At 43.6% G+C, this 47,005-nt stretch carries 51 protein-coding genes, 1 riboswitch and 1 other annotated feature (1 of these 53 cut by a window edge); of the genes, 32 read left to right on the forward strand and 19 right to left on the reverse strand.

Annotated features, from left to right (window positions below; translation table 11 throughout):
* On the forward strand, positions 1 to 35 hold the 3' end of the coding sequence (locus ABLT31_RS19745) for a sensor histidine kinase (RefSeq protein WP_367754802.1). Its footprint begins 1,084 nt before the window's first position; only the last 35 of its 1,119 coding nucleotides appear in the window; the start codon falls outside the window, past its left edge; the stop codon is at positions 33 to 35.
* A 6-nt stretch (positions 36 to 41) separates the two neighbouring features.
* On the opposite strand, the gene ABLT31_RS19750 is transcribed toward ABLT31_RS19745, so the two are convergent.
* Complete coding sequence (locus ABLT31_RS19750; protein ID WP_367754804.1) at positions 42 to 1,244, reverse strand: hypothetical protein; 1,203 nt, start codon at positions 1,242 to 1,244, stop codon at positions 42 to 44.
* Positions 1,245 to 1,336: 92 nt separating this feature from the next.
* Here ABLT31_RS19750 and ABLT31_RS19755 point away from each other — a divergent pair, with 92 nt between their 5' ends.
* The 8 genes from ABLT31_RS19755 to ABLT31_RS19790 all read left to right on the forward strand — a co-directional run bounded on the left by ABLT31_RS19755 (position 1,337) and on the right by ABLT31_RS19790 (position 9,046).
* The gene (locus tag ABLT31_RS19755) at positions 1,337 to 1,912 is read left to right on the forward strand and encodes a TVP38/TMEM64 family protein (RefSeq protein WP_367754806.1); all 576 of its coding nucleotides are present in this window, start codon (positions 1,337 to 1,339) and stop codon (positions 1,910 to 1,912) included.
* A gap of 66 nt (positions 1,913 to 1,978) precedes the next feature.
* Positions 1,979 to 2,097, forward strand: a riboswitch (SAM riboswitch).
* A gap of 123 nt (positions 2,098 to 2,220) precedes the next feature.
* The gene (locus ABLT31_RS19760) at positions 2,221 to 3,345 is read left to right on the forward strand and encodes an aminotransferase class I/II-fold pyridoxal phosphate-dependent enzyme (RefSeq protein WP_367754809.1); all 1,125 of its coding nucleotides are present in this window, start codon (positions 2,221 to 2,223) and stop codon (positions 3,343 to 3,345) included.
* Entirely contained in the window at positions 3,342 to 4,508 is a 1,167-nt protein-coding gene (gene metC / locus ABLT31_RS19765) for a cystathionine beta-lyase (RefSeq protein WP_367754811.1), read from the forward strand. Before ABLT31_RS19760 ends, metC begins: the two co-directional genes overlap by 4 nt.
* 61 nt (positions 4,509 to 4,569) lie before the next feature.
* Positions 4,570 to 4,800 (forward strand) — a binding site (T-box leader).
* Between the two features lie 47 nt (positions 4,801 to 4,847).
* Positions 4,848 to 5,852, forward strand: coding sequence for a tryptophan--tRNA ligase (trpS, locus tag ABLT31_RS19770; RefSeq protein ID WP_367754813.1), 1,005 nt, complete (start codon positions 4,848 to 4,850; stop codon positions 5,850 to 5,852).
* Positions 5,853 to 5,904: 52 nt separating this feature from the next.
* Positions 5,905 to 6,264 (forward strand): DUF3905 domain-containing protein, encoded by a 360-nt coding sequence (locus tag ABLT31_RS19775; RefSeq protein ID WP_367754815.1) that lies wholly within the window; start codon positions 5,905 to 5,907, stop codon positions 6,262 to 6,264.
* A gap of 111 nt (positions 6,265 to 6,375) precedes the next feature.
* Positions 6,376 to 7,530 carry an MFS transporter gene (locus tag ABLT31_RS19780; protein ID WP_367754817.1) on the forward strand — a complete coding sequence of 385 codons (1,155 nt, stop codon included), beginning with the start codon at positions 6,376 to 6,378 and terminating at the stop codon, positions 7,528 to 7,530.
* Between the two features lie 24 nt (positions 7,531 to 7,554).
* Complete coding sequence (locus tag ABLT31_RS19785; RefSeq protein WP_367754820.1) at positions 7,555 to 8,859, forward strand: pyrimidine-nucleoside phosphorylase; 1,305 nt, start codon at positions 7,555 to 7,557, stop codon at positions 8,857 to 8,859.
* Between the two features lie 16 nt (positions 8,860 to 8,875).
* Positions 8,876 to 9,046: a XapX domain-containing protein gene (locus ABLT31_RS19790; protein WP_367754822.1), complete on the forward strand. Its 171-nt coding sequence runs from the start codon at positions 8,876 to 8,878 to the stop codon at positions 9,044 to 9,046.
* Between the two features lie 91 nt (positions 9,047 to 9,137).
* Here the strand turns inward: ABLT31_RS19790 and ABLT31_RS19795 are convergent, their stop codons facing one another.
* Positions 9,138 to 10,088 carry a C40 family peptidase gene (locus ABLT31_RS19795; protein WP_367754824.1) on the reverse strand — a complete coding sequence of 317 codons (951 nt, stop codon included), beginning with the start codon at positions 10,086 to 10,088 and terminating at the stop codon, positions 9,138 to 9,140.
* 119 nt (positions 10,089 to 10,207) lie between these two features.
* Between ABLT31_RS19795 and ABLT31_RS19800 the strand changes: the two genes are divergently transcribed.
* Positions 10,208 to 11,380: a THUMP domain-containing class I SAM-dependent RNA methyltransferase gene (locus ABLT31_RS19800; RefSeq protein WP_367754826.1), complete on the forward strand. Its 1,173-nt coding sequence runs from the start codon at positions 10,208 to 10,210 to the stop codon at positions 11,378 to 11,380.
* A gap of 157 nt (positions 11,381 to 11,537) precedes the next feature.
* Here the strand turns inward: ABLT31_RS19800 and zwf are convergent, their stop codons facing one another.
* Both zwf and ABLT31_RS19810 read right to left on the reverse strand, forming a co-directional pair.
* Positions 11,538 to 13,076, reverse strand: coding sequence for a glucose-6-phosphate dehydrogenase (gene zwf, locus ABLT31_RS19805; RefSeq protein ID WP_367754828.1), 1,539 nt, complete (start codon positions 13,074 to 13,076; stop codon positions 11,538 to 11,540).
* A gap of 33 nt (positions 13,077 to 13,109) precedes the next feature.
* Complete coding sequence (locus tag ABLT31_RS19810) at positions 13,110 to 14,420, reverse strand: bifunctional folylpolyglutamate synthase/dihydrofolate synthase (protein ID WP_367754830.1); 1,311 nt, start codon at positions 14,418 to 14,420, stop codon at positions 13,110 to 13,112.
* Between the two features lie 157 nt (positions 14,421 to 14,577).
* Between ABLT31_RS19810 and thrS the strand changes: the two genes are divergently transcribed.
* Positions 14,578 to 16,506, forward strand: a complete 1,929-nt coding sequence (gene thrS, locus ABLT31_RS19815) for a threonine--tRNA ligase (protein ID WP_367754832.1) — start codon at positions 14,578 to 14,580, stop codon at positions 16,504 to 16,506.
* Positions 16,507 to 16,782: 276 nt separating this feature from the next.
* Here the strand turns inward: thrS and ABLT31_RS19820 are convergent, their stop codons facing one another.
* Complete coding sequence (locus ABLT31_RS19820; protein WP_367754835.1) at positions 16,783 to 16,995, reverse strand: hypothetical protein; 213 nt, start codon at positions 16,993 to 16,995, stop codon at positions 16,783 to 16,785.
* A 186-nt stretch (positions 16,996 to 17,181) separates the two neighbouring features.
* On the opposite strand from ABLT31_RS19820, the gene ABLT31_RS19825 reads away from it, so the two are divergent.
* The gene (locus ABLT31_RS19825; RefSeq protein ID WP_367754837.1) at positions 17,182 to 17,367 is read left to right on the forward strand and encodes a hypothetical protein; all 186 of its coding nucleotides are present in this window, start codon (positions 17,182 to 17,184) and stop codon (positions 17,365 to 17,367) included.
* 47 nt (positions 17,368 to 17,414) lie between these two features.
* Here the strand turns inward: ABLT31_RS19825 and ABLT31_RS19830 are convergent, their stop codons facing one another.
* The 3 genes from ABLT31_RS19830 to ABLT31_RS19840 form a co-directional block, all read right to left on the reverse strand.
* Entirely contained in the window at positions 17,415 to 18,134 is a 720-nt protein-coding gene (locus ABLT31_RS19830) for a demethylmenaquinone methyltransferase (RefSeq protein WP_367754839.1), read from the reverse strand.
* A 129-nt stretch (positions 18,135 to 18,263) separates the two neighbouring features.
* Positions 18,264 to 18,695: a protein-tyrosine phosphatase family protein gene (locus ABLT31_RS19835; protein WP_367754841.1), complete on the reverse strand. Its 432-nt coding sequence runs from the start codon at positions 18,693 to 18,695 to the stop codon at positions 18,264 to 18,266.
* A gap of 236 nt (positions 18,696 to 18,931) precedes the next feature.
* On the reverse strand, positions 18,932 to 19,978 hold the full coding sequence (locus tag ABLT31_RS19840) for an ABC transporter substrate-binding protein (protein WP_367754843.1): 1,047 nt from the start codon (positions 19,976 to 19,978) through the stop codon (positions 18,932 to 18,934).
* A gap of 199 nt (positions 19,979 to 20,177) precedes the next feature.
* On the opposite strand from ABLT31_RS19840, the gene ABLT31_RS19845 reads away from it, so the two are divergent.
* The 5 genes from ABLT31_RS19845 to ABLT31_RS19865 all read left to right on the forward strand — a co-directional run bounded on the left by ABLT31_RS19845 (position 20,178) and on the right by ABLT31_RS19865 (position 23,506).
* On the forward strand, positions 20,178 to 20,852 hold the full coding sequence (locus tag ABLT31_RS19845; RefSeq protein ID WP_367754845.1) for a Crp/Fnr family transcriptional regulator: 675 nt from the start codon (positions 20,178 to 20,180) through the stop codon (positions 20,850 to 20,852).
* An 89-nt stretch (positions 20,853 to 20,941) separates the two neighbouring features.
* Entirely contained in the window at positions 20,942 to 21,112 is a 171-nt protein-coding gene (locus tag ABLT31_RS19850) for a hypothetical protein (RefSeq protein ID WP_367754847.1), read from the forward strand.
* A gap of 228 nt (positions 21,113 to 21,340) precedes the next feature.
* Complete coding sequence (locus ABLT31_RS19855; protein WP_367754849.1) at positions 21,341 to 22,012, forward strand: TerC family protein; 672 nt, start codon at positions 21,341 to 21,343, stop codon at positions 22,010 to 22,012.
* Between the two features lie 106 nt (positions 22,013 to 22,118).
* Entirely contained in the window at positions 22,119 to 23,225 is a 1,107-nt protein-coding gene (locus tag ABLT31_RS19860) for an MGDG synthase family glycosyltransferase (RefSeq protein ID WP_367754851.1), read from the forward strand.
* A gap of 86 nt (positions 23,226 to 23,311) precedes the next feature.
* On the forward strand, positions 23,312 to 23,506 hold the full coding sequence (locus ABLT31_RS19865; RefSeq protein WP_367754853.1) for a small, acid-soluble spore protein, alpha/beta type: 195 nt from the start codon (positions 23,312 to 23,314) through the stop codon (positions 23,504 to 23,506).
* 59 nt (positions 23,507 to 23,565) lie between these two features.
* Here ABLT31_RS19865 and ABLT31_RS19870 read toward each other — a convergent pair whose 3' ends face one another.
* Positions 23,566 to 23,703, reverse strand: coding sequence for a hypothetical protein (locus ABLT31_RS19870; protein WP_367754855.1), 138 nt, complete (start codon positions 23,701 to 23,703; stop codon positions 23,566 to 23,568).
* Between the two features lie 221 nt (positions 23,704 to 23,924).
* On the opposite strand from ABLT31_RS19870, the gene mbcS reads away from it, so the two are divergent.
* The 3 genes from mbcS (at position 23,925) to ytfJ (ending at position 26,721) form a co-directional block, all read left to right on the forward strand.
* Positions 23,925 to 25,523 (forward strand): acyl-CoA synthetase MbcS, encoded by a 1,599-nt coding sequence (mbcS, locus tag ABLT31_RS19875; RefSeq protein ID WP_367754858.1) that lies wholly within the window; start codon positions 23,925 to 23,927, stop codon positions 25,521 to 25,523.
* Between the two features lie 101 nt (positions 25,524 to 25,624).
* Entirely contained in the window at positions 25,625 to 26,302 is a 678-nt protein-coding gene (locus ABLT31_RS19880) for a DUF2953 domain-containing protein (protein WP_367754860.1), read from the forward strand.
* Positions 26,275 to 26,721 carry a GerW family sporulation protein gene (gene ytfJ, locus ABLT31_RS19885; protein WP_367754862.1) on the forward strand — a complete coding sequence of 149 codons (447 nt, stop codon included), beginning with the start codon at positions 26,275 to 26,277 and terminating at the stop codon, positions 26,719 to 26,721. The genes ABLT31_RS19880 and ytfJ overlap by 28 nt, the downstream gene beginning before the upstream one ends.
* A 68-nt stretch (positions 26,722 to 26,789) precedes the next feature.
* Here ytfJ and ABLT31_RS19890 read toward each other — a convergent pair whose 3' ends face one another.
* Positions 26,790 to 27,089 carry a hypothetical protein gene (locus tag ABLT31_RS19890; RefSeq protein WP_367754864.1) on the reverse strand — a complete coding sequence of 100 codons (300 nt, stop codon included), beginning with the start codon at positions 27,087 to 27,089 and terminating at the stop codon, positions 26,790 to 26,792.
* 122 nt (positions 27,090 to 27,211) lie between these two features.
* Complete coding sequence (gene pyc / locus ABLT31_RS19895) at positions 27,212 to 30,667, reverse strand: pyruvate carboxylase (RefSeq protein WP_367754866.1); 3,456 nt, start codon at positions 30,665 to 30,667, stop codon at positions 27,212 to 27,214.
* 216 nt (positions 30,668 to 30,883) lie between these two features.
* On the opposite strand from pyc, the gene ABLT31_RS19900 reads away from it, so the two are divergent.
* The 7 genes from ABLT31_RS19900 (at position 30,884) to ABLT31_RS19930 (ending at position 36,877) form a co-directional block, all read left to right on the forward strand.
* Positions 30,884 to 31,435, forward strand: a complete 552-nt coding sequence (locus ABLT31_RS19900) for a hypothetical protein (protein ID WP_367754868.1) — start codon at positions 30,884 to 30,886, stop codon at positions 31,433 to 31,435.
* 110 nt (positions 31,436 to 31,545) lie between these two features.
* Positions 31,546 to 32,463, forward strand: coding sequence for an RluA family pseudouridine synthase (locus tag ABLT31_RS19905; protein WP_367754870.1), 918 nt, complete (start codon positions 31,546 to 31,548; stop codon positions 32,461 to 32,463).
* Entirely contained in the window at positions 32,453 to 33,073 is a 621-nt protein-coding gene (locus tag ABLT31_RS19910; RefSeq protein ID WP_462976516.1) for a flavin reductase family protein, read from the forward strand. The genes ABLT31_RS19905 and ABLT31_RS19910 overlap by 11 nt, the downstream gene beginning before the upstream one ends.
* A 133-nt stretch (positions 33,074 to 33,206) precedes the next feature.
* Positions 33,207 to 34,310: an ABC transporter substrate-binding protein gene (locus ABLT31_RS19915; RefSeq protein ID WP_367754874.1), complete on the forward strand. Its 1,104-nt coding sequence runs from the start codon at positions 33,207 to 33,209 to the stop codon at positions 34,308 to 34,310.
* Between the two features lie 185 nt (positions 34,311 to 34,495).
* Complete coding sequence (locus ABLT31_RS19920; RefSeq protein WP_367754876.1) at positions 34,496 to 35,431, forward strand: ABC transporter permease; 936 nt, start codon at positions 34,496 to 34,498, stop codon at positions 35,429 to 35,431.
* A gap of 16 nt (positions 35,432 to 35,447) precedes the next feature.
* Positions 35,448 to 36,242: an ABC transporter ATP-binding protein gene (locus ABLT31_RS19925; RefSeq protein WP_367754878.1), complete on the forward strand. Its 795-nt coding sequence runs from the start codon at positions 35,448 to 35,450 to the stop codon at positions 36,240 to 36,242.
* A 68-nt stretch (positions 36,243 to 36,310) separates the two neighbouring features.
* A complete protein-coding gene (locus tag ABLT31_RS19930) occupies positions 36,311 to 36,877 on the forward strand; it encodes a YkvA family protein (RefSeq protein WP_367754880.1) in 567 nt (188 codons plus the stop codon).
* A gap of 402 nt (positions 36,878 to 37,279) precedes the next feature.
* Here the strand turns inward: ABLT31_RS19930 and ABLT31_RS19935 are convergent, their stop codons facing one another.
* The 3 genes from ABLT31_RS19935 to ABLT31_RS19945 form a co-directional block, all read right to left on the reverse strand.
* Positions 37,280 to 37,759, reverse strand: coding sequence for an N-acetyltransferase (locus ABLT31_RS19935; RefSeq protein ID WP_367754882.1), 480 nt, complete (start codon positions 37,757 to 37,759; stop codon positions 37,280 to 37,282).
* Between the two features lie 824 nt (positions 37,760 to 38,583).
* Positions 38,584 to 38,937, reverse strand: coding sequence for a MerR family transcriptional regulator (locus ABLT31_RS19940; protein ID WP_367754884.1), 354 nt, complete (start codon positions 38,935 to 38,937; stop codon positions 38,584 to 38,586).
* 78 nt (positions 38,938 to 39,015) lie between these two features.
* Positions 39,016 to 39,219, reverse strand: coding sequence for a hypothetical protein (locus tag ABLT31_RS19945; protein ID WP_367754886.1), 204 nt, complete (start codon positions 39,217 to 39,219; stop codon positions 39,016 to 39,018).
* Between the two features lie 590 nt (positions 39,220 to 39,809).
* Here ABLT31_RS19945 and ABLT31_RS19950 point away from each other — a divergent pair.
* The 4 genes from ABLT31_RS19950 to ABLT31_RS19965 all read left to right on the forward strand — a co-directional run bounded on the left by ABLT31_RS19950 (position 39,810) and on the right by ABLT31_RS19965 (position 43,287).
* A complete protein-coding gene (locus ABLT31_RS19950) occupies positions 39,810 to 40,136 on the forward strand; it encodes a ribbon-helix-helix domain-containing protein (RefSeq protein WP_367754888.1) in 327 nt (108 codons plus the stop codon).
* Positions 40,137 to 41,690: 1,554 nt separating this feature from the next.
* On the forward strand, positions 41,691 to 41,891 hold the full coding sequence (locus ABLT31_RS19955) for a hypothetical protein (protein ID WP_367754890.1): 201 nt from the start codon (positions 41,691 to 41,693) through the stop codon (positions 41,889 to 41,891).
* Positions 41,892 to 41,940: 49 nt separating this feature from the next.
* Positions 41,941 to 42,573: a copper amine oxidase N-terminal domain-containing protein gene (locus ABLT31_RS19960; RefSeq protein ID WP_367754892.1), complete on the forward strand. Its 633-nt coding sequence runs from the start codon at positions 41,941 to 41,943 to the stop codon at positions 42,571 to 42,573.
* Positions 42,574 to 42,648: 75 nt separating this feature from the next.
* Complete coding sequence (locus ABLT31_RS19965) at positions 42,649 to 43,287, forward strand: hypothetical protein (protein WP_367754894.1); 639 nt, start codon at positions 42,649 to 42,651, stop codon at positions 43,285 to 43,287.
* A gap of 29 nt (positions 43,288 to 43,316) precedes the next feature.
* On the opposite strand, the gene ABLT31_RS19970 is transcribed toward ABLT31_RS19965, so the two are convergent.
* Positions 43,317 to 43,463 (reverse strand): hypothetical protein, encoded by a 147-nt coding sequence (locus ABLT31_RS19970; protein WP_367754896.1) that lies wholly within the window; start codon positions 43,461 to 43,463, stop codon positions 43,317 to 43,319.
* Positions 43,464 to 43,583: 120 nt separating this feature from the next.
* Here ABLT31_RS19970 and ABLT31_RS19975 point away from each other — a divergent pair, with 120 nt between their 5' ends.
* Positions 43,584 to 43,871 (forward strand): hypothetical protein, encoded by a 288-nt coding sequence (locus ABLT31_RS19975; RefSeq protein ID WP_367754898.1) that lies wholly within the window; start codon positions 43,584 to 43,586, stop codon positions 43,869 to 43,871.
* 651 nt (positions 43,872 to 44,522) lie between these two features.
* Here the strand turns inward: ABLT31_RS19975 and ABLT31_RS19980 are convergent.
* From ABLT31_RS19980 to ABLT31_RS19995, 4 genes are all read right to left on the reverse strand, one after another.
* Positions 44,523 to 44,927, reverse strand: a complete 405-nt coding sequence (locus ABLT31_RS19980) for a DUF3888 domain-containing protein (protein WP_367754900.1) — start codon at positions 44,925 to 44,927, stop codon at positions 44,523 to 44,525.
* A gap of 116 nt (positions 44,928 to 45,043) precedes the next feature.
* Positions 45,044 to 45,298, reverse strand: coding sequence for an Asp23/Gls24 family envelope stress response protein (locus ABLT31_RS19985; RefSeq protein ID WP_367754902.1), 255 nt, complete (start codon positions 45,296 to 45,298; stop codon positions 45,044 to 45,046).
* 243 nt (positions 45,299 to 45,541) lie between these two features.
* Positions 45,542 to 46,162, reverse strand: coding sequence for an FMN-dependent NADH-azoreductase (locus tag ABLT31_RS19990; RefSeq protein ID WP_367754904.1), 621 nt, complete (start codon positions 46,160 to 46,162; stop codon positions 45,542 to 45,544).
* Between the two features lie 48 nt (positions 46,163 to 46,210).
* The coding region (locus tag ABLT31_RS19995) for an MFS transporter (RefSeq protein ID WP_367754906.1) at positions 46,211 to 47,005 on the reverse strand (795 nt) is incomplete at its 5' end.

Genomic DNA, 47,005 nt, shown 5'->3' on the forward strand with positions numbered 1-47,005 from the left:
AGCTTCAGCTCCCGAAATCGAGTGAGGTCCAGTAATAGGGGCTATACCTGACGGAAGCCTCGATGGATATCCCAAAATAACCCCGCCATACCGAAACCACTGAGTGCACCGGTCATGAGCAGGGCAAGCCAGATGGGTTGGGGCATGGGCCATCGGAGCCACTGGAAGAAACCCGCTAAAAACAGCAGGAAAATCATGCCGACCGTTCCGGTGATATAGAAAGCTGCTGAAGGAATAGCCAAATTTCTTACTGCAAACTCCTTTCCGGTGAAAAACAACAGAAAGCTTGTAATAAAGCCCAGCAGGGTGAGATGCAGATAAGCAATAATCACCTGCCTGCTCTCATAAACTGCATAAGCCAAGGAGGGCCACGCTGCAAACAGTTCCAGTAAAGCCTTCACACTGAGACTGATAAGAGATAAACCTAATAGCAGCTGCAAGCTTAGGGAATTCTGTTGACGCCAGAGCGGACCAGCTACTAGGCTTAAAAACATGACAATGGAAATAAATTGCAGAACAGCCCCTGCTAATCCAAGAGCAACCGCTATAGGATGATCAAAGAACCATAACGTGGAAGATAAATAAGAAGGAACTACACTAATTGCCAATAATCTAAATTGCCACTTGGCCCAATTGCGTTGCGAAGTCTGCTCAATGGAAACAAAACGATAGCACATACCCAAAATAACGAAGGTGAACCAACCGTTATATTGCAGATGAAGATAGTAATAAATAAAAAAATTGTTAATTTCCGTATTTCCAAATCCTGTTGCCCCCGCAATCGCAAGGCCCCAAGGTCCAAGCGAGGATAACAAATTGAACCAAATGGCTGCCTGATAAAAGGACTTGGCGTACCAAGGCCATTTTTTTTTGCGATGGGAAAAAAACTGAAAAGCGAAGTAATAAGATAAAAAAGCATGAAGAGTAGAAAAGGCTATGGATAGGGGCCCATACCCTTGGTAACTAAACGAGATAAGCATTCCCAGAACGGAAACATGCAGCAAAAAGTAATAGATCCTAGTGGATTTCTTCTCATTAAACCCTTCAGGAAAGCAATGTCGAATAATTACCGCATTGATTAGAAAATAAACCCATCCTAAGAAAGCCACATGCGAGTGGGCATGGACAAGATGCATAAATTGAAGCCCGGGAAAAATGGGTGCTACCATTTTCCAGCGCAAAAGAATACCTAGAAGGGTAATTAAGAATAAGTACATATATGCTGAATACAGCCATTTCCTCATGGTGCTAATTTCCCTCCTGTCTCTAGCTATGGTATATTTTAGTTAAATCATAGTCCAGCAAAAAGATCAACTTGTATTGTGAGGTTCAATCAATGGATATTAGGCTAGAAGACTTATATCAGGTAATTCAAGCCTATCGCGGGTTGGGTGTTGCGGTTGCTTTTATCCTTCCCATAGTAGAAGCTTTTTTCCCTCTTCTTCCACTTTTTGCTATTGTCACCGGAAACGCTGTTGCTTTTGGATTTTTAAAAGGCTTTGTTTTTACTTGGCTTGGAGCGAGTTTCGGCTCTCTCCTTGTTTTCTGGCTAGTGCGAAAGATCGGGCATAAATGGCTCGCCCCTTTGTTCCATAAGTATAAGGGGCTAGAAAAAAGTTCGCGATGGTTTGAAAAGCATGGATTCTCAGTCCTTTTCCTATTGCGGTGCTTTCCATTTTCCCCGTCTAGTTTGATCAATGTGCTGGCAGGCTTGTCATCCATTCCGTTTCACACCTATTTTTGGGCCACCCTCCTAGGAAAAGCCGTGCTGGTCTTTATCCTTTCCTATATCGGAGCAGATTTGCCTCAGCTGATCCGGGAGCCGCTAAAGCTGGTCACATTAGGACTGGGCATTGCTACAATATGGGGAACAGGAAAGCTCGTGGAAAAGCGGTACTTGCCCAAATCCTAAGAATTCATTGACAAAAGTCGATTATCCCCATATAATTTCAGGTAATTAGTTGAATTTCATACATTACTCTTATCCAGAGAAGGCGGAGGGACTGGCCCGATGAAGCCCGGCAACCGGCTGTTAGTGTAAAGTTTACAGCACGGTGCTAATTCCTACAAAATGATGTTCATTTTGATAGATAAGGGTCGGTCGTTCTATGATAAGATGATCTGCCCCTTTCTAGTTGAGAGGGGCTTTTCTTTTAAAGTTATAAAATTGTTGAAACAATAATTCAGACATCATGAGAAAAGAGATGAGGAGGACAAACCATGGATTTAGAGACAAAGCTAGTACAGATAGGAAACCGAAGAGAAAAAGAAACAGGAGCGATCAATTTTCCTGTTACTTTCTCTACTGCTTTTTTGCATCCTGGACTAGGTCAAAGCACCGGCTTTGATTACATTCGTACCAAAAATCCTACAAGAACCGTGCTGGAAGAAGCCATCGCCGACATCGAAGGCGGAGACCGAGGATTTGCGATGAGTTCCGGTATGGCAGCCATTCACGTGATTATGGGCTTATTTAAGCCTGGAGACCATATTGTGGCTTCCCTTGATTTGTACGGCGGTACATATCGCTTATTTGAGCAGATTTGGAAGCCTAATGGATTGTCGTTCAGCTATGTCAATTTAAAAGAAGGCAAGGATCTGCAGGAGCACATTCTTCCGGAAACTGCAGCTGTCTTTATCGAAACCCCAACCAATCCGATGATGATTACGGCGGACATCGAAAGCATCGCTAACGTCGCCAAAAACCATAATATATTAACGATAGTCGATAATACCTTTCTTTCTCCGTATTACCAAAAGCCTCTATTGCAAGGCGCTGATATTTCGCTCCACAGTGCCACGAAGTATTTAGGGGGACATAACGATGTGTTAGCCGGACTCATTGTCTCCAAAGGACAGGAATTATCGGATAAGATTTATTTTCTGCAGAATTCCATTGGAGCGGTATTAGCACCTATGGATTCGTGGCTGCTGATCCGAGGCATGAAAACATTGGCCCTGCGGATGGAAAGACATACCGAAAACGCTAAGCAAATCGTATCCTTCCTCAAGGAACATCCGCTAGTAACCGATGTATTGTACGCTGGTCAAGGCGGGATGGTCTCCTTCCGGGTGAACGATCCAGGGCTCGTACCCGGCTTGCTAAAGCATTTGAAGCTCATTTCCTTTGCTGAAAGCCTCGGTGGGGTGGAAAGTCTTTTGACTTATCCAGCTGTTCAGACCCATGCTGACATTCCAAAGGAAGTCCGAGATGCAGTAGGCGTATGTGACCGTTTGCTTCGTTTCTCGGTCGGCATTGAGCTTGCGGGAGATTTAGTTGAGGATTTGGATCAAGCGCTTAAGGCTTCAGAAATAGAGTGGAGAAAGGGAGAGGAAAGCAAATGAGTTTAGATTTTGGAACAAGATTGATTCATAATCGTCATAAAATCGACGCGCAAACAGGGGCTAGTTCTACCCCGATGTACCTTGCCTCCACCTATCATCAGTTTGATGTAGATGCACCAGGCGCTTATGATTATTCCCGATCGGGAAATCCAACCCGGCACGCCCTGGAAGAGACGATTGCGGAATTGGAAGCCGGTACGGCAGGATTTGCTTTTTCCTCTGGAATGGCTGCTATTTCAACGGTTTTCCTATTGTTTTCATCGGGAGACCATTTGATTGTGAGCGAGGACGTATATGGGGGAACCTACCGTGTCTTATCCGAGGTATTAAGCCGGATGGGTATCACCTGTTCGTTTGTAGATACAACCGATCTGGATAAGGTCAAGGCGGCCTTGACCCCGCAAACCAAAGGCGTTTATATTGAAACTCCGTCCAACCCTTTGCTGAAGGTGACCGATGTAAAGGGAGTGGCGGAGTGGGCGCAGGAGAACGGGTTGATTTCTATTGTTGACAACACGTTCTTGACACCTTTCTACCAAAGACCCTTGGAATTAGGAGCCGATATTGTTATCCATAGCGCGACAAAGTTTATCTCCGGTCACTCGGATGTTGTTGCCGGATTGGTTGCCGTAAAGGACAGCTCCCTTGCGAAACGGATAAGCTTTTTGCAGAATGCCTTTGGAGCAATCCTTGGCGTACAGGATTGCTGGCTCGTTCTACGCGGGTTGAAGACCCTCAAGGTTCGCATGGAAACCTCAACAAAAGGAGCGGAAAAGATCGCTCGTTGGCTAGAAACCCACCCGAACGTCAAAAAGGTTTACTATACCGGCTTGCCGTCCCACCCGGGCCATGAGATCCAGTCGGCTCAATCCGAAGGACACGGGGCCGTTCTGACCTTTGATGTCGGTGACGGAGCTGCGGCTCGAAATCTCATGAGCCATATCAAGCTTCCAATCGTTGCAGTTAGTCTGGGTTCTGTGGAATCCATCTTGTCTTATCCGTGCAAGATGTCTCATGCTTCTATGCCGGAAGAGGAAAGGAACCGCAGAGGAATTACCGATGGACTCATGCGCTTATCCGTTGGCTTAGAAAATCCGGATGATCTCATCGCCGATTTAGAGCAGGCTTTGACACTAAGAGATGTTCCCGTAGAATCGATTTAGGGCGCAACGATCTGTCTTGCATTTTCAAGTCAAGTAGGCTAGAATGTGAACCATAATATAGAAATTGGCATTGACGAAGAATAGTACACTCGTTGTTCTGCTTGAAGAGAGCCAGTGGTTGGTGTGAAACTGGTACAGGACCGGATGGAATGGACTTCTGAGCCCCAAACCGAAACGCAAAGGAGTAGGCTTTGGCGGAATGTCTTCACGATATCGAAGACAGTGAGTAGATTGGGATCCTTGCAGAAGGAACCAATCAACAAGGGTGGCACCGCGGTCCCTCGTCCCTTTTTTGGATGAGGGGCCTTTTATTTTTTCATTTAAAAAAGGAGTGGTACTATGAGCAAGAAAAAGATCTTCTCTGGAATTCAGCCTAGCGGGTTTTTGACGCTTGGAAACTACATTGGAGCATTGAGGCAATTCGTTGAACTGCAGGATGAAGGGGACTGTACGTTTTGTGTCGTTGATTTGCACGCCTTGACTGTTCCGCAAGACCCTGTTGCCCTTCGCCAGAATGTCCGTTCTGTAGCCGCGTTATTCCTGGCTGTCGGAATCGATCCGAACAAATCCACCTTGATGGTTCAATCTCATGTCAAAGAACATGCGGAACTAGGATGGCTGATGCAGTGCGTATCGTACATGGGGGAAATGGAACGGATGACGCAATTCAAGGATAAATCGAAAGGCAAAGAGGTAGTCAATACTTCCTTATTGACTTACCCAGCGCTGATGGCGGCTGACATTTTGCTGTACGATGCGACTCATGTTCCGGTGGGCGAAGATCAAAAGCAACACCTGGAATTGACTCGTGACATTGCCCAGCGATTCAACAATCGTTTCGGAGAGACCTTTGTTGTCCCTGAGCCGATGATTCCAAAGGTTGGGGGCCGCGTGATGTCCTTGGATGATCCTTCGAAAAAAATGAGTAAAAGCAATCCAAGTGAAGCCAGCTATATTGCCTTGTTAGATGAGCCTTCCAAAATTGTGAAAAAGGTGAAACGCGCCGTAACCGATTCCGAAAATGAGATCCGTTTCGATCCGGCAAACAAGCCAGCTATCAGCAACCTCCTGACCATTTACTCGCTATGCGCAAATATTTCCGTAGAGGATTTGGTTTCCCGTTACCAAGGAGTAGGCTACGGAACCTTCAAAAGCGATGTGGCCGACGCTGTCGTAGCCCTTCTGGAACCTATCCAAAGCAGATATCGCGAACTTATTGACTCGGAAGAACTCGATCGCATTCTTCTAAGCGGGGCGGAGCAAGCTTCCGATTATGCTACAAAGAAAATGATCGATGTCAAGGAGAAGATGGGGCTCATCCCAAGGGAGCGTTTAACTACATAAGCCTTCACCTCCTAGGTAACACTAGGAATACTCCTTTCGAAGAGGTGATGGCATGAGCAGCAAAAATCGGGGGAAACAGCGCAAATTAAATTCTCCTTCTATGGAAGAAACCATCCCGCATCAGGTGCATTCACCGGCTTACAATCAGTCCAAGTCGGACATCAAAGCGCCTTTTGTCAATGAATTTGGAGTAGTCATTGGTGATAGCTTTTACGATTCGCCCAACTCCCCGTTAAATAACTGGAGTACGGATGTCGACCCGGCCATTATGGCTGGTGACCGATGGGTGCATCCTACCAATGATATTGGATGCAATTCCAGTGAAAATGCGGAAATGATTGAAGAAGGGATCAATCCTCAAGGTGTTCCTTTTATGCATCCGGATAAAGATGTAAGCTATGGAAGAGATTAAATGGGTAAACTGGTCCTTTACAGAAAGGACCAGTTTTTTTTTCTAAATATAGTGGTAGAATAAACCAGAAAAAGTGTAATATGATGGGTAGCAAGAGAACGGAGGAGAAACGTGTTTCAAGGACCCATTATTTCTTTAGTAGCTTATAATTATTTTTTTTACGCTATCAATTCCATCTTCATTTCTTATTTGCCTGTATATTTTTCGTTTAAAGGGATTACCCCAGTACAAATAGGTTTTTTATTGGGGATAGGTCCGATTATTTCTATCCTATCTCCACCTCTGTGGGGATATTTGAGCGACAAGTATAAAACGGTTAAGCAAGTCCTGCTTCTCATTCTTTTGGCCACGGTCATCGTCGGTACGGTGATGTTTCAGGCCGATACTTTTGGTTGGATGCTCGTATGGGTGATTGCTTTTAATTTCTTTATCTCCCCGATCAGTCCCCTGACGGATGGACTATCCTATCGAGTATCTGAGGTTTATGGCATTTCTTTTGGCACGATTCGATCTTTCGGCTCGTTAGGCTTCGCTGCAACAGCTCTTTTGATGGGATATATGCTAGAACCGTTGGGCATGGAAACCATATCATGGTTTTTCTTAGGATTCGGAGTCATGGCTCTTCTTACATGCTTGCGGTTAACTGACGCTCCTTCATCGTCTAAGCCGGTTTCCCTTCGCTCCATTTGGGCTGTATTTCGAAGGAAAGAGATTTTATGGTTTCTGCTCGTCATCCTCACGCTCTCGATTCCCCACCGAATTAATGACGGTTTTGTCGGGATGTATATTGAAGATCTGGGCGGATCCACAGCAGCTATCGGTACGGCTTGGTTTTTTGCCACCACAAGCGAAGCCGTCGTGTTTGGCCTAAGCATGCGATGGCTGCGGACGGGGAATGAATTGCAGCTTATGGCGTGGGCGGGCGTCTTTTATTGTGTCCGATGGGTCTTATGCTTTTTATTGGCAGATCCCGTGTTGGTATCCTACCTGCAATTATTTCATGGACTGACCTTTGCCATCTACTATTTGGCCTCTCTTCAGTATCTGTATCGCTTGATTCCCGAGGAACTGCAGTCTACAGGGCAGACCGTCTTCGCAGCGGTTTTCTTTGGCATCGCGGGAATTGTAGGATCTATCATAGCCGGATGGATCTTTGAAACCTATAACGGCCAAGTATTATATGCTGCGATGTCAGGGATGACTCTGATTGGTTTAGCATTGGTATTTATTACAATGCTGCGGAACCGTACAATGAACAGACAGTAAAGTACATACTAAGAGGTGAAAGCAATGAGAATGGTGGATCTGATTCAAAAGAAAAGAGACGGGCTGGCACTCACAAAGCCAGAAATCGATTTTATAATTAAAGGCTACACCGAGGGAACCATTCCCGATTATCAAGTATCGGCATGGGCGATGGCGATTTATTTCCAGGGGATGAATGCGCAAGAAATCGCTGATCTGACGATGGCCATGGTGAAGTCCGGCGAGGAAGTGGACCTATCTGGAATTGAAGGGATCAAAGTTGACAAGCACAGTACCGGCGGGGTAGGAGATACGACCACCTTAGTGTTGGGTCCTTTGGTTGCAGCGGCAGGCGTTCCCGTCGCCAAAATGTCGGGGCGCGGTTTAGGGCACACCGGAGGGACTATTGATAAGCTGGAGGCGATCTCTGGCTTTCATACGGAAATTACAAAAGAGCAGTTCATTGATGCCGTCAATCGCATCAAAGTAGCCGTGGCAGGCCAAAGCGGAAACCTAACTCCCGCAGATAAAAAACTATATGGTCTTCGCGATGTTACAGCAACGGTTAATTCCATTCCGCTGATCGCCAGTTCCATTATGAGCAAGAAAATCGCTTCCGGAGCAGATGCGATTGTCTTGGACGTCAAAACAGGGGATGGAGCCTTCATGAAAACCTTGGAAGGATCCAAGGAGCTAGCCCGTACAATGGTTGAAATTGGTCAGCACGTGGGCAGAAATACCGTTGCCGTCATCAGTGACATGAATCAGCCCTTGGGATTTGCGGTAGGAAATGCCCTGGAAGTCAAGGAAGCGATCGACACACTGCGGGGAAAGGGCCCAAAGGATCTTACCGAGCTTTGCCTTGTACTTGGTGCGCATATGGTTGTATTGGCCCAGAAGGAAGCGAACTATGAAGAGGCCTATAATCGCTTAAAACAGATCTTAGATTCCGGCGATGCAGTATCCAAGATGAAGGAGTTTATTCATGCTCAGGGCGGCAATCCTGATGTTGTGGATCACCCGGAAAAACTTCCTCAGGCCCAACAGCAAATCGAAGTCAAAGCGGCTTCAAGCGGCTTCATCAAATCCATCAAGGCAGAAGAGATTGGCCACATCGCCATGATGCTTGGAGCCGGGCGAAAAACCAAGGATGACATAATCGATCTAGCAGTAGGTGTGGTACTCAAGAAAAAGGTAGGTGACCCGGTCCAAGCGGGAGAAGTACTTGCCGTTCTTCATGCCAACGGGGAGGAAGAGCATGCTGAATTAGTCCAAAAAACAACCGAAGCTTATACTATTGACCCCAATCCTGTAAGCCCACTGCCGCTTATTTATGAGGTCATCAAGTAGCATCAGGAGGAACACCATGAGAGAAATTTTCTTATCGATTATCGCCGGGATTCTCGTCGGCGTCATCTTTAAGCTATTGAAGCTTCCTATACCCGCACCCCCTGTTTTGCCCGCTGTATTAGGGATATTTGGCCTATATATAGGCGGAAAGCTTGTAGAGGTTGCACTGAGGATGTGGGGGAAGTAAGGATAATTGTGTTCAATCATAAGCAGCAAGTCCAAGTGTTTTTGGATTTGCTGCTTTGTTTTATTGATCTTAACAGGAAAAAGTCCTTTTATCACCAAAACCTCATCGCTCCGCAAAACTTCTGCAAATACTTCCCTTCCCAAAGCGGCTGAATTTTGACTACATAATTGGAGTTTGAGGCATGAAGAAAGTCACCATCACCTGCGTATATCCCCACATGATCAACATAGCCTCGTTCATTGGCAAAATAGACAAGGTCCCCTGCCTTCAAATTCTCCTTATTTACTTCGAATCCGTGTTCTCTTCCAAACTTATATTGAGCCGATGCATCACGCGGAATGAGAATCCCGCTGGCTTTATGCATGCTATGGGAAAAGCCGGAGCAATCGTATCCGAAGCTCGACATGCCGGACCAGAGATACGGCAATCCCAAGAATCGCTTCCCGGCTTCCACAATGTCATGACCCTTTCGTTTTTGGAGCATAGGATAGGGAGCACGCTGGCAGGGGCTCTCGGCAATATGAGCTTCACTGCGAATGGTCACATCCTGGTTAGCCAGCCAACCTTCTTTTCCACTGGGCAATAGCACATGGGTACGTTTCTCTTTTACTCGCAGCAAAGGGAGGCGCGTCAAATAAGACAGCTCTAACTTCTTCTGATCCGTATTCAATTGAGCTCGAGGAACCGTAACCCAAACACTGGGGGCCGCTGCATAAACTCGATCATATTCCTCATGGAACTCAATCTGCCGCGTAGGGATCCACCCGGGATATCCCTGCTCGTTCTTCGGAGTAAACTGATCGGGGATCAATACACGGCTCCATTCACCCGATTCTTCGGTTACAAGCACTTGAGAACCGTAAAGAACCTGGGTTTGGAGGATGTTTTCATCAATAAACCAAATTCGATCATGATGGGTTAGGCCAGATAGCCAAGCGGGGATATCCGCGGGAGCAGTCGTGGCATAATAATCCTGCTTGCGCGGAAGATTTGCCTTGGTCCAGACGGTGGCAACGTTGACGGTGACATAAGCCGTTTTCATGGTGAGTGCACCTCTTTCTTGAAAAGTTCACCTCATTATCTTTTATGCTTTGGTTTGGAAACGATTCGAAGTAATAGTATAATATTCTCATTATGTTTCAGGATAGGAGAGAAAGTGGTATGTCCAGCAATCAGGTTGTAGAACTCATTGCCACCTCCACATTTGGCTTAGAGGCAGTCGTTGGGGAAGAAGTGCGTTCCTTGGGATACGAGAATGCAGTTGTGGAAAACGGAAAAGTTACCTTCAAAGCGGGGATTGAGGCCATTCCCAAGGCCAATCTTTGGCTGCGAACAGCCGACCGGATTCGGCTTAAGATCGGGGAATTCGAAGCCCGGACGTTTGATGAGCTGTTTGAAAAAACGAAAGCTTTGCCTTGGTCGGATTGGTTGCCGGAAAATGCAGAATTCCCGGTAGACGGGAAATCCGTCAAGTCTACGCTTTTCTCAATTTCAGACTGCCAAGCGATTGTCAAAAAAGCGGTCGTAGAACATATGAAGCAGAAGTATAAGAAGGATTGGTTTGAAGAAAACGGCCCCCTATATCGCATTGAGGTATCCATTCTGAAAGACGTCGCAACCCTTACCATTGATACCAGCGGCACCGCCTTACATAAAAGAGGCTATCGGACGCTGATCGGAGGAGCTCCCCTAAAAGAAACGATGGCCGCAGCTCTAATTCTCCTGTCGCGCTGGAACCCCGACACGGTTCTTATTGACCCGTTCTGCGGTTCAGGCACCATTCCGATTGAAGCTGCCTTGATAGGTCAAAATATTGCACCGGGCATGAACCGGGAATTTGCCTCTGAGAATTGGCCTGTCATTCCGAAGGAAATCTGGCGGCAAGCGAGAAAAGAAACCCATGATCTTGCCCGTTACGACCAGCCGCTGCAAATCATCGGTACGGATCAGGATGATGAAGTGCTGCAAGTGGCCCGGCAGAATGCAGAGGAGGCGATGGTGAGCGAACATATCCACTTCCAGCGGATGCCGGTGTCTGATCTTCGCTCCAAAAAGAAATACGGAAAAATTATTTGCAATCCGCCATACGGTGAGCGTTTAGGGGAAGAGAAAGAAGTAGAAAGATTGTACCGCGAAATGGGACAAGTGTTCCAGGCTTTGGATACATGGTCCTATTATGTGATTACATCGAATGAACGATTTGAAGAGCTCTTCGGCAAGAAGGCCAGCAAAAAGAGAAAACTATTCAACGGAAACATTAAGGTAGATTATTATCAATACTTTGGCCCGAGACCACCGAGGCCTGCAGGTGAAGGGGTAGAGAGACGTGGATGAGTTTTTCAGGAGAAGGAGAAATAATAAACCTCTATATTATATCATGATGGGGTTCTTGGCTTTGGGAGCTGTTTTTATGGCTGCTGGTATCTGGTTTGTATTGAGTTTCTAAAAAAAGGTTGGACCTAGAAAACATCTAGGCCCAACCTTTTTTGTTTCATGCCCGTACGAAGTAGGCTTCATTCCCTGATCCTTGTTCCTCTTGCCCGTTGATTGGCCACCACCGGTTGCCATCCTTCTGAAGCATTTCGCTTGAGGCCTGTGGGCCCCAGGTTCCCGCGGCATAAGGAAGCAAATCAACCTTTCCTTGAGTGAACGCTGCTGAAATCGGATCAACAAATTTCCATGCCAGGGAAACTTCGTCCCAGCGCGTAAAGAAGGTAGAATCGCCTTCCAGACAATCGTGAAGCAGTCTTTCATAAGCTTCCGGGGAGTTGAAGCCCGTTTCACAGTTTTGGCAAAAATCAAGAGGAATCGGAGAAACCACGCCGTCCGTTCCCGGCTTCTTCGCGTTTAGCTTGAAATAAATTCCTTCCTGTGGGTGAATGCGGATACTCAATAGATTGGGTTCTAAGTTTCCTTGTTTATTAAAGTACAGATTTTTAGGCAACGTTTTAAACTGGATTAAAATTTCTGTTGCCTTATTTGGCATTCTTTTTCCCGTTCGAATATAGAAAGGAACACCTGCCCAACGGAAATTATCGATAAAGAGCTTTGCAGATATAAAGGTTTCTGTTGTGGAATCAGGAGCTACTCCCGGCTCTTGCCGGTACCCAATAACCTCTTTTTCTGCAATGCTGCCTTTCTCGTATTGTCCGCGTATGCAATAGTCCTTCACTTCATCGACCGCAAAACGGCGCAGGGAACGGAGAACCTTCACTTTTTCATCCCGGATCGCTTCCGTTACGAGTCGGCTCGGAGGTTCCATGGCAATCATCGTGACCATTTGGAGCATATGGTTTTGCACCATGTCTCGCAATGCCCCCGATTTTTCGTAATAGCCTCCGCGCTCCTCCACTCCTACCGTTTCACTTGAGGTAATCTGCACGTTGGCGATATGGTTATTATTCCATAAGGGCTCGAAAAAGGAATTGGCAAATCGAATGACTTCAATGTTTTGGATCATTTCTTTTCCGAGGTAGTGGTCGATCCGATAAATTTCTTCTTCCTGAAATACGGATCGAATCTGATCATTGAGTTCATTGGCGGAATGATGGTCATGGCCAAATGGCTTTTCAATGACTAACCGTTTCCATCCATTGGTCTCCAATAATCCGCTTCCCTTTAAATTAGAGGAAACTTTGCCGAATAGATCAGGCGAGATGGCCAGGTAGAATACTCGATTGCCAGGAAGCTGGAATTTCTCTTCTGCCTGCTTTAATGTCGTTGTTAATTTGGCGTAGCTTCCCGCATCTGCCAGATCGACGGCCACATAATCCAAATGCTCCGCAAAACGCTGCCATGCGTCTTCCTGTCCAGCCTTGTAACGCCCAAACTCTTGAAGGGAGTGCAGGACATGATCGCGGAAGGCCGCATTTGACAAGTCCTTCCTGGCAACGCCGATGACGGTGAAGGAAGCGGGAAGCAATCCCCGCTGGTAAAGGCTAAAAAGGGCCGGGAACAATTTTCTTTTGGCTAGATCGCCAGTAGCTCCGAACAAAATAATGGCAGATGAATCAATAGGTGACTTTTGCATAAAGTTCCTCCGTATAACAATGAATGTTACCAATTAGTTTTCCTTGTCTTGGCCTATTTTATCAAGCATGTGCAGGGCATCCCCAGCAATAAACATCGAACCGGTAAAGAAAATAGCGTCTGTGCTTCTGGCTTTAGATTTTGCGTAAAGATAAGCGTGCTCCAATGAGGGGAAAACGTGAGCTTCTGTCCCATATTCCCGCAGAAGAAAAGATGCCAATTCTTTAGGATCTTTTACTCTCAGCGAGTTCGTATGGGGAGCGAATAAGAACACGGCTGGGATGCCTTTAAACCACCCTAGCATCTCTTCAGATCTCTTGTCTTGGGAAAAACTCAGGATGAAAAAATTCACCTCACATCCGAGTTTGCCTACCGTTTCACAAAAGCGTCTGATTTCTTCCTCATTATGAGCCCCATCGACTACGGTTAATGGTGACTTACCGACCACTTGAAATCGTCCGGGAAGCTCCGTACACGCTAAGGCCTCTGCGATTTTCTTCGATTGAATCGGGTAACCCAGTTCATGAAGGAGAAGGCAGCACTTGATGGCTAATGAAGAGTTGTCCCATTGAAACTGACCGTTGACGCTAAGTTGATAAGGCAGCTCGAAACCGGGTTCCTCATAGAGGATTTCTCCCCCATAAGCTTTTACCGAGAAGTCTTCTCCTAAGCAATACAAAGGCGCCCGTTTGCTTTTAGCTTCGGTTTTCAGCACGTCGAGCGCTTCTGGAACTGCAGTCCCGGTAATAGCAGGAACCCCTTCTTTGATGACGCCTGATTTATCGTACGCAATCTGGGCAAAGGAGTTCCCCAGAACGGCCTCATGATCCATAAACACGTTGGTGATGATAGATAGGATCGGCGTGAAAAAGGTGCTCGGATCGTTATAGCCGCCAATGCCGGTTTCCAGCAGGACAAAATCCGCCTTTTCCTGCAGAAAAAGGTGCAGCCCAGTTATCAGAAAAAGCTGGTTATAGTTTAAGGCCCCTAATGGGTGATTTTCCGTCGGTTCTACGGATTGATGGAGAGCCGGGAGAAGCTCATCAATTTGTCTAAGGATGCTCTCTTCTGACAGTGGAGTCCTGTTTACTTGGATCCGTTCACTAAAAGAGAGTAAATGCGGGCTTTGTACCATTCCGACCCGAAAGCCATGGGCCTCTAGAATAGAAGATAAAAAAAGGGTAGTCGATCCCTTCCCGCAAGTACCGGTAATCAGGATAATAGGTATAGGATAGGGGAGAAGGCCAGTATTTGCGGCTAGCTTTTCAATCAGCTTTCTTTTCTCTTGTGGAGTTGCAAATAGTCTTTTCCCCGCCAATTCCCTGAGCAGTTCCTCTGCAGTCATTATGGATGCCTCCAGCCTTCGAATTTCAGCAAGTTATATTATAGCTGAAAAAGAAAAGCTTACCAATGATTTCTTCGAATGAAGTGAAGGTAGCTTTTAGGTATTTTTTCCGGTATTATGAAATAATGATGAAAAGAGAAAAAAGAGGTGTACTCGCATGTCCATGGTAAAGGTTGAACTGAAAGATGGCAGTATCCGCGAGGTCGAGGCCGGTATCAATTTGCGCGACCTGGCAGGCCAGATCTCTTCCAAGCTAAAAAAGGAATCTGTAATCGGCAGCATTAATGGAAAGTTGACCGAATTGACGACCCCGATTACAGAAGATTGCCATATAGAGCTGTTTACTGCTGAAGACGAACAAGGGCTAGAGGTTCTCCGCCATTCCACAGCCCACTTGATGGCGCAAGCCATTCAGCGGCTATGGCCAGAAGTCAAGCTAGCTATAGGTCCGGTTATTGAAGATGGTTTCTATTATGATATGTCCGGCCGCACCTTCTCTTCGGAAGAATTTGATCAAATCGAGAAGGAAATGCAGTGTATCATTAAAGAAAACCTGAAGATAGAAAGAAAAGAAATCTCCCGAAATGATGCGCTGGAATACTTCAAAGAGCGTAACGATAAATATAAAGTAGAGATTATCAATGATTTGCCGGAAGAAACGATCCTTACGCTTTATACGCAAGGGGAGTTCACGGACTTGTGCCGTGGGCCGCATGTTCCATCTACGGGATACTTGAAAGTCTTTAAGCTCATGTCGCTATCTGCTGCCTACTGGCGAGGAGATGCAAAGAATGATTCCTTAACACGGATTTACGGAACGGCATGGCCGAAAAAAGAGCAATTGGCTGAATATCTTGACCGCCTCGAGCAAGCTCGCCGCCGCGACCACCGCCGTATCGGGAAGGAAATGAAAATCTTTACTGCTACACCGGAGATCGGGCCTGGCTTGCCGTTATGGCTTCCAAATGGTGCGAAAATCCGCCGCACGCTTGAGCGTTATATTGTAGATTTAGAAGAAAGCCTTGGCTATGACCATGTGTATACCCCAGTCATCGCCAATGTGGATTTATATAAAACGTCCGGCCACTGGGAGCATTACCAAGAGGACATGTTCCCGCCAATGGAAATGGATAACGAAATGTTTGTCCTTCGTCCCATGAATTGTCCTCATCACATGATGATCTATAAGTCGGACAAGCACAGTTATCGCGATCTGCCGATCCGCATTGCTGAGCTAGGTACGATGCATCGATATGAAGCATCCGGTGCCGTGTCCGGATTGCAGCGCGTTCGCGCCATGACTCTTAATGATGCCCATATTTTCTGCCGACCGGATCAAATTCAGGAAGAATTCAGTCGAGTGGTGCAGCTGATCCAACAGGCTTATAAGGATCTCAATATTACCGACTACTGGTTCCGTTTATCTTATCGTGATCCGGAGGACAAAGAGAAATACGTCCAAAACGATGAACTGTGGGAAATGGCTCAGTCCATGCTAAAGAGCGCGATGGACAACCTCGGCTTGCCTTATAAGGAAGTCGAAGGGGAAGCCGCCTTCTATGGTCCGAAATTAGACGTTATGGTCAAAACTGCGATAGGTAAAGATGAAACTTTATCTACAGCTCAATTAGACTTTTTGCTCCCTGAGCGTTTCCAATTGGAATACATTGGGGATGATGACAAGCCTCACCGTCCTGTTGTTATCCATCGCGGCATCCTCTCTACTATGGAACGTTTAACAGCGTACCTGATTGAAGTGTACGAGGGCAAGTTCCCGCTATGGTTGTCTCCTACGCAAGTGAAGGTGCTGACGATCAGCAATGACTTGGCAGGCTATGCCGAAGAAGTCGTTCAGAAGCTGAAGCGCGTGGGAATCCGCGTAGAGCTGGATAATCGAAACGAGAAGATTGGCTATAAAATTAGACAAGCGCAATTGGAAAAAATGCCGTACATGGCCGTGATCGGTAAAGCCGAAGCAGAAAACGGACAAGTGGCTGTTCGCAAGAGAGAGCAAGGGGATATCGGTACATTGTCGCTAAATGACTTTGTTCAGCAGCTCCTTGAAGAGATTACAGAAAAGAAATAAGAAGAGGAGACTGGTTCCACGGGATTTTTGTGGGACCAGTTTTTTTGTTGAGTAATAACGGCAACCTAGGAGTCCATGTTAGAGACGGATATCAGCTAAGGTAAATAAGGGAATAAACTTCCCTTAACGCAGAGAAAAAGAGAGAAAAAGTAAAGATAGGGGAAATTTGTTCCCTTATTCCGGGGAATTGTACATACTCTTTTTAAATGAGAGAAAAAAGTTCCTCTATTTTAAAGATGGAAGGCCGTACCCTTAGAAGATCTCAAGAGTACGGCCTTAATAATTATGCTGGTTATCCGATTCACGAAACGGTTTTCTAAAATTAAACACTAGGCTATATACCATAATGACATTCACAGCCCATAAGGAAAATAGGAGAGATAAATTATGGAACTCAATGGACGAATAACCATTCCACTTCATGACCATTAGGGACTGAATATAAATCAAGATAAAGCCAGCAATTACGGAAAGGGCTAGTTTATGCATCCAATCATCCTCCGTTCGATTCTATAGACACATTATATACATAAAATCGTCAAGAAAAAAGCCCTTGAATTTAAGCGTGTTTTGGTTAGTTGATGAGACTTTTCGGTTTATTGAAAATGGAGTTATTTTCGGGGTCTTAGGGGATAGGAGAGAGAAGACAAATAGTTAATAGTCCCCTCACATTGAGTGCAGTTGGAAGAAGGAGCTGGATTAGTGGGAATTTCTCCAATTAAAATTCAATTTTGCCCAAGAAGGACTGATTTAGATGGAAAAACTCCCATTATCCGTCTGAATAATGGCTTAGATTTATCAATTTGGAGCTTTAGTGGGACTTATTCCAACTATTTTTTCATTTTCCTCAGTATTTTTTAAATTAGATGGAGGTTCTCCCACTATCGCTACGGATTAAGGTAGACGGATTACTTTCTTCCTTCGACAATCGCCAACGTTCCGCCCATTAAGTTCGTATATTTCGTTTCTTGCAGTCCATGTTTAGCAAAGATCTTCGTTAATTTCTTAGCATCTGGAAACTCTTTCGCCGATTCATAAAAGTACCGATAGGCATTGGCTTTTCCCGCGCCAAACTGACCCATGACGGGAACGATTTTCTCGAAGTATAACCAGTACACCTGTTTGAAAACCGGAGCGCTCGGCTTGGACATATCAAGGGAAACTAGTTTTCCTCCGGGCTTTAGTACACGCACCATTTCGGAGATGGCTTTTTCTAGGTCTGGTACATTCCTTAAACCCCAGGCTACCGTTACGGCATCAAATTGATTATCCTCATAGGGCAAACTCATCGCGTTCCCCTGGACTAGCGTAATCTGATCTTTAAAAGGATGGGACTGGATATTTTGTTTCCCCACTTCTATCATGTTTTCCGAGAAATCCAGTCCTGTAACCTTTCCCTCAGGTCCGACTGCGGCAGCCAATTGCATCGATAACTTTGCTGTCCCACAGCAAACATCAAGGATGTGATCTCCTGCATGAGCTTCTGAGCGCGTAACGACGATTCGGCGCCATCTTTCATCTTGCCCCATGCTCATCATGCGATTGGTTTTGTCATATCCCTTAGAGATGTTATTAAAGAGCTCTCTGACATACGTTTCTTTCTTTTCTTTGGATGGAAGATAGGACATCAGAAGTCCCCCTTTCCGAAAAAATTGATACTGATATTATAGCCATAACTGCTGGCAAACGTCCATCCCTGGCAATAGGAAAGTATATGTATTCGCAAATAAAAACCGGGTGCTGGACCCGGCTATTGACTACTTGTATAGGTTTTGCAGTGTCTTCTTTAAGCTAGGGTGAAGGGCAGTCTGCTTACGGCTCATTTCCACAAACTCCAGTGCTTCCTTCATTTTTTTGCATATGCCCAGTTCGATGAGAACTCCTATGGCGATGGTAGCCGTTCTGCAAACCCCAGAGGCGCAATGGATGCCAATGCTCTTTCCTTGCTGGTACAACTCCGTCACTAATTGTATCGCTTCCCTTACCCTTTCTTCCTGACCCGAAATATGGTCCTTCAAACCAATATGTATCCATTGTGCCGTGTCGCTTGAAAAAGAAGGGCGAACCGCTTCTTCCCTCAGATCAATGATCACATCACATTGGGCAATGTCGACCATGTCTTGTGCATCAGTTTCGCTTCCAATAAAAATTCTGGCAGGGATCAACGTGTTAAATTTGACACGGTCCACAGAAAATCTCTCCTTTATTCTATCTGCTTTAAGGGTTAACTCTCCCGTCAGAATTGAACACTAGTTGTATTTTGCACCTGAGGAGGATAACCTTGCAACCAAAGATTATTACTCATTGTATAACAAAAAGCGGGAATAAGGGAGTGAACACTTTTAGACAATATTCGAGCTTATAAAACAGCTTGTTTCCCAACAAAAACAAGAGGCCTCCATCCGGAAGCCTCTTGTTACGCGTTTTATTCGATTACTTCGTCGGCCTCATCTAACATTTTTTGAGGAATGGTTACGCCAAAGCGTTCTGCTGCTTTTTTGTTCACGAACAGTTGAAGGTTCTTTTGCGTCTCAACTGGCATCTCAGCCGGTTTTGCCTCACCTTTCAGCACCTTCACAGCCATTTCCCCTGTTTGTCGGCCTAATTCATAGTAGTCAATTCCGTAAGTTACCAAAGCTCCATTTTTTACGGACTCGCCTTCCCCGGCAATCACAGGAATCTTCATGTTTTCAGCTACCATGAGCACTGTATCCAAAGCGGAAACAACCGTATTATCGGTTGGCACGTAGAAAGCATCAATACCGGAAATCGATTCGGCCGCTTGTTTTACTTCCGAACTGTTCGTTACGGCACGTTCCACAAGCTCTAATCCAAGCTCTGGAGCAATAGCCTTCGCTAGCTCTATCTGTACGACGGAATTGGCTTCGCCTGAATTGTAGATGACCCCGACTTTTTTGGCATCCGGGTTTACTTCCTTGACCAGGTTCAATTGCTCTTTAATTGGATTCATATCCGAGGTACCCGTTACGTTTCCTCCCGGATTATCCATGCTTGATACGATCTTGGCCACAACGGGATCCGTTACAGCCGTAAAGAGAATAGGGATATCCTTGCTTGCCTGTGCAGCGGCTTGGGCTGTTGGGGTGGCGATGGCTAAAATCATATCCACTTTATCGCCAGCAAACTTCTGGGCAATGGAAGTAGCTGTATTCATGTCCCCTTGTGCGCTTTGGAAGTCGTAGGTCACTTGTTCTCCTTCCTTATAGCCATTTTCGTTCAGATAGTCTACAAAGCCCTTTTTGGCTGCATCCAAGGCGGGATGCTCAACAATTTGGCTTATGCCAATTTTTATTTGTTTATCAGATGCTGGTTCGCTTCCTGTTGTTTCTGCTGGTTTTTCAGGTGTTGCAGCCGGTTGGCTTGAGGAAGATCCTCCTCCGCAGGCAGTCAGGGAAAGGGCTAAAGAGGCTCCTAATAATCCCATTGCAACTTTTTTCCATTGTTTCCTCATCATGTGTTCCCCCTCATTATTTCTTTAAGATACTTTAGCAATAATACTTTTTCACTATAAAGCATATGTGTAATAAAGTATGTATATATCTTAAAAATATCAAAAAAGTGGCACGATTACAATCTAATTTTTTCAATACACGGCTTCATGCTATAATGATTCATGACTAAGAAAGGTACGGAGGAGAGGGGGAGGAAACATGGAAGCCAACGCGTTGGGACAAATGCTTGGGAAAACTCCAATATTTCAGCATTGCACGGAGGAAGAGCTGAAACATGTGTCTGGCCTTTTATTGCCGAAAGAAGGAAAGAAAAAAGATATATTGTTTTATGAGGGGGATCCCTGTGAAGTTATTTATTTTATAAATAAAGGGAGGGTTAAAGTATTTAAATCCACAGAAGATGGTCGGGAGCAAATCGTGAATCTGCTTGGAAAGGGAGACATGTTCCCTCACGTAGGATGGTATGGGGGGAGCGATTACCCGGCTACGGCAGAGGTTCTTGAGGATGGGGAGCTGTACTATATGTATGTTCAGAAATTTACAAAGCTCCTTGAACATCAGCCGAAGCTTACCGTGAAGCTTCTTCAGGAACTGGACGGAAAAATTAGAGCCCTTCAATTACGATTATCGCACGTTCTAAGCAAAGATATGACTGAAAAAATTTATAGTGTTCTATTCTCTTTAGCAAAAGAAAAAGGAAAGAAATCAGGGGAAGGGTATCTGCTGGAAATTGATTTAACCCATCAAGATATTGCGAACCTGGTAGGGACCACTCGAGAAACAGCTAGCCGGATTATCAGCCAATTAAAAAAGGAAAGGAAGATGAATTTAGATCATGGGTTCCTGATCGTTTATGAGAATAGCGGCAATTGATGTTTATTGTCGATATTTTGCGATTTTTTGTTGAACGCTGTCCGCTTGATTTATGCCATAATGGTAAAAAGCAGCGGAGGAGGCTTTAAATGGAACCGTATCGCACCCAAAGAAAATTATTTTACTTGATTCTGATGTTTTTTGCGGTCTTCATTGGCTGGATGCTTTTTTCTGTGATCGATACAGGACAAGCGGAAAAGAATATAATCGATAAAGAAACCCTTCGTTTACAGGTCAATTATTCACCCGTCGAACAATAAGATGTCTCAACAGTGAAAAGCTACTTCGCCATTCCGGACGAGTAGTTTTTTTTCGTACTGTCAGAATTATAACTCCGTTACATTATTTGGACAGCACGAGGAAAACTTGTAGCTTGCGCGACCCAAGTTTTCTAGTATTAAAAGAGGACAAGGCTAATATATATGTTGATAGCAGGAGGCGCTGAATTTGGAAAAGTCAGCGACTTAACCTAGAGAAGAAAGAGTGGTATGCAAATGTATCTAGACTCGGCAATTTTGTTCTCTTTCCTAAGTATTATAGCTATCGATCTCGTTCTGGCAGGAGATAATGCAGTAGTGATCGGCATGGCCTCGAAAAACCTGCCGGTTAAACAACGGCGAAGAGCTATCCTATGGGGGACTGTAGGAGCGGTTGTGGTCAGGATCCTGATGACCTTTGTTGCTGTTGAATTGCTGAAGGTACCTCTCTTGATGGCGATAGGCGGCTTGCTCCTTGTTTGGGTTGCATTAAAGCTGCTAATCGAAGATAACGAACACAATAATGTTGAAAGCGGGAAAACATTTTGGCAGGCCGTTCGAACCATCATTATAGCCGATGTCATTATGGGAGTTGACAATATTATTGCTATAGCTGGCGCCTCCCAAGGAAATCTTTTATTAATAATTTTTGGACTTGCCGTAAGCATACCGATTATCGTCTGGTGCAGTCAATTCATTTCCAAGATTATGAATAAATATCCGCCAGTGGTCTACATTGGAGCTGCTGTCATCGCCTATACCGCTGCGGTTATGATCATAAGAGATCCGGTCGTAGAACGCTATTTATCCTCCCATATAACTTGGATCATTGAATTTTTTGCCGTCGCATTTGTTATTGTGATGGGAAAATGGATTCGCGGAAGGAAGTTTCTCCATCAGTAAGGCGAGAGTGAGATAATAAAAAAAATCTAAGAAAATCCATTCGCATTGATGTCATCTGAAAGAAAAAGGGCATAATGGTATTCATGAAATTGCTGTGAGGTGCCCTATGAAAATACTTATCCTTTCAGAGTCCATTGCGGGGTCGGGTCATAACCGTGCCGCAGAAAATGTCGCCAAGGGCTTTAGGCTGCAAGTTCCCCAAGCCGAAATTAAAGTGGATACTTCCTTAACCCATGTGAGCCCGATGTTAGAAAAGTTGTCTAACCGGCTTTATATGGGGGCTATCCGGCATGCAGCCCCCTTGTGGGGATGGGCTTACCAGCGGGATAGGGAGTGGAGTTTAATGGGGAAAAACATTTTAAAGAAGTTTGTGGCAAAAAAAATTACTCCCTATCTGGACAAGGAGCGGCCCGATATCATAGTCAGTACACATGCCTTTTGTTTAGGCGGTTTTGCCGAGTTGAAGCAGGACTATTCGTTTCGATTAGGGGCAGCTTTAACCGATTATTGGGTAAATCCATTTTGGATACATAAAGAAATCGATGCCTACTTTGTGGGCGCTCCTTCCATTAAGGAGAAGATGGTGAAGGAGTATAAATTAGATTCGGAGCAAATTCATGTAACGGGTATTCCCATTGATCCGATTTTTTGTGAATCCAGGTCCCAAAGGAACATTAGGGAACGCTACTCCGTTCCCCCAGACGCATTATTTATCCTAGTCACGGGTGGAGGGCTAGGCCTTCTTCCTTATGAGGAAATTCTTGAAAGCTTGGCTCAAGTAGAGCATCCTCTATTTATTGCAGCATTAACAGGAAGGAATCAAGCCGCCCGTATAAACCTGGGAACCTATTTGGCGGGACGTTCTTTCCCCCATGCCGTCCAGGTCATGGACTATGTAACCGATATCCATGAATGGATGTATAGTGCCGACCTTATGATCGGAAAGCCCGGGGGATTAACCGTGTCAGAGGCTTTGGCAAGCCATTTGCCCATCCTGATTTATAAACCCATCCCAGGCCAAGAAGTCCGCAATAGCCAGTTTCTCCTTTCCTATGAGGTGGGAATGCAGGCTTCCAAGGGGGACGAGCTCTCTCGTCTGGTCAGTGAGTTTTGCCAAGATAAGGATCGCCATCTGTGGACTGAAAGAATAAAACCTCTTTCTAAGCCGAGCGCAGCATATGAAGTGGGAAGAATTATGCTAAGTATGGATTAATTACCAATATTTAACATCTAAATTCATGAATGACTTTCTCCAATTTGTGAAACGATATTGTTACAACATAAGAGGAGGTGACACACATGCCAAACAACAATCAAAAGCTCGTTTCTGGCGCATCCCAAGCTCTTGATCAAATGAAGTTCGAAATTGCTCAAGAATTTGGCGTACAGCTTGGACCAGAACAAACAGCTCGCGCTAACGGTTCTGTTGGTGGGGAAATCACCAAGCGTCTGGTTCAATTCGCTGAGCAGCAACTTAGTGGTTTCCGTCAATAATTGCATAAAGCTCCTTTTGAATAGGAGCAGGTAGGGCAACGGTATCGTTGCCCTATTTTTTATTTTCTTTGCCCTTTAACTGCCTTCATCGCTTCCTCTGGTCCCAAAAGGCTAATCATTTCCATAAGCTCCTTATTATTGAGGGGGGACTTTTTCCCTTTTTCAATCAGTTCCTGTAACCGTTTTTGATCTTCCAACTTATAACACCTCCATTTGGACATTATCCCCTATTGGGGAGATGAACATTTACGAGATCGGAAGAAAGTTAGTTATTAAGTTTCAGAAAAATAAATGTTTATAAAAAGTTCACAAAAGAAACTGGAAAGTAACATGAAATTTGTGTAAAATTAAGAATAAATCGGTTACATACATAAACTGATCGAATGCTCAATCGATCAGCAGGGGAGAGGGTTTATTCATGACAGAAAAACTCGATTTAAATTTAATCGCGCCTGAGTACTATAATATGGCTGCGGACATCGACCGTCATGCGGAAGATGCTACAAAAAAAGCTTTATTATGGGAAGACGAAAGCGGTTTAACCACAGAGGTTACCTATCTTCAATTGCGCCAAGAGTCCAACAAATTCGCTAATGCCATGAAAAGCTTAGGTTTAAAAAAGGGGGATAGGGTAATCATTAACTTGCCTCGCATCCCTGAAGCTTACTATGTCTATTTAGGGGCCTTGAAGATGGGGCTAGTGGTATCTCCCGGTTCAGAAATGCTAATGCCCAAGGATCTGCTTTATCGACTGGAGCATTCCAAGGCAAAAGCTGTCGTTTGCTTCCATGATGTCACGGACCGCTTCAATCAGGTTAAAAACGAGGTTCAAGAGCTTAAGTACTTGATTACAGTAGGAGGCGAAGTGGGCGGATGGCAAGACTATCGTCAATTGGTAGGCTCGCAATCCGATGTCTTTGATATTGTACCCACTCGTTCGGATGATTTAGCTTTCCTGAATTATACTTCCGGAACCACTGGCAATCCCAAAGGTGTCGTTCACCACCACAGTTGGGCCTATGCCCATCAGGCCGTTGCCGCTAGGCTTTGGCTCGATGTAAAGGAGAATGATGTAGTCTGGGCAACGGCGGCGCCTGGATGGGCGAAATGGAATTGGAGCCCATTTATTTCAACATTGGGATCTGGTGCGACCGGATTGGTTTATCAAGGGCGATTTGATGCCAAAAAATATTTAAGCCTTTTGGAAAAGTATCAAGTGAACGTTCTCTGCTGTACACCAACGGAATACCGATTAATGGCGAAAGTGGACGGTTTGGATCAGTACAAGCTTCCTTACCTGCGCAGTACAGTGAGCGCAGGGGAACCCTTAAATAGGCAAGTGATTGATACCTTTAAGAAATACTTTGGCGTACTAGTACGTGATGGATATGGGCAAACCGAAAACACTCTTCTCGTCGGTACGATTATGGACATGGAGATTAAAGTCGGTTCCATGGGAAAACCAACGCCTGGCAATCAAGTCGCCATCATCGATGAGGAGGGCAAGCCTGTTCCTCCAGGCCAGGTGGGAGATATCGCTGTCCATCGGTCAGCTCCAGCCCTGTTTAAGGGGTATTTGAATGATCCGGAACGTACGGCGGCTTCCTACAGAGGGGATTGGTACCTCACCGGAGACCAAGCAAAAATGGATGAAGAGGGGTACTTCTGGTTTGAAGGCCGCTCGGATGACATCATCATTAGTTCAGGGTATACCATTGGTCCATTTGAAGTAGAGGATGCCCTGGTCAAGCATGTTGCAGTCAAAGAGTGTGCGGTGGTGGCCAGTCCAGACGAAGTGAGAGGGTCTATCGTCAAAGCTTTTGTTATCTTGAAGGAACAATATCATCGTTCAGAACAGCTAGTTAAAGAACTGCAAGAACATGTAAAAAGCATTACGGCCCCTTATAAATATCCAAGGGAAATCGAATTTGTCACCGAACTGCCCAAAACGACGTCCGGCAAAATCCGCCGGATAGAACTAAGGCAGTTCGAAAAGTACCGCAAAATAAATTCATAGCAGAAAGAAGGCTGCCTAAAAAGGCAGCCTTCTTTTCATTAGACGCAGAGTAAACGACTGCCATCCCGATCATAATAAAAGAAAGAGGTGGAAAATGCGGGATGAAATGGTTCCTTTTAGTTTGCGCTATCCTATGGATTTTGTTTTTATTAACCCATGTAAAGATTGTAATCCAATACAAAAAGTCGGAAGAAAATGACCACATTCATCTGGAGCTACAATTTCTGTTCGGTTTCATTGTTTTGAAGTTTGATATTCCCGTACTGAAGATAACATCTTTGCTTGAAGGGGCACCGGTAAAGATGAAAACCTCTTCGGAGGCTTCGGCACAAGAAAAAACAGAGCCCGGACAAGCTCAGGGCGGCTTTTTCCTAACCCCAAGAAAAGTGAAGAGATTCCTGGAATTTATGAATCAGATTAAGCTTCGAGCCCATGATCTGCAAGAGGTAGCCAAGTTCGTCTTAAGTAAGTTCAAGTGCGAAAGGTTTGAGTGGTATACCCGCGTCGGAGTAGGAGACGCAGCCTCCACAGCCATGGTTACCGGTTTGTTTTGGGGAGTAAAGACTACGCTTGTAGGCGCTATTACACGCTATATCGCGCTTCGGACTACTCCGCGAATCAACGTCGTTCCTGCTTATTACACGACAGAGATGGATACTCGGTTTCTCTGTATATTCCGGTACCGGATAGGGAACTCTATAATCGCAGTCGTGCGAATCCTATTCAAATTAATCAAAGGGCGTGAAGGAATATGGCAGAACACCCTATTCAGGGCTTAATGCAGACGGCAATGGAAAACTTAAAGGAAATGGTAGATGTCAATACCATTGTAGGTGACCCTGTAGAGACCCCTGATGGGAGTGTCATTCTTCCCATCTCAAAGGTAGGCTTTGGGTTTGCCGCTGGAGGAAGTGAATTTGAATACGAACCCGCGAAAGAGCCAGGTGCAAAAGAAATGCCTTTTGGCGGGGGAAGCGGGGGAGGGGTTTCCATTACTCCAGTTGCTTTTCTTGTGGTAGGAAAGAATGGAATCAAAACGATTCCGCTTGAAGGCAGCAACCACTTGTATGACAAAATTATGGATATGGCCCCTCAATTTTTGGAGAAGATGCAATCGATGATGGGCAAATCAAAAGGTCAGGGAAATGGGAATGGCAAACTGGAAAGAGGGTCACAGGATCCGTTTGATATCCAGTAGATTCTTTCCTTTCCCCATATAACAAAATAAGGGAAGGGGGCTGACTCTAAGTCAGCCCCCTTTTTTTCTTATACTCTCAACTCGTCACGGTATTCTCCTGGTTCGTAGCCCGATTCGAGCAAATGCTCAGCCAGGAGATCTCGAATATCAGGCGCTTTTTCACGAACCTGAGGGATATCAATCTGGTCGGGGTCCTTAAGGTCAAAATCAATAAAGCCGGTTGCCCCTTTTTGATGACGCCCTTCAAAGCCTACATCAGCGATTTGATTGTTATATTCCAAATGCGCGATTCCAGCGAAGAAAATATCGGTTTCCTCATGATTCTTATCAAATGAAGTGATGTCATAGCCTTTGATTTGAATAGACATGGTCTTCCTCCTTTCGTCTTCCGTTAGTCTGATTCAAGATGATCATCTTTACTCATCCCGATAAAAAAAGGACGTCCCTCAAGCTAAGCTCAAAGGACGCCCACAAAAACATGGCATTATTTTTATTTTGTTTTTGTTAGCTCGATTAAGAGATCTCCAGTTTCAATCGTTTCACCATTCTTGACGTGAACAGCCTTTACGACCGCGTTAAATGGAGCCTGCACGGTAGTTTCCATCTTCATGGCTTCCGTCACGATCAGATGTTCACCTTTCTTGACTTTATCGCCCGGTTCAACCATAAGCTTCAGCACTTTTCCTGGCATCGTAGCACCGATTTCCTCCGGTACGGCTACATCCACTTTTCGGCGGGTTTGGACAGTCACTTTAGCGGTAAGGTCACGTACTGTTACCTCACGAGGTTGACCATTCAACTCATAGTAGATGGTTCTTGTTCCGTCTGGAGCTACTTCCCCAATAGAAATCAACTTGACGACAAGGGTTTTCCCTTGCTCAATATCAACGGAAATCTCTTCGCCTAGGCGTAAGCCATAGAAGAAGGTTGGCGTATCCAATACGGAAAGTTTTCCAAAATCGTTTGCATTCTTTTCCTTGTCAAGGAATACCTTCGGATACATGATATAGGACATGATATCCAATTCAGTAACCGGTCGGTTCACCTTTTCTTCCAGCTCCGCACGAATGCTGTCAAAGTCAACTGGCGGAAGGAGTTCCCCAGGTCGGCAAGTAAAATAATCGCGCCCCTTAAGGATAATATCCCTCAATTGAGTCGGGAAACCGCCCGGCGGCTGTCCCAAGTATCCTTGGAAGAATTGGACGACGGACTCAGGGAAATCCAAACGATCGCCTTTTTCATACACGTCTTGCTCGGTCAAGTTGTTTTGCACCATAAATAAGGCCATGTCGCCTACGACCTTAGAAGACGGAGTTACCTTTACAATGTCTCCGAACATCATGTTGACCGTTGCATACATTTCTTTCACTTCATCCCATCGATCGCCAAGACCTACTCCTTTAGCTTGCTGATTAAGGTTGGTGTATTGGCCGCCAGGCATTTCATGCTGGTAGACATCAGTAGTAGAAGCCTTCATTTCGCTTTCGAACCCAACGTAATACTGGCGGACATCCTCCCAATAATCGGAGAGCTTTTGCATATGGCCTTCATCCAGCCCAGTTTCTCTTTCTTGACCCTTCAAGCTGGCTACCAGACCATTTAAGCTCGGCTGGGATGTGAGTCCGGATAGCGAACTTACGGCAACGTCTACAATATCCACGCCGGCCTCGTAGGCCTTTAAAAGAGTTCCAAGCTGATTCCCGCTCGTATCATGGGTATGAAGATGAATTGGAATGCCAATTTCCTGTTTTAATGCACGAACCAACTCATATGCGGCAAATGGCTTAAGAAGCCCTGCCATATCCTTGATGCAAAGAATATGTGCCCCAGTTTGTTCAAGTTCTTTGGCCAAATTCACATAATATTGCAGGGAATACTTGTCACGCTTCGGATCTAAAATGTCCCCCGTATAGCAAACGGTTGCCTCTGCAATCTTTCCGCTCTCCAACACAGCATCAATGGCCACCTTCATGCCATCTAACCAGTTTAAGCTATCAAAAATACGGAAGACATCGATGCCGGCCTCAGCGGATAATTGGACAAACTTACGGATAACATTATCCGGATAGTTTGTATATCCAACCGCATTAGCCCCCCGGAACAGCATCTGGAAAAGAAGATTCGGGATCTTTTCTCTTAAGAGGTGCAGCCTTTCCCATGGATCCTCATTCAAGAAGCGCATCGACGTGTCGAAAGTCGCTCCTCCCCACATTTCTAAGGAAAAGAGGTTAGGGGCTAATTTTCCAGTCGCTTCAGCAATCTGAAGAAGGTCATGCGTTCTTACGCGTGTCGCGAAAAGAGACTGTTGAGCATCGCGGAACGTTGTATCCGTGACAAGAAGCTGATTCTGATCCTTGATCCAATTCACGAGCCCAGCAGCACCTTGCTGATCAAGGATTTGCTTGGTTCCCTGAGGATACTCCTGCTTATAGGTCGTAACAGGAATCCTAGGCGTAGGGAAGCTTGGTTTCTTTCCCTTCGGCAATCCAGGATGCCCATTGACAATGGTCTGTCCAATATAGGTCAATAGCTTGGTTCCGCGGTCCCTGCGCTTCGGGAACTCGAATAGCTCATTCTTCGTGTCGATAAATGATGTGTCGTAATGTCCGCTTAGAAACTCTGGGTGCTGAACCACGTTTTCAAGGAATGGGATATTGGTTTTGACTCCGCGAATTCTAAACTCCTTCAAGGTTCTCAGCATCTTCCTGGAAGCTTTCTCATATTGCATGGCCCAAGCTGATACTTTAACGAGTAGAGAATCATAATGCGGAGTAATAACAGCACCAGGATATCCATTTCCGGCGTCCAAGCGAATGCCGAATCCACCGCCAGAACGGTAGGCGAGCAGACGCCCAGTTTCCGGAAGGAATCCGCGTGCAGGGTCCTCAGTCGTGACACGGCACTGGATCGCATAACCCCGGGTCGTAATGTTCTCCTGACTGCCAATTCCAATTTCCGGATCAGCAAGGGCATACCCTTCTGCGATACGGATCTGCGACTGAACGATGTCGATACCCGTGATCATTTCCGTAATGGTATGTTCCACTTGAACTCTTGGATTAACCTCAATGAAATAGAACTTATGGTCAGCTGTGACTAAGTACTCCACCGTTCCGGCATTCATGTAACCGGCAGTCCTCATCAGCTGAAGGGCAGATTCGTTAATTTCCTTGCGCAGCTCCTCTGGCAGGGATACACTTGGAGCCACCTCAACCACCTTCTGGTGTCGGCGCTGGATCGAGCAATCCCTCTCAAAGAGATGAACAACTTGGCCATAACGGTCAGCGAGGATCTGGACCTCAATATGCTTGGGGCGGTCAAGATACTTCTCAATATAGACAGCCGTATTGCCGAATGCGGATTTCGCTTCTGATCTGGCACGATCTAGAGCTTCCTGCAATTCATCCGCATGGCGAACGATCCTCATGCCTCGGCCACCGCCGCCAGATGCCGCTTTAATGATAATCGGATAGCCATGTTCCTTTGCAAAAAACATAGCTTCCTGCAACGTTTGAATCGGTTCTGGAGTTCCTGGGATAACGGGTATCCCTGCCTTAATGGCCATCGTCCTTGCGTCAACCTTGTCCCCGAAGGTTTGAATATGCGCTGCGTCAGGCCCGATGAATACAATGCCCTCTTCCTGGCATCTCCTGGCAAACTCCGCGTTTTCGGAAAGGAAACCGTAACCGGGATGAATGGCATCCACGTCATGGCGCTTGGCCACTTCAATGATACCCTCGATGTCAAGATAAGCCTCGATGGCACCTTTTCCTTCTCCGATTAGATAAGCTTCATCTGCCTTGAATCGGTGCAAGGCAATGTTGTCCTGTTCGGAATAAACTGCCACTGTACGGATCCCTAGTTCTGTGCATGCGCGAAAGATACGTATCGCAATCTCTCCGCGATTTGCGACCAATACCTTTCTAAATCGTGTTATCTTTTTCATCGTTCGCCTCCCTGTCTCCCACAACTCCACATTGGTATTATTATCTTTTTATTAAAGTATATCATATCTGAAAGAGACAAAATTGTTAATAGTTTTATATTTATGTTATTAATTTTTACTAATTGAGAAAGTTTAATTCCTCAGATCGACTGCGGAACATCCACGTGGCGATAACGGTATAGAACCTTTTTTTATAGTGAACAATGGGGGCAAGAGGTGAAAAAAATCATGCTCCTGCTAGATCGAACGCCAGCAGACATTTGGAGAATGCTGCTCCCGAAACAACATATCTTGTTTCCACCAGATCGAGAATATGATGATTTGATTTTCCAGTACAGGAATTTCGTTTACTTTGTTCATGAGGATGGGGCCGTAGTCCGCATGAATAAGCCGCATAACGTCCGCAAACTTACTCAGGAGGATTTATGGGAATTCCTCTTCCATGAAAAAGAGACACTGGATTATGATGATTGCGGATTTTTTTCGATAGGATCCATCCTTAGGCATATGGGATTTCTCGTTCCCATGAAGACGGGAGGACGGGAAGGAAACTATGAAGTCGAGGTGCTGAATCGGCTCGATCCCGATCAGCAAGGATCTAGATATACCCTGACTGCTGTCACTTTCCGTTTCGCCCTTTATCATGCCCTTCTCAAGTGTCACGAGATGAATGATAGCGAGGGAGAAGAAGGCGAGTATGAGGTTCAGTCCATCACTCCCCTTGATCCCGGCGCAACAGAAGCGATTCCCCCTTCCTCCTTTGGATAGGGGGCTTTTCGGGTACGCTAACAACCCTGCTCAATTAAAAGTAAGGCAAGGCAGGATTTATGGGCTGCATAACGAATAATTCTAGAGCAACAGGTGAAGGAGGAAGAGATATGGATGTCCCTATGGTTACTTATCAGGTCACCGAAGAAGACGAGGGATCTACCATGAAAGTTTTTCTCCGGAAGAAAAAAGGGTTATCCCGCAAGCTGCTGGTCAAATTGAAACAGGAAAAATCGATTTATTTAAATGGTCAATTTACCTATTTGGATCATCCGCTGCACGCGGGAGATACCATAACCATGGTGATGCAGGAAGAAGAATCGGAAAACATTGTTCCGGAGGATATACAACTGGACATTTGCCATGAAGATGAAGATATCATGGTGTTAAACAAGCCTCCCGGCCAATGTGTTCACCCGACTTTGCTTCATCCGGCAGGGACCCTCGCAAATGGGGTAGTAAAGTATTGGCAAGAGCAGGGCTTTAACCGAAAGTTCCGCGCGGTTAACCGACTGGATAAGGATACGACAGGGTTGCTGATTGTTGCGAAAAACCAATTTGCCCATCAACAGCTCGCGATTGTACAAAGACAGCATGGCATCAGACGAATCTATGAGGCCGTTGTCCATGGCCGCCTTCTTCATGATTCAGGTACGGTTAATGCTCCCATCGCCCGAAAAGGCGAATCGATCGTAGAAAGGGAAGTGCGGGAGGATGGGCAGGAAGCGGTTACCCATTATGAAGTAATCCAGCGATTTGATCTGGCCACACATATCCGGTTAAAGCTAGAGACGGGAAGGACTCACCAAATCCGTGTACATATGAGTCATCTTGGTCATCCTTTGATGGGAGACGACCTATACGGCGGGAGCAGAGAAGTCATTGGAAGGCAAGCGCTCCATGCCGGATCTCTTTCTTTTCCTCATCCCCGATCGGGTGAAATGCTCGATTTCAAGTCCGCTTTGCCGCGGGATATATTGGATCTGCTTCATGCCATAGCAGGGGAGAATGATAAACATGGAGATTAACCCGATGACAAATGAACATGCAGCGAATTACAAGCTGCTGATCGGCGGAGTGCTTCCCCGTCCGATCGCCTTTATCACCACCGTGGGAGATCAGGGTGTAGTCAATGCTGCACCTTTTAGCTTTTTTAACGTAGTTTCCACAAATCCTCCCATGATTTCTGTCGCCGTGATGAGAAAGCCTGGTGGGGACCAAAAGGATACCGCTAGGAATATTATTGCCTCCAAAGAGTTTGTCATCAACGTGGTGGATGAGAAGAATGTGGCAAAAGTGAATGAAACCTCGTGCGACTATCCGCCCGAAATTAGCGAAGTGAAGGAAGCTGGCCTTACGACTTCCCCAAGCCATGCCATAGGCGTGCCCCGGATTGCCGAGGCTCGGCTTCACTACGAATGTCGATTGCATCAACATCTGGAACTTGGCAACGGTCCAAATTCGGATTTGATTATTGGAGAGATTGTCCATATCCATGTAGATGATTCACTCTATCAAAAAGGAAGAATAGATACCCAAAAACTGGCCCCGATTGGCCGTCTAGCCGGTTTGGACTACGTAAAATTAGGAGAAATCTTCTCGATGCCGCGGCCTGCCTATCAGGCCAAAAAGGAATAGTGGACGACCAGCCATCCTTACCATGGTTTTAGGGAAACCCCGGAAATCAGAGGTAAGGTTTTTTTTGTGCATTTTTTATTTTTGCACTTTAAAGCGTGTATGCGATGGTGTATAATAGCTCTAACTTTTTAAAATGTTAGAAAAAGATGGGGGATTGCGAGAGATGAAAAAAGAAACCAAACAATGGCTAAAGCGGGCCGCGCTGCTTTCCTGCCTGCTATTGACCGCATGCGGAGGGGCAAATACAGCAGAAACGCCGAAGGCTGAACCAGCAAACACAGAAGCCACAGCGACGGGGTCACAAGAAAAATTAAAGATCGGGATCACCCAGATCATTGAACATCCTGCGCTCGATGCTTCAAGAGAAGGCTTTATTGAGGCACTGAAAGATAACGGATATATTGATGGAGAAACCATCGAGATCGATTACCAATCGGCCCAGGGCGATCCTAGTACCGTAAATACAATCTCTCAAAAATTTGTCAGCGATAAGAAGGATGCTATTCTTGCTATTGCAACACCGAGTGCCCAGTCGCTGGTCAAAGCTACCGAAGGAACAGAAATTCCGCTTTTCTTCACAGCGATTACAGATCCATTAAGCGCTAAGCTTGTCGATAATTTGGAAAATCCAGGAAAGAACGTGACTGGATACTCCGACACTCATCCTGAAGCGATTAAAAGGGCGATGGGGGCCATCCATGAATTATTCCCGGAAGCTAAAAAAATCGGGATCATTTATAATTCCGGAGAAGCGAATTCTGTCGTCAATGTTGAAAATGCAAAAAAAGCCTTGGTTGAGTTGGGTCTTGAGCCCGTTGAAGCCAATGCAAGCAATGGCACAGAGGTGCTGCAGGCTGCTGAATCGCTTCTCGGACGCGCTGATTTGATCTATGTGCCTAAGGACAATACAGCCGTTGCTGCCCTGAAGGCTGTGGTAAAAGTAGCGGAAGAGAACGATGTTCCTTTGTTTGTAGGGGAAATGGATTCTGTAAAGAACGGCGGTTTTGCCGGATATGGCGCAGACTATCACGATCTTGGCTATCAGACGGGACTCATGGTCGTGAAGGTGCTTAAAGGGGAAGCGAAGCCTGGAGATCTAGCAGTGCAATTCCCTGATGAAATTCATTTAGCTGTAAACAAAGAGGCTGCTGCTAACCAAGGAATCGATTTGGAGAAGCTCATGCCAATTATCGAAAAGCACAACCCGGTATTTATCGAAAAGATAGAATCTAAATAATTGTAGTTATTAAAGAAAAAGGGATTCCTTAAGTGGAATCCCTTTTTCTCGTGTTAATTTCTTAAGCTTTACGATAGAAAAGCTAAAAAGCACTGTCGTGTAAAAATTTGCACTTAAACTATTTGCCATCTTATATTATAATAGTTTTTATATTTTGTTCAGATAGGTACTAAGGAGGAGACATCATGGGTCCAGCGATCTTAGGATCAGTTGAATCAGGTATTATATTTGCTCTTATGGCATTAGGGGTATACCTGACATTTAGAATATTAGATTTTCCCGATTTGACCGTGGATGGTAGTTTTACAACGGGCGGCTCCGTAGCGGCCGTTATGATTGTTGGCGGATATTCTCCGCTCATCGCGACATTCGTCGCCATGCTAGCAGGTTTGTTGTTTGGTAGCCTGACCGGAATCCTTCATACGAAAGGGAAAATCAATGCCCTGCTTTCCGGGATCCTTTCTATGATTGCCTTATACTCCATAAACTTGAGAATAATGGGGAAGGCCAATATCGGATTGTTAGGCGAAGAGACACTTATGTCTCAAGTAGGCTCATTTACTAGCGCTTTTGGAGAAACCTTTGCTCAATATTCCACGCTGATCGTGATGGCTGTATTAGTTGTTTTGATCAAGCTTGCAGTGGATTGGTTCCTGGATACAGAAGTGGGATTAGCCTTGCGTGCAACAGGGGATAACCCAAGAATGATTCGAAGCTTCTCCGCTAATACCGATAATACCATTATTATAGGTCTTGCCCTATCCAATGGACTAGTTGCCTTATCCGGCGCTTTAATGGCACAATATCAAGGCTTTTCAGACGTTTCAATGGGAATTGGGATGATTATCATCGGTTTAGCTTCGGTTATCATCGGTGAAGCCATCTTCGGGGACCGCTCGATCAAGCGTGCCACTCTGGCAGTTATAGGCGGTGCCATTATTTATCGCTTAGTTGTAGCCTTAGCGTTACGGGTAGGTTTAAGTCCATCTGACATGAAGCTGATGACGGCTTTAATCGTTATTTTCGCGCTCATCACGCCAAAAATCATTTCTAACTTGAAGGAAAAGAAACGAAAAGCGGCAAAGCGAAAGGCGAGCGAGTCACAAAATCTGGCTCAATAGGAGGGGAGAGTACAGCATGCTTAAACTAAAAAACATTAATAAAATATTCAATGAAGGTACGGTAGACGAAAAAATAGCACTGGGCCACATCAACCTTAATCTAAAAAAAGGTGATTTCGTAACCATCATCGGAAGTAATGGGGCAGGGAAATCGACGCTGATGAATATCATTTCTGGCGTCATGCTGCCGGATGAAGGAACGGTTGAAATTGATGGTTCTGTTGTCAATCATTTGAAGGAGCATCAGCGAGCCCCGCTCATTGGGCGAGTTTTCCAGGATCCCATGGCAGGGACCGCTCCTACGATGACGATTGAGGAAAACTTAGCGATGGCATACTCCAGGAATCGGACTAGAGGCTTGCGCGTTGGCGTGAATAAGGAACGCAGAGAATTATTCCGCCATCATTTGGAAACTCTTCACTTAGGCTTGGAGAATCGCTTGAATGCAAAGGTCGGACTCCTATCGGGGGGAGAAAGACAGGCATTGAGCTTGCTGATGGCTACCTTTACTCAACCGAAGGTTCTCTTGCTTGATGAACATACGGCTGCCCTGGATCCTGCCCGGGCAGCGCTGATTACCCAATTGACCAAAGAAATCGTGCAGAATTCCGGTCTTACAACCCTCATGGTTACCCATAATATGCAACAGGCTATCGACTTAGGCAATCGCTTGATCATGATGGATAAAGGGACCATTATCTTAGATGTAGACACGGAACAGAAGCAAACCTTGACCATTGAGCGACTGCTGAAAGAATTTGAACGCCTCCGCGGGGAAAAGTTTGCAAGCGACCGAGCCGTATTAGGGTAAGAAGATTGGCCCATCCTCCAAACTTCGGGTAGAATAGAGGTATGTTTGGAGAATGGGAGGCAAAACAAGTGACAAAGTGGAATAAGAACAATTCGGTTGAAGGCGAATGGAGCCCGGTCGAGACTGATCCGGCAACGGAAGCTAAAGAAGAATCCCAATCTGATCATGCTGGGCAATTAATTGTATTGGAAAAAGATCATCAAAGATTTTACGATAAGATAAGAAAAAAGGTCGAAGAGTTTTTGAAAAAACAGACAGGAGATAAGGCGGATCGTGCGGCCAAGTATATTTTGCTTGCTCCTGACCTGTTTGTTCTTTTTGCCCGCCTTCTCCAAGACAGGCGAGTTCCCACGAAGTCTAAGGCATTAGCAGGTGTTGTAGTGGCTTATTTTCTATCTCCTCTCGACATTATGCCGGAAATCATCGTCGGCCCTATTGGTTTTCTGGACGATATCATCTTAGCCGCCTATGCGCTAAGCCGGATCATGAATGAAGTGGACAAGCATGTATTGCTTGAGCATTGGAATGGCGAGGCGGACTTGCTGGAGACCGTCCAGGAGCTGTTAAAGAAAGCTGAAGAGCTTGTTGACACAAAAGTCTTAGGAACGATTAAAAACCTTTTAAATAAGAAGTAAATAAAGAAGAGCAGGGCCTATAGCCCTGCTCTTCTTTATTTTTTGGAGAAGGTATAAGGGATGATTTTTGGATAACAGAAGAAAAGAGACTGTCGATTAATAGTACTTTTGAGATGAATATTATAGAAGGAAGGCAGGCTTCAGATAACAGGAGAAAGTCCGACTATATTTAATGATGAGGACTTTTTGGCTAAAATAAGCGGAGAAAATCCGGTTATTCCTCTAAAACACGGAAGAAAATCATGATTTTTGAGGTTTAGCAGGAAAAACTCCGCTTATTTCTCACTTTTTCAGTCTAAACAGACAAATAGTCGGAAAAACTCCCATTATCTCCTGAACCGTAAAGAAAACCCCCACCAACGTCTATCATTGGCGGGGGACAGCATCCAACCTCACTGGTTTTTAGGAAGCCAATTGAGTTGGAATAACAATTCGAATAACAGCAATTTCATCGCAGGCAGGGAATTTGGAACAGTTGATGCAGTCCTTCCATACCTTGTGCGGCAGGGTTTCTTTCGATACGACTTCAAAACCGCAGCTGTTAAAGAATTTCTCTTGATAGGTTAAAGCCATAACCTTTTTAATTTCCAGTTCTAAAGCACGTTCGCATAAGTGATCGACCAGTTTCTTTCCAATTCCTTTGCCGGCATAATCAGGGGCGACAACAAGGGATCGGATCTCGGCAAGATCTTCCCAAAGGATATGTAGTCCGCCCACGCCGATGATGCGATCAGCCTGTGGATCTTCCACTACAGAAAAACAAGTAAGCGACTCACACAAGGATAGCTTGGATCTCGGCAGCATCATCCCTTTTTCTGCATACATATTAATTAACTCAACCATCCGGTCTAAATCTTTAATGGTAGCTTGGCGAATAATCATTAATAACGTTCCTCCCTTTCGGGCTCTCCTGCTCCGAAGGTAATAATTCTATTTGAATAATTATGCTAATATATAAGATAAATATACACAGTTTTACGTATCCTGTCTAGAATTAAAACAATGGAAGCTACCTCGAAAAAAAGGCAGAGTTTCTGTTGGATGATAGAAATCTGGCGAAACCTGTCGAGAGAAGTGACTGTCACATCCGAGCTCTGTATGCTATATTAATTTTGTAGTAAATCCATTTCATTTCCTACTTCCGCCTCGGACGTCTCGGTAAACGCTGGATAATCCAGTAGTATCAAGGCTTCGAGGACTTTTTTTGTTTCCTGAGTAATCCTAATAAAAACGCTTTAATGTGACCAAAAACGATCTGGATGTGACCTGAAGTGTGACCCGCAAGTGGGTGTAAAAACCCAGTAATAAAAAGGGACTGATGACATGTCGGTCTCTTTTTTGTGTCCAGATATATGTTAGGAACCAGACCATAGCAGAAAGGGGAGTGTGGGAGTGCAAAATAATTGATGAATTGTTTATAACACGGATAAGCTACCTATAACCGTCTCTCGACTTCTAATTGATATGAGTGGCATTTTGTGTCCACCCGATTTAATAAATGCCTGTATCACGCTCATAATCGCTCTATTGCAGCCTCTGATCAGAAAGGGCGCTGGCTCTTCGTCGATAAAGAAACGCTAGAGCTTGCGTATGTCTGCGCCAGGTGCAAGCGGAGGATCTATCCGCTGGCACGATAAAAAACGGTAGCTTTGCGAAGGCTACCGGTTTACTGACCATTAATCTTCTTTTTTAAATAATAACTGGTTTTAAAAACTCTTGAGAGAGTTTCCACGTTTATTTGGTTCGTTGGTTTTATAAAATGCTGCATTTAATTGTCCTTGAATCATTTGTTTACGAGCTGTCTCTTCTTTTTGTTTCTTTTCTAGTTGTTGTTTCTTTTCTATTTGTCTGATTTCGTATGTTTGTAGCCCATCTTCCATTTTATTCGCTATTTCGACTAAGCGATCAATATCATTGAAGGAATACTTTCGTGTTCCACCTTTAGTTCGCTCCGGAAAAATGAGTTGTCGTTCTTCATAATAACGAATTTGTCTTTCAGACATTCCGGTTAACTCTGCAACAACTCCAATAGTGATTACTTTTTTGTCTCTGTATGGCATGGTTCCTCCTGCGAATTTTGCTTACATATGTCAATGAAATTAAGTTTTATTTTTATCATTAAAAATACTTAAACTATATCAAGCAATGGCATCTTTCTTTGAGATTTCAACAATTCTTTCATTTATCAATTGAACTTTCTTGTACCGGATCATTCGCTCGACCCAGTTAATGGAGGCATCTGTAATACTATTCTTAATTATATCTTTCTCGGCTTTCAAAAGTTCAATATTACCGATCAAAGATATATCATTCCAAAATTTATTTAGTTCGAGTAATAACAACTTTATCACTCCTTTTGAAATTATAACTTCAATTTACAACTTTTTTCGCCATCACGTAATATAATCTGACATCATTTTAACCATGATATATCTGAATATCTGACAAATCGCTAATAAAGTAAAAAGCCCGCCTTTAGTAGTTGAGCAATCAGGTAATTGTCAAGTCCTTCACCCATTACCAGAGGATCAAACTCACACGCAATCTTATGTGAAAACACAACGAGATCCATCTTCTTTTTATCGTCAAACTCTTCGTTTTCTATGATGTTCTGAAATACGCCGATGAATATCCCTTTTAAATCGTCACGATCGATACATTCATTAAAAATTTCCTGAATACGTTTGCGATGTATTCCCTAGCAGCTTCGTCGATGACAACAGCCCTCTTTCTTTACATAATCTTTCTGATGTAATTATTTACTTTAGCGACCTGGAACTACTTCTTACTTCTTCGATTGTCCTGGCGAAAGCTTACGGAGTCATCCGCTATTTTATCAGGGGATTCTCTCTCGTAATAAAAGTTCTATCCCGCCTCTCAGACGCATAAACTCTGAACGTTTAAGACGTTAAGACTCTTCGACTGTCAAACGTTGAGACTCTCAGACTATGGGATAATCACACAAAAAGGAGGCGTTATTATAAGCGTTAAAGGAGTAGGGGAGAAGGTTGGAGTACGAAAGGTTAAAGTTGATAAGAAGGAGCGTTTGCAAACATATCTTCCTCCCGATGATAAGCAAAAACTTAATCGACTTGCACGAGCTTGTAATACTTCTGAAAGTGAATTAGCTAATAAAATGATTTCATACTCTCTAAATCATTTTGACTATGTTAACTGGATTCAATCTCAGCATGGTGTAAAAGATGATGATCCATTCCGCATTATTCCGGTTAAAGAGAATGGTCGATTAGTTTATTGATTTATTTCTTTGGTGAAAATGACTCGTACATCTTGTAGCAATCATCACAGCGATATTCATTTTTAGTGGAGGAAATCTCCTTGCCACAGTCAACACATTTCATACTATCAACTCCATTACTTTTTATACTAGTTATTCACAGTTTTTAAACAATTTAAAACCCATAACCAAATTGGCTATGGGTGGAGGGGATTAATATTTTAACCGCCAATGATTGAGATTATTCCTAAGTCTGTGAGCATTTTAACAGCTATTGTAGTTCCTCCAGCAACGACTAACCCCATTCTAAAAAAAAACACTCTGCACTCCTCCTAGTTGTTTTGTGCTTAGTTTAATCACATCAAAGGAGTGATAAGCAAGTTATTTCGACAAAATCCGGGCGGTGACAGGCACTTAACAACAACACAGGATTCTGCCCGGAACACTAGTCTGATGGTAGTCTAAATAATAGACACAGATTTTAGAGATCGGATAGGAATAGGGTTCCTGTAGTAGTGGAAGAGGACGTAGCTCCGTAGTGAACCTGACCGAAGGGAAGGTGAGCTAGGAGAAGCCGTAGGCGGCCGCGGCTTTGCCTCATCTATTCCATCCATTATAATTAAATTGATCCAAGCGATATATCATAATTTCTAAGTTGGCTTAGATTGTTCCAGTTTTACTAAAAAATTTTGATATATTAATAATATAGTAAAAGTGGAACAGGTACTTATTTAAATAGATTACATATAATAGTGAATATCCAAAGAGATAAATTATGACCGAAGTGTTTCTTCGTAGCGAAGCGGAGAAAAACACTTCGACGATGTTGTATTTGAGGAGCGATTTTTGCTCCGAAAATCAACATCGATATCTTTTGAACTTGTCTTTTGAAGTTTAAATAAATGACCTCACATTAAGCAGCGTACATACAAAAATAACTCGCCAAGGAACGATAAAAAAATGAAAAACTCAACCTATACAAATTAAAATCAATTGGAGGTCAAACATAAAGGAAGTATCAAACTTTATAGTAATTTAGCAATTGGAGACATTTATTTTTATTTGCTTGTAGGAATATATCCAGATTATAAGAAGTAAGTGTTTACATATTTGCATTGTTGAAGATGGAGAAATAATTTTTAGGGACTATTTTGATGCGAATCTCTATATACAGCTTGTTACCAAATTTATCCTGATTACCCTAAAGACGGAAAACTATATTGCGTCTCTACGAGGGAGGGTTGCCCAGCACCCTCAAGGTTTTGTTTACTAATATTATCAGTAATAAAGTCATAGTGTTTAATCATTTTATACCAAGTTAGCTGAAGGTAGTAAGCTTATTTTAATGGGGAATTTTAGTTAAATCACCAAAACTTAGAGAACCAAGCATCATAATAATGCACATGAGTATTTTGACCATGTTAATTCGACGATATAGTTTAGAAGAAATTACGGAATCATGAGAGAAATAAGCGCATTTATGAGAGTAAGTGACTGAGGCAAAGATTTTAGAAAAGTTTACATAATAATGTGGTAAGATATTCCTGTAGTTAATTTGCGTGGGGATGGTGGCAAATGCCTAAAATCATGCTTAAAACAGTCGATGGTCAAATCTACAAGGGTGATCTGGTTCAAGAAAGCCAGGACGTGATATTGGTTAGTAGGGTAGACGCTGTTAGTAGTGGTGATGAGATGGTATCATTGAAGACAAATTACGGATATACAGGCAATGTATCTTTTATAAAAGCAAATTTAATATGGTTCTATACTGAATAGTACCCGTTAATTCGGGTGCTTTTTCTATTTTTCAGCAGGAAAGTCAAGTATGAAAAAAAGAATTATTGGGTTAGTTCTATTATCATCATTTGTTTTGAGTGGTACAGTTTTAGCAGTTAGTAATGGAATGTTTAAAGGATTCCAGATTGTCAATGTGGTTATAGGTGGAAACCAGGTTAAAGGTGATGTGCCAGCTATTGTATTAGACGGAAGAACAATGGTTCCACTAAGGACTGTAAGTGAGAGTCTTGGAGCTAACGTTCAATGGGATGCTGGATCTAAGACAGTTAAAATACAAGCAAGTAACGGTAATGACCTTTACTACACAGCAAAGGTATTAGATTATCTTGTCTTTGCAAGAACGCAATTACAAGTTGTTTCTGTACTTGGATATTCGTTAAATATTTCAAAGACAATGAATGTAGAAAATCCTATATTGAATGATGTCAATAAAATCGATGAATCCGAAATTCGTCAATGGCAGGATGAGATAAAAGGATATCCATTGCATAAAAGTGAAATTGATACTTTGATTAAGTTAGGAAATCACATTATTCAAGCTAAGAAGTACATAAAAGAACAAGACGAGGTTTACGTATCTAAAGAATATCAATCTGCTAGTACTTTGGTTAATTTGATTTATGAACAGATTCAAGGAGAACTGAATGAGCTAAAACCATAGAAGCTTCGGAGATTAGCGTTATTTTAGCAAGACAATCCCTTTCACTTCCAGTATTATTGAAGTGGAGGGATGGATATGCTTGATAATCTTAATGTGTGCTTGAAAGAGTTTCTTGGAATTGAGTCAGGTAGTAAACTTGAATTGATTTATGAGGGATCATTAGAGTTAGCAGGCGCAGCAACTCCAATTGCTGGTGCATTAATTAACCATTACCGCTTTAATCGGATTGAGAAAAGATTAAATGAAATTAATAGTAGGTTTGACCGATTAGAGAAGGAAATCAGACAACAACCTACAGATGTTGGTGAATTTATTAAACATAAGATTTTTCCTTTAGTTTTGGAGAATGTCTTTGATGAACAACAAGATGAAAAAATACAGTATATTATAAATGGATTTGAGACTACTGTAGAACATCAATTGATTGATGAGGATTTAACATACACATATTTTGATATACTAAGGCAATTACGAATGGCTGAATTAAAGTTGTTAAATAAGTATGGTATGGATGAGAAGGATAACCTAACTGATGAACCCATACAAGGTGTTAATAAATATGTAGTGAATAAATTACAACAATTAGGACTGGTTAGTATTACATTAACTTGGGGCGATATTGGTGGAGGGGATAAACCTCTTTCTTCCGATAGGATTGCATTAAGTGAATTTGGTAGACAATTTATAAAGTTCTTTAAAACTATTGGCGCTTAGAAATAGGCGTCTTTTTTGCGTCCAATTCATCAGTCTACCTTGATATTGTACTCGTCTCCATGAGTAGCAACCATACAAATTATTCCGGCCAATACAGCAATCACTTGCTCATACCATTCGTAACGGCCTTCCATTACCCAAAGGACTAACGGAATATAGATCATAAGCATCAGCATTGATATCACCTCTTTAGAACTATATGAGGTGTGTAGTGGTTTTAGATTTTTAGATAAAACCTTTCCAAAAGTACCATATTTATCCTTTATAATAAGTATAGATTATTTTGGAGGTGCAATATGGCTAAGTATGATTACTACATTGAGTTTAATGGGCAATGGGAAGAGGGAGTCTATACTGTTACTGAAGTAAAAGATGGTAGAAGGGAAACCATTGATACAGTATACAATAAGAATCGAACTGGTCTTAAAGAAGCTAGACAGGTTGCAGGGAAATGGTTAAGGGAGAAATACAACTATGGGCTTGATCATGTTGTTACTCATCGGTGTGTAAAGCCAGGAAGAGATGAAAGTAAGAATCCGTTTGAACATTGGACAAAAGCAGAATATTTAAAGGGTACGAGGTGATTGGGGTGCAAAAGCATTCCTTTTTTATTTGCACAAAAATTTAAAAGGAGTAGGAGGAATAGAGATCGATTTATTATGTTAATGCTAATGACTGCTTTGGTTGTATCGATATTGACAGCTAAATGTGGTGAAGCCGAATTAATTTTTTAGAAAATCGCCGAATTTAACATAGCTTAAGGCATATATGGCTTTTCAGGGTTTCCACTTATACAAACGAGAATTTAAGAGTTTTACCCGGTTTAAATTCTGCATAAAATATGCATAAAAAAGTGGTTGCGAATAAGTCGCAACCATTTTTTCTTGTTAAACTATAGATCTCCGTCCCTTAATAAATAAACGGAGAGTTACATAGTTTTATATAAAAACCATAAATGGGGGTAATCCCAGTGAGGAAAAATACTTTAATAAAAACAGCAATATACACCTTTTTTTCTTCTTTTGGATTTTTAGCTTTATGGACACCAAGAGGTTATCAAAATGCCGATAGGATGATTTATTTCATTCCTTATGATGAATTTTTGTTTATGATATTAGAACGTTCAATTGTTACTACATTCATCATAGTATTAGCCGTATCCTTTATCCAATTTATAAGAAAATGGATCGTGAAATGAAGAATTAACATCAATTTTATTCCGTTATAGATACCCGTTAGTTGAAATCTACTTTAGGATAAGTTTTTAGATGCTCATAATCGATTAACTCTCCGTCTGAACTTACTACAATTTTATCTTCTCCGTAAGTAATATGAGCGCGATAATACGGGTGTACTTTTAAAGTTATTTCATATAACCCACCTACACCATATAACTGCTTTATTTTTAAAATTTCGGTGTCATATGTAGCCCAAGTAAGACCTTCTTCTTGTGCAACTTCATCGTCCTTATAAATTTCTGCTATCGCTCTATCTATTGGCTCACCAAGGCTCCTAATAAGTGCATACTTAAATGCATCACATAGTTCCGTATCGGTTTCATTAATGGTTTGTGAATATACTGACGAGTTGAAAATCATTAATAACGGTATTAAAAACCACAATACTACATAATTTTTCATATCATCACCCGTTTTTAGTTTCCTAAAAACCTAAGATAATATTCGACTAAACTCCCTTTAGCGGAACAAAAAGAATGGGATGCCGAAGCATCCCGTATCCCGCTATCTGAATCCCGTTAGCTGAACAAAAAACGAATTAACATACGGGTTAAATCAAGTCCGAATACTAAAACCGCTATTAAACCAGTAAAAAATATACCTAAAGAACTTACCATAAGCGGGGCTTTCATTGGAAAAGATTCCGTAAGCCACTTTATCTTGTCTTGTTCTTGTCTGAAATCTTTGTAATGCAAACGAAGGAAAAATCCACTTAAACATAAAGTAACCAATCCGAAAATAAAAAACAGGATTTCCCAACCTATATTGCTCATTATTTGCTCCTTAATTAAACAGCCATTAAATACTCTTATTATTCCCACCCTTCACTGCCCTTTAGCGGAACAATGGCAAAGGGATGTGCATCCCTATATCACGCTATCGATCTCCGTTTGTTCAACAAACAGAACTGCCTAGAATGAAGCCTTGTTTGTAACACTCTTTTACAATTTCACTTTTTCGTATGTGCACACCCCAAACGTTTTGGTTACTACAATTCATACAATAGGCGAGTGGCATCAAAATGCTTTCGCAGCTTGAACAGCTTTCTGAAGACCATCCGAAATAATAGCTTCCCTCCGATCAGGAAATTGGTGATGCCCTTCAATCACTACCGTTCTGATGTCTGTAATACCAAAAAACTTTAAATGATTCCGAACAAAGCTTACGGCCATTTCAGAAGGGTCTCCTTCAGCATATACACCACCTCTTGCGTTTAATAACGCCACTTTCTTATTGGGTAATAGACCAACTGAACCTGCAGCAGTATATTTAAATGTTTTACCTGGGCGATGTATATAATCAAGGTACGAGTGTAGCACGGCAGGCACGGTTAAGTTCCAAAGGGGAAAAGCAATGACCACTTTATCAGCAGCTATAAACTGTTCTAGGTGCTTTGTGACAATATCACGTACATTCTTTTCATCTGGCGTGAGCTCTATTCCCTTATAGGCTTTTAAATTCCCACTAATCATGACATGACCTAAATAAGGCAGTGGCTCTTTATATAAATCCAGTTCAATAATGATATCTCTCGGATGTGATTCCCTATAACTATTCAAAAATGCATCATACAATTTCACACTAATAGATTGTTCTATCGGACGATCATTCGCTTTAACAAACAAAGTTGTTGTCATTTCATTACCTCCAAATAAGGAATAGTAATACCTGATCAAACTACAGGGTCAGCACTCCGCTTGTTTGATTGTTCTTGTTGTTTTGCCAAACTGGAAATAGTAAAGCAGCAAAATGCCTACATGTAAAACAGCAAGAACGAGAAATATATTGCTGTAAATCAAGCCGTTTGGATAGATATTTGCCGGGTTCCAATGAACATAGGAGCCAAGATCTACCACCTTACCGTAAACCCCTGAAGCCATCCCCCCTGAAATGAAATTCGACATTGCTAAAAGCCCCATTCCCACCCCAGCCTGCCCCTTTTGCAATGTCATGGAGACAGAATTGGACAAAGAAATCATCATAAAGGTTTGCCCCACATTACCGAAAATCAAAAAGATAGCAATGAATACAGGAGATATTCCAGTGAAGGTTGAAAGCAAAACAAAACAGGTCAATAAAGATCCGGATGCAACAAAGAAAAGATACGAATTCCCCTTCAAATCTGCCAGCTTACCTCCTTTTTTCCCAAGAATGGCGGAGGCGACTGCAGCAGGAACCATCGCAAAACCGATCCAGTTAGGCGGGAGCTGGTGTACATGAGCCAAAAGCAATGGACTTAGAAAATAAAGGGAAAAACCAATTCCGCTTATTAAGAAAGATATCGTTAGCCTGAGTGTATAGCTCTTGTTTGTAAAGAGCTCAGGTTGAACAAACGGTTCGGAAACGGAACGAATTCGTACGATGAACATCACTAAAGCAAGCAATCCAAAGATAGGAAACCACCACGTTCCACTCGTAACACCTAAAAGCAGCAAGGTCACTGTAGCAGCTAGCAAACCACCACCAACCCAGTCAAATTT

It is taken from the genome of Ammoniphilus soli, from assembly GCF_040813775.1.

Coding starts and splice junctions, on each gene's coding strand:
- ABLT31_RS19960 (WP_367754892.1), top strand. CDS start 41,941: ATGAAAAAAAGAATTATTGGGTTAGTTCTATTATCATCATTTGTTTTG.
- ABLT31_RS19890 (WP_367754864.1), bottom strand. CDS start 27,089: ATGTCTATTCAAATCAAAGGCTATGACATCACTTCATTTGATAAGAAT.
- ABLT31_RS19905 (WP_367754870.1), top strand. CDS start 31,546: ATGGATGTCCCTATGGTTACTTATCAGGTCACCGAAGAAGACGAGGGA.
- thrS (WP_367754832.1), top strand. CDS start 14,578: ATGTCCATGGTAAAGGTTGAACTGAAAGATGGCAGTATCCGCGAGGTC.
- ABLT31_RS19935 (WP_367754882.1), bottom strand. CDS start 37,759: ATGATTATTCGCCAAGCTACCATTAAAGATTTAGACCGGATGGTTGAG.
- pyc (WP_367754866.1), bottom strand. CDS start 30,667: ATGAAAAAGATAACACGATTTAGAAAGGTATTGGTCGCAAATCGCGGA.
- ABLT31_RS19980 (WP_367754900.1), bottom strand. CDS start 44,927: ATGAAAAATTATGTAGTATTGTGGTTTTTAATACCGTTATTAATGATT.
- ABLT31_RS19820 (WP_367754835.1), bottom strand. CDS start 16,995: ATGCATAAACTAGCCCTTTCCGTAATTGCTGGCTTTATCTTGATTTAT.
- ABLT31_RS19850 (WP_367754847.1), top strand. CDS start 20,942: ATGGAACCGTATCGCACCCAAAGAAAATTATTTTACTTGATTCTGATG.
- ABLT31_RS19855 (WP_367754849.1), top strand. CDS start 21,341: ATGCAAATGTATCTAGACTCGGCAATTTTGTTCTCTTTCCTAAGTATT.
- ABLT31_RS19975 (WP_367754898.1), top strand. CDS start 43,584: ATGGCTAAGTATGATTACTACATTGAGTTTAATGGGCAATGGGAAGAG.
- trpS (WP_367754813.1), top strand. CDS start 4,848: ATGAGCAAGAAAAAGATCTTCTCTGGAATTCAGCCTAGCGGGTTTTTG.
- ABLT31_RS19940 (WP_367754884.1), bottom strand. CDS start 38,937: ATGCCATACAGAGACAAAAAAGTAATCACTATTGGAGTTGTTGCAGAG.
- mbcS (WP_367754858.1), top strand. CDS start 23,925: ATGACAGAAAAACTCGATTTAAATTTAATCGCGCCTGAGTACTATAAT.
- ABLT31_RS19965 (WP_367754894.1), top strand. CDS start 42,649: ATGCTTGATAATCTTAATGTGTGCTTGAAAGAGTTTCTTGGAATTGAG.
- ABLT31_RS19910 (WP_462976516.1), top strand. CDS start 32,453: ATGGAGATTAACCCGATGACAAATGAACATGCAGCGAATTACAAGCTG.
- ABLT31_RS19795 (WP_367754824.1), bottom strand. CDS start 10,088: ATGAAAACGGCTTATGTCACCGTCAACGTTGCCACCGTCTGGACCAAG.
- ABLT31_RS19755 (WP_367754806.1), top strand. CDS start 1,337: ATGGATATTAGGCTAGAAGACTTATATCAGGTAATTCAAGCCTATCGC.
- ABLT31_RS19915 (WP_367754874.1), top strand. CDS start 33,207: ATGTTAGAAAAAGATGGGGGATTGCGAGAGATGAAAAAAGAAACCAAA.
- metC (WP_367754811.1), top strand. CDS start 3,342: ATGAGTTTAGATTTTGGAACAAGATTGATTCATAATCGTCATAAAATC.
- ABLT31_RS19880 (WP_367754860.1), top strand. CDS start 25,625: ATGAAATGGTTCCTTTTAGTTTGCGCTATCCTATGGATTTTGTTTTTA.
- ABLT31_RS19760 (WP_367754809.1), top strand. CDS start 2,221: ATGGATTTAGAGACAAAGCTAGTACAGATAGGAAACCGAAGAGAAAAA.
- ABLT31_RS19810 (WP_367754830.1), bottom strand. CDS start 14,420: ATGACTGCAGAGGAACTGCTCAGGGAATTGGCGGGGAAAAGACTATTT.
- ABLT31_RS19830 (WP_367754839.1), bottom strand. CDS start 18,134: ATGTCCTATCTTCCATCCAAAGAAAAGAAAGAAACGTATGTCAGAGAG.
- ABLT31_RS19860 (WP_367754851.1), top strand. CDS start 22,119: ATGAAAATACTTATCCTTTCAGAGTCCATTGCGGGGTCGGGTCATAAC.
- ABLT31_RS19750 (WP_367754804.1), bottom strand. CDS start 1,244: ATGAGGAAATGGCTGTATTCAGCATATATGTACTTATTCTTAATTACC.
- ABLT31_RS19800 (WP_367754826.1), top strand. CDS start 10,208: ATGTCCAGCAATCAGGTTGTAGAACTCATTGCCACCTCCACATTTGGC.
- ytfJ (WP_367754862.1), top strand. CDS start 26,275: ATGGCAGAACACCCTATTCAGGGCTTAATGCAGACGGCAATGGAAAAC.
- ABLT31_RS19990 (WP_367754904.1), bottom strand. CDS start 46,162: ATGACAACAACTTTGTTTGTTAAAGCGAATGATCGTCCGATAGAACAA.
- ABLT31_RS19775 (WP_367754815.1), top strand. CDS start 5,905: ATGAGCAGCAAAAATCGGGGGAAACAGCGCAAATTAAATTCTCCTTCT.
- ABLT31_RS19920 (WP_367754876.1), top strand. CDS start 34,496: ATGGGTCCAGCGATCTTAGGATCAGTTGAATCAGGTATTATATTTGCT.
- ABLT31_RS19955 (WP_367754890.1), top strand. CDS start 41,691: ATGCCTAAAATCATGCTTAAAACAGTCGATGGTCAAATCTACAAGGGT.
- ABLT31_RS19845 (WP_367754845.1), top strand. CDS start 20,178: ATGGAAGCCAACGCGTTGGGACAAATGCTTGGGAAAACTCCAATATTT.
- ABLT31_RS19790 (WP_367754822.1), top strand. CDS start 8,876: ATGAGAGAAATTTTCTTATCGATTATCGCCGGGATTCTCGTCGGCGTC.
- ABLT31_RS19925 (WP_367754878.1), top strand. CDS start 35,448: ATGCTTAAACTAAAAAACATTAATAAAATATTCAATGAAGGTACGGTA.
- ABLT31_RS19785 (WP_367754820.1), top strand. CDS start 7,555: ATGAGAATGGTGGATCTGATTCAAAAGAAAAGAGACGGGCTGGCACTC.
- ABLT31_RS19985 (WP_367754902.1), bottom strand. CDS start 45,298: ATGAGCAATATAGGTTGGGAAATCCTGTTTTTTATTTTCGGATTGGTT.
- ABLT31_RS19840 (WP_367754843.1), bottom strand. CDS start 19,978: ATGAGGAAACAATGGAAAAAAGTTGCAATGGGATTATTAGGAGCCTCT.
- ABLT31_RS19970 (WP_367754896.1), bottom strand. CDS start 43,463: ATGCTGATGCTTATGATCTATATTCCGTTAGTCCTTTGGGTAATGGAA.
- zwf (WP_367754828.1), bottom strand. CDS start 13,076: ATGCAAAAGTCACCTATTGATTCATCTGCCATTATTTTGTTCGGAGCT.
- ABLT31_RS19865 (WP_367754853.1), top strand. CDS start 23,312: ATGCCAAACAACAATCAAAAGCTCGTTTCTGGCGCATCCCAAGCTCTT.